The following is a 55,275-nucleotide window of genomic DNA, read 5'->3' as shown; positions in this document are numbered from 1 at the left end:
GCCACCACCCACACCCAGGCACGTTATGCGCTGCCGCCGGTGATCAGCAACTTCATCAAGCAATACCCGGACGTGGCGCTGCACATGCACCAGGGATCGCCGATGCAGATCGCCGAGATGGCCGCTGACGGCACCGTCGATTTCGCCATTGCCACCGAAGCACTGGAGTTGTTCGGCGATCTGGTGATGATGCCGTGCTACCGCTGGAATCGTTGCGTGGTCGTGCCTCAGGGCCACCCGCTGACCAAGTTGCCGAAGCTGACCCTCGAAGCGCTGGCCGAATACCCGATCGTGACTTACGTGTTCGGTTTCACCGGCCGTTCGAAACTCGACGAAGCCTTCAGCCATCGCGGCCTGACGCCGAAAGTGGTGTTCACCGCGGCCGACGCCGACGTGATCAAAACCTACGTGCGCCTGGGCCTGGGTGTTGGCATCGTGGCGAAAATGGCGGTCGACACCAAACTGGATAACGATCTGGTGGTGCTCGATGCCAGCGAACTGTTCGAGTCCAGCGTGACCAAGATCGGTTTCCGTCGCGGTACTTTCCTGCGCGGCTTCATGTGCGACTTCATCGAGAAGTTCGCGCCGCACCTTACCCGCGAAGTCATGGCCAAGGCCATTCAGTGCCACAACAAGCAGGAACTGGAAGAACTGTTCGAAGGCGTCGAACTGCCGGTTCACTAAGCCCCTGTCTACAGCACCTCGGTGACAGCAAACTGTTGCCGGGTGCCTGCCACCAGAATCTCTACCTCGTCACCCTCGAATTTGCCCAGCAGGCTTTTGCCCAGCGGCGAGCGCGGGGTGATGACGGTAATCGGCTGACCCACCACGTCGACCTTCAAACCTGCCGCATCCGGCGCCAGAAACAGCCATTGTTCACGACCCTTTTCGTCTTCCAGACCGAGCAGGGCGCCGATTTCAATCCCCCGCTGATCGTCATACGCGCGCAGCGTCAGGTTCTGGCACAGCGCCAGTGACTGACGAATTTCCTCGACCCGTTTCGCCTGGCCCGCCGCCAGGTACGACGCCTCAAGACCCAGGGTGTCGTACTTGTTTTCGGCGATGTTCTCTTCGTGGGTCGCGGTTTCGTAGGCGGTTTGCGCCGCGCGCTCGGCGATGTCGAGGTCGACGCGCAGCTTGTCGAGAATCAGTTGATGAACCGTCTGTTTATTCATGATCAATCGCAGAATTGCAGGACGTTGGCGCGGCTCTTTTCGCTCGGGGCCGTCTGATCCTGTTGCAGCCAGAACTGGCATTTGGGGTTCGACAGATTACGTGTGCTGCCACGGGCCTGGTCCAGGCGTGCCTGTTGCTCGTTTTTGCGCAGGTTTTCTTCGTACTGTTCGAACAGGCGGTTTTGTGGCTCAGGTTCTGGCTGCGGCTGGGCGGCTACCGGAGGCTTGCTCAGTTGTTGCACCGCTTCCGCCACTGGCTGCAACTGACGGCTGAAGAGTAGTGAGGCGAGCCAGCAAGTCAGTGCAATGGCCAGGAAACCCAGCCACAGACCCAGGGCAATGCTGCCGGTCAATTGCAGCGCGCTAAGCTGAACAGGCAAGGGGCGACGCGGGTTGGGACGATAGGGCATGGCTGCCTCCTGGCGGATGAATGCGGGCGAGTGGCGATTGTCGCACGAAGATTAATTGCCGTCGGCTCTTCTGCATGGAGACATTTATGCGGACAATCGGCGCTTTTGCCAACGGGAGCCTTGAATGCCGCAACCGAAAACCCGCTGGGACATTTTTTGTACGGTCGTCGACAACTACGGCGACATCGGCGTGACCTGGCGTCTGGCCCGGCAACTGGTCAGCGAGCAGGCAATGACGGTGCGGCTGTGGGTCGATGACCTGCGCGCCTTCGAGCGCATCTGCCCCGAAATCGACATCGGCCTCGATCAGCAATGGCAGCAGGGCGTCGAAGTCCGGCACTGGCCGACCGAATGGCAGGAAGCGGAGGCGGCCGAGGTGGTGATCGCCGCGTTTGCCTGCCAGTTGCCGAGCGTCTACATGGACGCCATGGCCGCTCGGGAAAAACCGCCGTTGTGGATGAACCTCGACTATCTCAGCGCCGAAGACTGGGTGGTCGGTTGCCACGGACTGCCGTCGGTGAAATACAAGTCGGTGCAGAAGTACTTTTTCTTTCCGGGATTCCAGCCGGGCACCGGCGGCCTGTTGCGTGAAAGCGGTTTGCTGGAGCGGCGTCAGCAGTTTCAGCAGGTCCCCGAGGCGCAGCGACAATTCCTGCAAGGTCTGGGGATCATTCCTGCGCCCGGTGCGCAACTGATTTCGCTGTTTGCCTACGAGAATGCGGGACTCGCCAGTTGGCTGGATGTGCTCGCCGCTGACTCGATGCCCACTCATCTGCTGGTGCCGGAAGGACGGATTCTCGGCGATGTCGCCCGTTGGCTCGGGTTCGAGTCGCTGGCGGTCGGGGCGAAGCATGTTCGTCAAGCGCTGACCGTGCAGGTGCTGCCGTTCGTCCGTCAGGATCAATACGATCAATTGCTCTGGTGCTGCGATTTCAACGCGGTGCGCGGCGAGGACTCGTTTGTCCGGGCGCAATGGGCGGGGCGGCCGATGTTGTGGCACATCTATCAGCAGGACGAAGACATCCATCTCGACAAGCTCGACGCCTTCCTTGCGCTCTACACAAAAGGTCTTTCGCCCGTTGCCGCCGAGGCGATGAACGGTCTCTGGCGTGCCTGGAGTGCCGGGCAGCCTATCGGCGACCACTGGCTTGAGGCCCGCAAACACTGGCCCGAACTGCAGGAAAATGCCCGCGCGTGGTGTCTGGAACAGGCCTTGCAGGCGGATCTTGCGACGGCGCTGGTACAGTTTTACCGAAATTGGATATGATACGCGGCCTAGATTTTTGTAAATCCCATCCAAATTCGGATATTCGCAATGAAAACTGGTAAAGAACTCAAACCCGGTACCGTGATCCGTATCGACAACGATCCTTGGCTGGTTCAGAAAGCTGAATTCACCAAATCGGGCCGTAACAGCGCGATCATGAAGACCAAGCTGAAGAACCTGCTGACCGGTTACAAGACCGAAACCGTTTACGGTGCGGACGACAAGCTGGACGACGTGATCCTGGATCGCAAAGAAGCGACCCTGTCCTTCATCAGCGGTGACTCCTACACGTTCATGGACACCACCGACTACACCATGTACGAGCTGAACGCCGAAGACATCGAAAGCGTTCTGCCATTCGTGGAAGAAGGCATGACCGACGTTTGCGAAGCCGTATTCTTCGAAGGCCGTCTGGTTTCCGTAGAGCTGCCGACCACCATCGTGCGTCAGGTTGACTACACCGAAGGTTCCGCTCGCGGCGACACTTCCGGCAAGGTGATGAAGCCTGCCAAACTGAAGAACGGTACCGAGCTGTCGGTTGCTGACTTCATCGAAATCGGCGACATGATCGAGATCGATACCCGCGAAGGCGGTTCCTACAAAGGCCGTGCCAAATAAGCACTGCTTTTTGCGGAAAGAAAAAGCCCGACCATTGAGTCGGGCTTTTTTGTGCCTGATGAAAATTACTTCTTCAGGTGCTGTTTCAGCTCTTCCGAGGCCTGCAGCATCGCCGAACGCACCGCCGGCACCTGGCTGACCACGTTGAGCAAACCGTAGTCGTGGATCATGCCGTTGTAGCGCACGGAGGTCACCGGCACGCCGGCTTCGTCGAGTTTGCGGGCGTAGGCTTCACCTTCGTCACGCAGCACGTCGGCTCCGGCAGTCTGCACCAGCGCTGGCGGCAGACCCTTCAATTGCGCGGTGGTGGCCCGCAGCGGCGAGGCGTAGATCTCGTTCCGCTGGTTGGCGTCGGTGGTGTAGTTGTCCCAGAACCACTTCATCATGTTGCGAGTGAGGAAGTGCCCCTCGGCGTACTGGTTATACGAACCGGTGTCGAAATTGGCATCGGTCACCGGCCACAGCAGCACCTGGAATTTGATCGCCGGGGTGCCTTTGTCTTTGGCCATCAGGGCGACGACCGCCGCCATGTTGCCGCCGACGCTGTTGCCCGCCACCGCCAGACGCTTGCCGTCGACGTTGATCTCTTTGCCGTGTTCGGCCACCCATTTGGTCGCGGCGTAAGCCTGGTTGATCGCCACCGGGTAATGCGCTTCCGGCGAAGGGGTGTAGTTGACGAACACCGCCGCCGCACCCGAGCCGACCACCAGATCCCGCACCAGACGCTCGTGGGTCGGGAAATCCCCCAGCACCCAGCCACCGCCGTGGAAGAACATGAACACCGGCAGCTCGCCCTTGACCCCGGCCGGCCGGACGATGGTCAGGCTCAACGGTTGGCCATCGACCTGGATGGTCTTCTCGCTGACGTCCGCTTTGGGCAGCGTCAGTTTGACCCCGGACTGCGCGCCCGTCAGCACGGCGCGGGCATCCTTGGGCGTCATCTGTTCCATCGGTTTGCCGGTGCCGGCATTCAGCACATCGAGAAACGCCTGGGTGTTGTGTTCAACCTCCCCGGCAAATGCGCTGTGGATGGACAGGGCGAGAAGGGTACCGGTCAAGACTTTGCTGAAAGTGTTCATGTTCATTTCCTGTACGGGCCTGAGTGTCAGTGATTACACGGTGACGTGCAGACGCACATCAACGTTGCCGCGAGTGGCGTTGGAGTACGGGCAGACCTGGTGGGCAGCGTCGACCAGGCTTTGTGCGTCTGCCTGTTCCAGGCCTGGCAGACTGATGTGCAGGTCGATGTCCAGACCGAAACCGCCAGGAATCTGGCCGATGCCGACGTGAGCGGTGATCGAGGCGTCGTCCGGAATTTTGCGTTTGGTCTGGCTGGCGACGAATTTCAGGGCACCGATGAAGCAGGCCGAGTAGCCGGCGGCGAACAGTTGCTCAGGGTTGGTAGCTGCGCCGCCGGCACCGCCGAGTTCTTTCGGGGTGGCGAGTTTGACGTCGAGGATGTTGTCGCTGGAGATCGCACGACCGTCACGGCCGCCAGTGGAGGTTGCGATTGCGGTGTAGAGAGTTTGCATGGTGTGAGCCTCATTGAGTGTGGTTTGTTGCGCTAATTGTTTGCGCGCTAACTAGGTGCGAAGTAAATGTACTGCGCGAATATTTAGCGCGCAAGATAAATTTTTTGAAGAACGCGCGAATGGTCACTTGGATCGGGTAGGGTCGTGATCCCAAGCTTTTGATATAGAAGGTTTTTTTTAGTGTGAAACGAGAGGAAAAAAATTTTCGGGGATCAGCGGGGAAGGTGCGATTAGCCTGCAGGCACAAGGCTGCGCCCACAGGAAAGGGGGAGTTTTAAGCGAGACTGTCCTGCAAATGACCACGCAAGGCCTGCAACTCGGCTTGCAGATTTTGCAGACGTTCCAGGGTGAAGCCGCTGGCCCCCAGAATGCACTGCGGAACGGTTCGGGCCTTGTCTTTCAAGGCGTGTCCTTGGGCCGTCAGTTCAACGATCACCACGCGCTCATCTTCCCGGCTGCGGGTTCGGCTGAGCAAGCCTTCACCTTCCAGACGTTTGAGCAGCGGGGTCAGCGAACCCGGATCGGTCAGCAGGCGCGTGCTGATTTCTCCGACGGTTAAACCATCCTTCTCCCACAGCACCATCATCGCCAGGTATTGCGGATACGTCAGGCCAAGCGCTTGCAGCAGCGGCTTGTAGACCTTGGTCATCATCAGCGAAGTGGAATGCAGGGCGAAGCAGGCCTGATTGTCGAGCAGCAGCTCTTCGCAGTGATCGGAGGTGTCGCGGTCGGTGGTCATGTCAGTGCCTTGAACGGTGATGCAGTTGAATCTAGCGCTCGAATCTTTAATGCGCCAGACAATTGTGCCCGGTGGCGAATCGGTCAGTGCCGGCCCAGCTCACGTTGCAGGGCCAGATCCCACGGCGGCACGGGGCTGAACCGGGTTTTGAGGTATTCCAGCAGCAGGCGGCTGCGGGAGCTGGCCTGTTGCTCCAGACGCAGCGCATAGATGCCGGTGCTTTCCGGTTTTGGCAGGCCGTTTTCACAGAACAGCGGCAGCAACTCGCCGCGCAACAGGTATTCGCTGGCCAGCCAGGTCGGCAGATGCGCGATCCCGAGTCCCGCCAGCGCACCGCAAACCAGTGCCTCGGCGTTGTTGGCGCTCATGCGTATCCGCGCCGGGCGGTGCAGTTGCATCTGCCCGTTCTGTTCGAAACGCCAGGCGAAGGGCGGGGCAAGACCGTCCCAATCCAGACCGTCATGTTCACTCAATTGCGCTGGCTCGCTCGGCACGCCTCGGCGCTTGAGATAATCGGGGCTGGCGCAGGCGATGCGCACCATGCTCGCCAACGGTGTGGCGACCAGCCGGGTGTCGGCCATCTGCCCGGCGCGCAATACCAGATCGACCTTGCCCAGGTTCGAACCGTCCATGTCCACGAAGCTGTCGATCAGATGCAGCTGCACGTCGAGCCCCGGATACAGCACCAGAAAATCGGCAATCACTGGCGCCAGATGCCGGCGCCCGAAGGCCGCCGGCGCATCCACCCGAATCAGACCCTCCGGCGCGCTGCTCAGGGACACCGCTTCCGCCCGGGCCAGTTGCAGCTCGGCAACGATCCGTCGCGCCCGTTCGGCAAACGCCAGACCCGCCGGCGTGGCGCGCACCGCGTGAGTGCTGCGGATGAACAACTGGCTGCCGACAGCGCTTTCCAGACTGTCGATACGCCGGGCAACGGCGGACGGCGTCAGCGGATGTCGGCGTGAGGCGGCGGAGAAACTGCCACTTTCCAGCACATCGAGAAACAGCCCGAGTTGTTCGGTCAATTGATTGGGATTCATGAATCAGTTCAGTGCCTATGCGGATTTGGCACAGCCATTGTGCGTTGCTGTGCGTTTCCGTGCCAGCGTCGACTGCGTAGGATGAGTCGCCTGACGTTTGAGGAATTCTGCTGTGATCGAGTTTTTGCTGTACCTGTTGTTTGGCGCCGCCCTCGGCACGCTGGGTGGGATCTTCGGCATCGGTGGTGGCTTGATCGCCATTCCGCTGCTGGGCGCGTGGTTCGGGCTCGATCAGCAGATCGCCCAAGGCACGGCGCTGGTGATGGTGGTGCCGAACGTGATGCTGGCGCTGTGGCGTTATCATCAGCGCAATCGCATTGAGCTCCGGCATGCATTGCCGTTGGCGGTGATGGGATTCTGTTTCGCGTGGATCGGCTCGATCTGGGCCGTGGGCATCGACGCGCAAACCATGCGCATCGGCTTTGTCGCGTTCCTCGTGGCATTGTCGGCCTACAACCTGGTGCGCATGTTTGGCGCGCGTCCGGCAGCGACTTCCGAGATGCGTTATTCATGGCCGTGGCTGGGCGTGCTCGGCGCGGCGTCGGGCACCATGGGCGGCTTGTTCGGTGTCGGTGGGGCGGTGGTGGCGACGCCGGTGCTGACCAGCCTGTTCGGCACCACTCAGGTGGTTGCCCAAGGCCTGTCGCTGGCGCTGGCATTGCCGAGCACCGGCGTCACGCTGGTGACGTACGCGGTGCACCACGAAGTGGACTGGATGATCGGCCTGCCGCTGGCCATTGGCGGTCTGGCCAGCATCAGCTGGGGCGTGAAAGTGGCCCACGCGATGCCGGAAAAACTCCTGCGCGGGCTGTTCTGCGGGTTCCTGGTGCTGTGCGCGGTGATGCTCGCCTTTAAAGTTTGAAGCCTTCGACGATGTGCTCGGCCAGGCATTCAGTGATCGGCGACGGATTGTTGAGGTTGCGGATCAGCATGATGCTGGCCTCGGGCAACAGCGGCAGATCTTCGGCGGCGCCGAGAATGCGCAGATCCGGGGTGATCAGGCTTTCCAGTTGCGCGGTGATCGCCAGACCCGCGCTCACCACTGCCATCAACGCCGACAGGCTGGTGCTGTTGTAGGCAATCCGGTACTCGCGGCCCATCGCGTCCAGCGCATTGCACGCCCACAGGCGGCAGAAGCAATCACTGTTGAACATCGCCAGCGGCAACGGCGTCTGTTCGTGGGCGCTGAAATTCTGCGCCTCGGCCCAGACGAAACGCTCCTTGCGCAGCAACTGGCCAATCTCGTTGCCCGGCTCGCGGGTGACGATCGAAAGATCCAGATCCGTGCGCTGCAGCAATTGTTTGGTCGACTCGCAATGCACTTCGATCTGGATCAAAGGATAGAACTGGGCGAAGCGCGACAGGATCCCCGGCAGAAACCGCATCACGTAATCGTCCGGCGTACCGATCCGCACCGTGCCGACCATGTGCGGCTCGCGCAGGGTATTGAACACTTCGCTGTGCAGTTTCAGGATGCGCCGCGCGTAGCCAAGCAACACCTGACCTTCGGCGGTCAGGCGCACCTGACGCCCGTCGCGCTCGAACAGCTGGCGCTGCAACACGTCCTCTTCCAGACGCTTCATCTGCATGCTCACCGCCGATTGAGTGCGGTTGACCATTTCGCCGGCGCGGGTGAAACCGCCCTGATCGGCAATCGCGACAAAGGTGCGCAGGACATCGGTATCGATACTGGGATATGCCGACAATTGATGAATCTCCGTGATGCATGCCATCAGAAACATTCGTTGGATTGATCGTAGCCCCGGCGCGAGACTTGAGCCATCCCTAAAGGAGGGCAATACGATGAAAGGTCAAAAAGTCTATGTGAGTGATGACAGAGTGCCGGTCCATCTGATTACCGATTTGCTGCACAAGTTTAGTCGCTGGTACGAACTTCACCGCGAACGCGAGTTGCTTGCCAGTCTGAGCGACGAAGCGTTGAAGGACATCGGGGTCAGCCGTGCCGATGTCGAACATGAGTCGGTGCGGCCGTTCTGGGACGATCCGATGCATAAATGATGAGGCCATCGCTACACAAACCCCTTTGTAGTGAGGTAGGTTGCGAGCAGACATGGAGGTACACATGCCCGCGACTCTGTCTTTTTCCCTTAAACAGGCTCGACGTCTGGCACTGGCTGCCCAAGGGTTTCACGGGCGCCAGCCGCCGGCTGTCAAGGCGATGCACGTCAACCGGCTGATCGAACGCCTCGGCCTGTTGCAGATCGACTCCGTCAACGCCGTGGTGCGCTCGCACTACCTGCCGCTGTTCTCCCGTCTTGGTTCCTATTCTGCTGACTTGCTCGACCAGGCTGCCTGGAGTTCGGGGCGACGCCGTTCGCTGTTCGAATACTGGGGCCATGAGGCGTCGTTGCTGCCGCTGTCGATGTACCCGCTGATGGGCTGGCGCATGCAGCGGGCCAGACGTGGTGAAGACATCTATCAGCAACTGGCGCGATTCGGTCGCGAGCAGCAGGACACCATTCGCCGGGTGCTGGCGTCGGTCGAAGAGCAGGGCGCACTGGGCGCCGGCAGCCTGTCGACCCGCGAGGAAAAGGCCGGGCCGTGGTGGGACTGGAGCGCGGAAAAGCACGCCTTGGAATGGCTTTTTGCCGCTGGCGAAGTCACCGTCGCCGGACGCCGTGGTTTCGAGCGTTTGTATGACTTGCCCGAGCGGGTGATTCCGGCTTCCGTGCTGCAGCGGCCATTGCCCGATGAGGCCGAGGCGCAGCGCGGTTTGTTATTGCATGCAGCGCAGGCTCTGGGTGTCGGCACGGAAAAAGACCTGCGTGATTACTTCCGCCTGAATCCCTCTGATGCCCGCCCTCGTCTGGCCGAACTGGTCGAGGACGGGCAACTGCTGACCTGCGAAGTCGCCGGTTGGCGCCAGATTGCTTATTGTCTGCCCGAGCCGAAAATCCCGCGCAAGGTCGAGGCCAGTGCATTGCTGTCGCCGTTCGACTCACTGATCTGGGAGCGCAGCCGAACTGAGCGGCTATTCGATTTCCGCTATCGGCTGGAGATCTACACGCCGCAGGACAAGCGGGTCTACGGCTATTACGTGCTGCCGTTCCTGCACAATGAACGGATTGCCGCGCGGGTCGATCTGCGTGCTGAACGGGCGGCGGGGCGGTTGGCAGTGCATGCGGTGCACGAGGAAGAAACCGGACTGGATGACGCGGGGATGCTGGCGCTGGCGCTGAATTTGCGGCGCATGGCGGACTGGTTGGGGCTTGAGCACGTGCAGCTCAATTGTCAGCGGGAAAGTGCGGGGCGATTGCGGGTGGCGTTGGCTCAAGTCGAAAACGACCGAGCCAACGTCATCGCGATTTAGCGTTTGACCTGTTTCAGCGTCTCGGCAATCAAGAACGCCAGTTCCAGCGACTGATCGGCATTCATCCGTGGGTCGCAGTGAGTGTGATAGCGATCCGACAAGCCGTCTTCAGTGATTGGCCGCGCGCCACCGATGCACTCGGTAACGTTCTGCCCGGTCATTTCGATGTGGATACCGCCGGCGTAGCTGCCCTCCGCTTCGTGAACCTGGAAGAACTGCTTCACCTCGCCAAGAATCTGCGCGAAGTCGCGGGTCTTGTAGCCGCTGCTGGCCTTGATGGTGTTGCCGTGCATCGGGTCGGAACTCCACAGCACCTGCTTGCCTTCGCGCTGCACCGCGCGGATCAGCGCCGGCAGGTGATCGCCGACCTTGTTCGCACCCATCCGTGCGATCAGGTTGAGGCGGCCCGGATCGTTGTCCGGGTTGAGCACGTCGATCAGGCGGATCAGGTCGTCGGGGTTCATGCTCGGGCCGACTTTCACCCCGATCGGGTTGTTCACCCCGCGCAGGAATTCGACGTGGGCGCCGTCGAGCTGACGGGTGCGGTCGCCGATCCACAGCATGTGCGCCGAGCAATCGTAGTAATCGTTGGTCAGGCTGTCGCGGCGCACGAAGGCTTCTTCGTAGTTCAGCAGCAGCGCTTCGTGGGCGGTGAAGAAACTGGTTTCGCGCAATTGCGGCGAGCTGTCCATGCCGCAGGCACGCATGAACGCCAAGGTCTCATCGATGCGATCGGCGAGGTGGCTGTACTTCTCGGCCAGCGCCGAGTTGGCGATGAAATCGAGGTTCCACTTGTGCACCTGATGCAGGTCGGCAAAACCGCCCTGGGCGAAGGCGCGCAGCAGGTTGAGGGTGGCGGTGGACTGGTGATAGGACTGCAGCAGACGCTCCGGATCCGGTACGCGGCTGGCCGAGTCGAAACCGATGCCGTTGACGATGTCACCCCTGTAGGCCGGCAAGGTCACGCCGTCGATGGTCTCGTCGTTGGCCGAGCGCGGCTTGGCGAACTGGCCGGCCATGCGCCCGACCTTGACCACCGGGCAGCCGGCAGCGAAGGTCATGACGATTGCCATCTGCAGCAACACTTTAAAGGTGTCGCGGATCTTCGCGGCGGAGAACTCGGCGAAGCTTTCCGCGCAGTCGCCGCCCTGCAGCAGGAACGCCCGGCCCTGGGTGACTTCGGCAAACTGACGACGCAGCTCGCGCGCTTCGCCGGCAAACACCAGCGGCGGGTAGCTGGCCAGCGTCTGCTCGACCTGGCGCAGATGTGCGGCGTCGGGGTATTGGGGTTGTTGCTGGATCGGCAGGGCGCGCCAGCTGTCAGGGCTCCAGGGTTGGCTCATCACGGTCTCTAAGGTTCTACGCACGGACGGCCATTTTAGCAGCAATTAGTGCGTGACCTGCTCCCGCCGCTTCGCCGACAATCGCCGCTTTGCCACGGCGCCAGATCGGTGCCATCGCGTCACCGCGCCCGGTGACCACCAGGAGACGAAATGACTGAGGAGCGCGTCGAGCTGTTGCTCGCCGAGGTACAGGATGAGTTCGGCGTGATTCGCGTGCTGGAAGTGGCCGACTACCGCTTTCTGGAGTTCGGCGATGCGATCGAGCAAAGCTGCGTGTTTACCGCCGACCCGAGCTGGCTGGAGTACGACTACACCCGGGCGATGCTGATCGGCGCGCTGTGCCACGAGCAACCGGAGAGCGCGCTGTTTCTCGGTTTGGGCGCGGGAACGCTGACCCAGGCCTGCCTCAAGTTCCTGCCGCTGGAAGATGTCGAAGCCATCGAGCTGCGCCCGGACGTACCGCGTCTGGCCATCGAGTACCTCGGGCTGGATGACGATCCACGGCTGTACATCCGCGTCGGCGATGCCCTCGAACTGCTGCCGACGGCTGAGCCGGCGGATCTGATCTTCGTTGATCTGTACACCGATGTCGGCCCCGGCGCCGGGCACCTTGCGTGGAATTTCCTCGGTGACTGTCAGAAGCGTCTGAATCCTGGCGGCTGGCTGGTGATCAACCAATGGGCCACTGATGACGGCAAACCGTTGGGCGCGGCGCTGCTGCGTGGCCTCTATCACCGGCATTACTGGGAACTGCCGGTGAAGGAGGGCAACGTCATTCTGATCGTGCCGGCGGATCTTGATCAGGTGCTGGACATGCAGGCGCTGACCGCCCGGGCTGAAGCGCTGGCGCCGAAGCTGGGTTACTCGTTGCAGACGTTGATCAACTGCATCCGTCCGGCGACCTGATCTTCAAAGGCCTTTGAAAACGCCGGGCCTGCGCTCCACCAGCGAGCGCACACCTTCCTTGGCGTCTTCAGTGGCCAGCAACTTCTTCACCAGCGGCGGCAAGCTCTTAGCCGCCGCAGTTTCACCTTCATAGCGCGCCTGACGCGCCGACATCAGCGTCGCCTGCACGCCCAACGGCGCCTGTCGGGCGATTCGCTCGGCCAATTCGATGGCGCGTGGCAGCAAGTCTTCGCTGGCCATGACTTCCTGCACCAGACCCAGGCGCAACGCATCATGGGCATCAAACTCGTCGCCGGTCAGCAGCCAGCGCATCGCATTGCCCCAGCCGGCGACCTGATGAAAGCGTAACGTCGCGCCGCCGAACGGAAAGATCCCGCGCTGCACTTCCATCTGGGCGAACCGAGTGTTGCTCGCGCACAGGTTGATGTCGGCGGCGAGCATCAATTCGATGCCGATGGTCAGGCAATAACCCTGCGCCGCGACGATCACCGGTTTGCTGACCCGTGGCCCGACGAACACGCCCCATGGATCGCAACCACCGGGCGGCACCTGCCAGCCTTGAGCGAGGGCGGAACTGGCGTTGACCAGATCGAGCCCGGCGGTGAAATGCTCGCCATGCCCGAACACCACCGCCACCCGTGCGTCGCTGTCGGCCTCGAATTCACCGTAGGCCAGGGCCAGGTCGTTGAGCAGGTCGAGGTCGAAGGCATTGCGCTTGGCGGCGCGGTCCAGGCCGATCAAATGCACGTGACCGTGGCGCGCACGGCTCACGCGGCCGGGGCAGGGCTGATTCATGGGTGTTTCCTCGCAGGGGAAGAAAGGGTGCAGCGACCAGATGCCGCACGTCGGTGAATCGTTTAAGCGCCATCGCCCGCAGGGCCGGGGTCTTTGAAAAATAGACCTTTGCCCGATTATCCGCAAAACCCCGTTACACAGCGGTGACAACTGTATTTCGCCGATAAAAAAAGCTCCCTTTTTGGGCAAATTCCGGTATAGTGCGCGCCGGCCTTTAACCGGGCCGCGTTTAGGTAGCGCAATTCCCCGAAGTCAGCTTCGGCTGCACGTCCGCACTGCGGGCTCTTCCTTGACGATTCTTTTTCATTCATTCGTTTTCGCAAATCCCCGCCGACAAAGCTGCCAGGGCGACTCTTGAGTCTCAACACGGCATGTGCAGCTTTGGAGCATGGGTCTTTGCGGATGCACTTAGAGGCAGACCCATGACCCAGGAAATCGGCGGCTTCGCCGCTCTTGAACTTCATCCCAATATTGTCGCTGCAGTAGTCGCTACCGGCTATGAAGAGCCTTCGGCCATTCAGCAGCAGTCGATCCCGATCATCCTCGCCGGTCACGATATGATTGGTCAGGCGCAAACCGGTACCGGTAAAACCGCTGCCTTTGCCCTGCCTATCCTGCACCGCATCGATCCGTCCAAGCGCGAGCCGCAAGCTCTGATCCTGGCCCCAACTCGTGAGTTGGCGCTACAAGTTGCAACCGCTTTCGAAACCTACGCCAAGCAAATGCCGGGCGTGACTGTTGTGGCTGTCTACGGCGGCGCGCCGATGGGCCCACAATTGAAAGCAATCCGTAATGGCGCACAGATCGTTGTCGCCACTCCGGGCCGTCTGTGCGACCACCTGCGTCGCGACGAAAAAGTACTGCAGACCGTGAACCACCTGGTTCTCGACGAAGCAGACGAAATGCTCAAACTGGGCTTCATGGACGACCTCGAAGTCATCTTCAAGGCCATGCCGGAAACCCGTCAGACCGTATTGTTCTCGGCGACCCTGCCGCAATCGATCCGTGCCATCGCCGAGCGTCACCTGCGCGATCCAAAGCACGTGAAGATCCAGAGCAAGACCCAGACCGTTACCGCGATCGAACAGGCTCACCTGTTGGTTCACGCTGACCAGAAGACTTCTGCCGTTCTCAGCTTGCTGGAAGTGGAAGATTTCGACGCTCTGATCATGTTCGTGCGCACCAAGCAAGCGACCCTGGATCTGGCCAGCGCCCTCGACGCCAAAGGCTACAAAGCCGCCGCGTTGAACGGCGACATCGCCCAGAACCAGCGTGAGCGCGTCATCGACTCGCTGAAAGATGGCCGTCTGGACATCGTTGTAGCGACCGACGTTGCCGCCCGTGGTCTGGACGTTCCGCGCATCACCCACGTTTTCAACGTGGACATGCCGTACGATCCGGAATCCTACGTGCACCGTATCGGCCGTACCGGCCGTGCCGGTCGCGAAGGCCGCGCGCTGCTGCTGGTGACTCCGCGTGAGCGCCGCATGCTGCAAGTGATCGAGCGTGTGACCGGTCAGAAAGTTGCCGAAGTGCGTCTGCCGGACGCCCAGGCCGTTCTCGATGCCCGCATCAAGAAACTGACCAACAGCCTGTCGCCGCTGGTGGCTGACGCCGAATCGACTCACGGTGATCTGCTGGATCGCCTGACCGCCGACATCGGTTGCACCCCGCGTGCCCTGGCTGCCGCTCTGCTGCGCAAGGCCACCAATGGTCAGGCGCTGAACCTGGCAGCGATCGAGAAGGAACGTCCACTGGTGCCGAACAGCGCACCGCGTGGCGACCGTCCTGAGCGTTCCGGTGATCGTCCGGAACGTGGTGACCGCGAGCGTCGTGCGCCAATGCCTTTGGGCGAAGGCCGTGCCCGTTGCCGTACCGCGCTGGGCGCGCGTGACGGTATCGCGGCGAAAAACCTGCTGGGCGCCATCCTCAACGAAGGTGGTCTGGCACGTGAAGCCATCGGTCGCATCCAGGTGCGTGACAGCTTCAGCCTCGTCGAGCTGCCGGAAGATGGTCTGGACAAGCTCCTGACCAAACTGAAGGACACTCGCGTTGCCGGTAAGCAGCTGAAACTGCGTCGCTACCGCGAAGATTGATCCGCCTCTGGGCTGATTGATCGAACATAAAAAATCCCCGACTGGTTCGGGGATTTTTTTGCCTGCGATTTAGGCATCAGCCGAAGCGGTAGATGTCCATACCCAGTGCACCCATGGTGAAACCTTGATGGGCAATGCTGAAATCACCACCGGCACCTCGGGCGAAGTACAGCGGCAGCAGATGCTCGTCACTCGGATGGCTGCGCACGGCGTTCGGTGCCTGCTGGCGGTAATCGTGCAGGGCGGCTTCGTCGTTGGCGGCGAGCTTGTCGACAATCCAGTCGCGGAAATCCCGGGCCCATGGCTCGACGCTTTCCGGGCCGGCGTGCCAGTCCAGTTCCCGCAGGTTGTGGGTGATGCTGCCGGAGCCGATCAACAGAATGCCCTGTTCGCGCAGACTGGCCAGCGCTTGACCGACGCGGTTCTGCAACGCCGGGCCGCCACGGCTGGGCAGGGAAACCTGAACCACCGGGATGTCGGCTTGCGGGTACATCAGCGAGAGCGGGACCCACACGCCGTGATCGAACGGTCGTTGCGGGTCGAGACGCGCCGGCAGGTTGTTGGCGGTCAGCAGATCGGCAACCTCGCGGGCCATTTGCGGATTGCCCGGTGCCGGATACTGCACTTCATACAGCGCGCGGGGGAAACCGCCGAAGTCGTGCCAGGTTTCCGGTTGCGCGTGGCTGCTGACCAGCAGCTCATGGCTTTCCCAATGGGCGGAAACGATGACGATGGCTTTCGGGCGTGGCAGTTCGGCTGCCAGCCGCGCCAGGGCCGGGCCACTGGCACCGGGCTCCAGCGCCAGCATGGGCGAGCCGTGAGAGATAAACAGGCTGGGAAACATGGAAGGGTTCCTGAGCGTTAAGATGACCCATCTTCAGTCAGTTCATTGATCTAATTCCAATATAAGTTTTAACGTCTTTTGATCGAATTCTTAGGAGGATGCATGCAGCCGGAGTTTTGGCACAAGAAGTGGGAATCGAACCAGATCGGCTTTCACCAGCCTGAGGTGAACCCTTATTTGCAGCGGCACTGGCCTGATCTGGCCATCCCGTCGCAGGCGCGTGTGTTGGTGCCGTTGTGCGGTAAAAGCCTGGATCTGCTGTGGCTTGCCGGCCGTGGTCATCAGGTGCTCGGCGTCGAGCTGTCGGAAAAGGCCGTGGAAGACTTCTTTATTGAGCAGCAATTGCAGCCGCGGGTGAGCGAGCAGGGCGACTTCAAGGTTTATCGCGCCGGGTCGATCGAGTTGTGGTGCGGGGATTTCTTCTCGCTGACGGCAGATGATGTTGCCGGTTGCACCGCACTGTATGACAGGGCGGCGGTGATCGCCTTGCCGCCCGCGATGCGCGAGCGTTATGCGGCGCACTTGCAGGGTCTTTTGCCGACATGCCGAGGGCTGTTGGTGACGCTGGATTATGACCAGTCGCAGATGCCCGGGCCGCCATTTTCCGTAGACGATGCCGAAGTGCAGCGTTTGCTGGGCAGTGTCTGGCGTGTCGAGATGCTGGAGGAGCAGGATGTGCTCGGTGACAGCTGGAAGTTCGTGCAAGCCGGCGTAACTCGGCTGGAAGAGCGGGTCTACCGGATTTCCGGGGCGTAATCGACAGGCAAAAAAAGGCCCGCATCACTGCGGGCCTTTTCGTTGGTGCACCGGTTTGATCAACCGCGACGACGCAGGGCGTCGATACGCTCTTCCAGCGGCGGGTGGCTCATGAACATGCGGGCGAACCCTTGTTTGATGCCACCGTTGATGCCGAAGGCGTTCAGGGTGTCAGGCATGTGCACCGGCAGGCCCTGTTCGGCGCGCAGGCGTTGCAAGGCGTTGATCATCGCGCCGGTACCGGCCAGGCGGGCACCGGCATCGTCGGCACGGAACTCGCGTTTACGCGAGAACCACATCACGATCGCGCTGGCCAGAATGCCCAGCACCAGTTCGGCGAAGATGGTCGCGATGTAGTAGGCCATGCCCTGGCCTTCTTCGTTCTTGAAGATCACTTTGTCGACGAAGTTTCCGATGATCCGCGCAAAGAACATCACGAAGGTGTTCACCACGCCCTGAATCAGTGCCAGGGTGACCATGTCGCCGTTGGCCACGTGACCGATCTCGTGGGCCAGCACGGCCCGCACTTCGTCTTCCTTGAATCGCTCGAGCAAACCCTGGCTGACCGCGACCAGTGCGTCGTTCTTGTTCCAGCCGGTAGCGAAGGCGTTGGCCTCATAGGCCGGGAAAATCCCGACTTCAGGCATCTTGATCCCGGCTTCCCGGGACAGTTGCTCGACGGTTTGCAGCAGCCATTGTTCGTGGCGGGTGCGTGGCTGGGTGATGATCTGGGTGCTGGTGCTCATCTTCGCCATCCACTTGGAGATGAACAGCGAGAACAGGGAACCGGCGAAACCAAAGACTGCACAGAAAACCAGCAGCTGACTGAGGTTGAGATCAACCCCGTTGGCCGCCATGAACCCGTTGAAGCCGAAAAGGCTCAGGGTGATGCTGGCTATCAGCACGACCGCCAGGTTAGTGGCCAAAAACAGCAGGATGCGCATCATGGTTGTAGAAATCTCCTCAAGCTAAAGATGTAGCGTACTGCGGGGTATATAAGGTGCGGCACCTGGCGATTCAACCGAGTGACTATTTCAAACTGTGTCCTACACCGGATTCTTCGGGCTTGGGATATTTCCCACCGCCGAATCCGGTATGGATGACAGGCACACGGCACCCGGTCTCATTGCGTCAGGCACGCATGATTCGTATGAGTCGCAAGTGTAGAAGGTGCTGGAGGAGGGGCGGAGCAGAAGTGTTGCTGAATCAGACAGTGCGCAACGTTCGGGCCGTTGCGCACTGAGCGCCGGTTACTGGCGGTAGGACTTGAGGAAGTTGCCGATACGACCGATGGCCATGTCCAGGTCATCGACCCGCGGCAGGGTGACCACGCGGAAGTGGTCAGGCCACGGCCAGTTGAATGCCGTACCTTGCACCACCAGCAGCTTCTCGGAGAGCAGCAGATCGAGCACGAATTTCTCGTCGTTGTGGATCGGGCAGACTTTCGGGTCGATCTTCGGGAACGCGTACAGTGCGCCCATCGGCTTCACGCAGCTCACGCCGGGAATGTCGTTGAGCAATTCCCAGGTACGGTTGCGCTGTTCCAGCAGGCGACCTTGTGGCAGCACCAGATCGTTGATGCTCTGGTAGCCGCCGAGTGCGGTCTGAATTGCATGCTGGCTCGGCACGTTGGCGCACAGACGCATGTTGGCCAGCATGTCGATGCCTTCGATGTAGCTGTGAGCGTTGTGTTTCGGCCCGGAAATGGCGATCCAGCCGGAACGGAAGCCCGCCACGCGATACGACTTCGACAGACCGTTGAAGGTCAGGCACAGCAGGTCCGGGGCCAGCGAAGCGGTGCAGATGTGCACGGCGTCGTCGTAGAGGATCTTGTCGTAGATCTCGTCGGAGAACACCACCAGGTTGTGCTGGCGGGCCAGCTCAAGCATGCCCAGCAGCACTTCCTTCGAATACACCGCGCCGGTCGGGTTGTTCGGGTTGATGATCACCATCGCCTTGGTGTTCGGGGTGATTTTGGCCTTGATGTCGGCCAGGTCCGGGAACCAGTCGGCACCCTCGTCGCACAGGTAATGCACCGCGTTACCGCCGGCCAGGCTCACGGCTGCGGTCCACAGCGGGTAGTCCGGCGCCGGCACCAGCACTTCGTCGCCGTTGTTGAGCAGCGCCTGCAGCGACATCACGATCAGCTCGGACACCCCGTTGCCCAGGTAGATATCTTCGATGCCGACACCTTCGACCTGCTTCTGCTGGTAGTACTGCATCACCGCCTTGCGCGCGCTGAACAGGCCTTTGGAATCGCTGTAGCCCTGGGCGGTCGGCAGGTTGCGGATCACATCCTGAAGAATTTCGTCCGGCGCTTCGAAACCAAAGGGCGCCGGGTTGCCGATGTTCAGCTTGAGGATGCGATGGCCTTCCTCTTCCAGGCGTTTGGCGTGCTTGAGCACCGGGCCGCGAATGTCGTAGCAGACGTTGGCGAGCTTGTTCGATTTGCTGAACTGCATGGCGATGTGATCCCGAAAATGAACGATCCAGGCGGCGGGTGGACAACCGTGCTGGGAATCCTGCGTCTTCACACAGGCAAGTGTCTCGAGCGGCGGTTTCCAATAATCCGTTTGAATGCGCAGGAACCCGCTGCCAGACTGGCGTGTGACGAGGCGCAATCATACGTGCCGCCCGATCCGTGGAAAAGGTACAGATCGGGCTTTTTCAGCCGCTGAGGTGTGATGATGGAAAAGATTGAAAAGACCCTGGAAGAATGGCGGGCGATGCTCGACCCCGAGCAATACAACGTGTGCCGTCTCAGTGCTACCGAGCGACCGTTCTCCGGTAAATACAACGGCACGAAGACCGATGGCGTTTACCACTGCGTCTGCTGCAACGAGCCGTTGTTTGATTCCAAGACCAAATTCGATTCCGGTTGCGGCTGGCCAAGCTTCTACGCGCCGATCGGCGAGAGCGCCATGACCGAAATCCGTGACACCAGCCACGGCATGATCCGCACCGAAGTGAAGTGCGCCAAGTGCGATGCGCATCTGGGCCACGTCTTCCCTGACGGCCCGCCGCCGACCGGCCTGCGTTATTGCATCAACTCGGTGTGCCTGGACCTGGTGCCGCGCGAGTAACCGATACGGGCGATCCACGGGTCGCCTTTCGAATAATTAAATTGCACACAATTCAATTGCTCGCTATTTTTGCCGCCTACCCATTTTCAAGAGTGCGCACCATGAGCGATAACCTGCTGAACATTCCGTGCACCACCATCAAAGGCGAGCAAAAGACCCTCGCCGATTTCGCCGGCAAGGCAGTGCTGGTGGTCAATACCGCCAGCAAATGCGGTTTCACGCCGCAGTACAAAGGCCTTGAGGAACTGTGGCAGACCTACAAGGATCAAGGTCTGGTGGTGCTGGGCTTCCCGTGCAACCAGTTCGGCAAGCAGGAGCCGGGCAACGAGGGCGCGATCAGCGAGTTCTGCGAGCTGAACTACGGTGTCAGCTTCCCGCTGTTCAAGAAGATCGAAGTCAACGGTAATGGCGCCCATCCGCTGTTCGTGCAGTTGAAGAAACGCGCGCCGGGCGTGCTGGGCTCCCAGGGCATCAAGTGGAATTTCACCAAGTTTCTGATCGGCAAGGACGGCCAGTTGGTCAAGCGTTTCGCCCCGGCCACCAAGCCGCAGGATCTGAGCCGCGAGATCGAAGCCCTGCTCAAATGAACAACCTGTCCGCCGATTCGCTGAAGCTCGATAGTCAGCTGTGCTTCAAGTTGTATGCCGCATCGCGGGCGGTGATCCGTGCCTACAAGCCGATGCTCGATCAGCTCGGTCTGACCTACCCGCAATACCTGGCGATGCTGGTGTTGTGGGAGTGGCAGCAATCCGCGCCGGAGCAGCCGACGGTCAAGGCGCTGGGTGAACGTCTGGCACTGGATTCCGGCACGCTGACGCCGCTGCTCAAACGTCTGGAGCAACTGCAACTGGTCCAGCGTCAGCGCTCGGCCCGGGACGAACGCGAGGTTCATCTGAGCCTCACGCCGCAGGGGCAGGCACTGCGTGAACAGGTCGGGCCGTTGAAGGCGCGGCTGTTGTGCGACAGCGGGGTGGATCTGGACCGGCTCAATGACTTGCGCGACGGTCTCGATCACCTGCTGGGGCAGATCAAAGCACTGTCGTAGTCGGAATCCACTGGTCCAGCAGCGCCGCCAGTTCTTCCCGACGGAACGGCTTGGCCAGATAGTCGCTCATGCCCGCTGCCCGGCAACGTTCGCGCTCCTCGGACATGGCGTTGGCGGTCAGGGCGACAATCGGCAGATGCGGCCAGCGCCCGCTCTGACGGATCTGGCGACTGGCTTCGTAGCCGTCCATCACCGGCATGTTGCAGTCCATCAGCACCAGATCGAATTCGTCGTGTTCCAGCTGATCCAGCGCTTCCACGCCATGGGCGGCGACTACTACGTCGCAGCCGAGTTTGCCCAGCATGCCCTTGGCCACCAACTGGTTGACCGGGTTGTCCTCCACCAGCAGCACCCGACCGCGCCGCTGCGACGGCACGCTTTCGAGGCGTGCGCGGTCGATGGTGGTGAGGTCCGGCTGTAGCGTCCGGCGCAGATTCTGATACAGCGCGTTGCGAGCCAGCGGTCGCGCCTGCTGCTGCAACGGGGCGAGGGCGGCGGCCTCTTCACCCGGCATGAAACTGCCGTAGGCAGTCACCAGCAGAATCGGTGCCGTCATCGCCGGGCGCAGGCCGAACAGGCATTCCGGGCAGTCGGTGATGATGACGTCGGGGGACAGACCGAGCAGCGGGTCGTCGAGGGTTCGCTGCTCGTAGGTCAGTCCCCAGACCGGCAGCAGACTTTCCAGCAGTTCCGCCAGCCCGCTGACCGCGTTGGTGATTGCCAGCACCTTGCCGTGCAACGGTGGCGGAATCACCGCTCGGGTGTGGCAGGGCAGTGGCAGTTCGGCGCAGAACTGACTACCGAAACCCACTTCGGAACTGATGGTCAGGCGCCCCTGCATGGCTTCGCACAGGTTGTAGGTCAGTGCCAGGCCCAACCCGGTGCCGCCGTACTGGCGGGTGATGCCGGCACCCGCCTGGGTGAACGGCTGGAAAATCTTCACCTGCGCTTCCTGGGCGATGCCGATACCGGTGTCGCAGACTTCGATCCGGACGCCGTCTTTCCAGGTGGACAAGCGCACATCGACCCGACCGAAGCGGGTGAATTTCAGGGCGTTGGACAACAGGTTGCTGACGATCTGCCTGACCCGGGTCGGATCGCCGAGCACCAGCGCCGGAAAGTACGGATCGATCAGGCAGGTCAGTTCGACACTCGGCGCCGCGTTCTGCGACAGCAGGTTGGCGGTGTCTTCGATCAGCGAGCCAAGATCGAATGGAATGTGTTCGAGCTCCAGTTGCCCGGCATCGAATTTCGACAGGTCGAGAATATCGTTGAGCAGCTCCACCAATACCTTGCCCGAGTCGTGGGCGATCGACAGTTGTTGCTGTTGTTCGGCGTTGAGCGGGCCGTCGAGCGACAGGGCGATCATCCCCAGCAGGCCGTTGAGCGGGGTGCGGATCTCGTGGCTCATGTTGGCGAGAAACGCCGAGCGTGCCTCGGCCATGTCCAGTGCCGTGCTGCGGGCCACTTCCAGTTCCTGGTTGGACTGGCTGAGCCGCGCGTTGATCGCCTTGAGCTCGGCGGTACGCGCCGACACGATGTCTTCGAGTTGCGCGAGGTAGTCGGTGAGGCGGTTTTCCGCATTGCGCCGCTGCTGGATTTCGGTGGCGATGTTTTCGAACTGCTGGTTGGCAACCTTGACCAGCACGCCGATCTCGTCGTTGGCGTGCCCGCCCGGACATTCCAGGGTCGTCGGCTCGGCGCTGCGCGGGTCGCGGCCGCTGAGTTCGCGGATCACCCGCACCAGCGGTTTGGTCAGCATCACGTAGAACAGCGCGAGCAGAATCCCGGTGAGAATCAGGCTGCGGGCAAACCCGTTGAGCAGCGTGACCTCGGCCCGGCGCAGGAAGCGGCTGCCGAACGCGTAGGTGTCGACTTCCAGTTTCAAGGTGCCGAGGGATTCGTTGGGCAGGTGATCGAGGTAGAGGCGGTCTTCGAACTGGCGTTTGGCGCCGAACAGGAAGTCGCTGATCATCCGGTAGCCGCTTTGCAGCTCCGGGCGTTTGACGTTGGCCAGCACCGTCTGATTGTTGTCGGTCAGTTGTGCGGAAATGATCGCCGGCGAGCGCAGCAGGCCCAGGGTCAGTTCCTGCGCCAGTTCGGCATCGATGTTATAGGCGATGCGCGAGGCCGGGTTGTGGCTGATTTCCAGCAAAGACAGGATTTCACGGTTGATGGACGCGTCTTCACTGGCATAATCGATGCCGATTTGCAGCAGGCTGAGCAGCGTGCCCAGAATGAACCCGACCAGCACGGTAAGCCGGGCCTGTTTGTACGACAGCCGGTGGGTGAATTTGATATCCATGGGGTGTTGAACCACTTCCGTTTCCCTTCGCTGCTCAAGCATAGTCGATCATGCATGGATTCCGGGGTTCCCGAAGCGCCTTGTAACAAGGGCCGGGACTGGTTTCGAACGCTGTGTGTCGTCGCTGCACCGCCATCATCACTGTGAACGAGCCCGAGGAGAAGACGTGGATTCCCGATTGAATGCTTTTCTTGAGCGCGCCGAGTCGGTTCTGGCGCGGATCGAACCACTGCTGCCGGCTCCACGCCCGGTCATCGACTGGGGCACCTGCCTCGCCGCACGCTGGCAGCGTGACGGTCGCAGCGGTTATCTGCTGCCGCTGGAAGTCAGCCTCGACATGCGCTTGTCGGACCTGATCGGCGTCGACCGCCAGCTGGAGCAACTGGGCCGCAACACTCAGCAATTTCTCGACGGCATGCCGGCCAACCACGCGCTGCTGTGGGGTTCGCGCGGTACCGGTAAATCGTCGCTGGTGCGGGCGCTGTTGGCTGAACACGCCAAGGCCGGTTTGCGTTTGATCGAAATCGAGCGCGATCACCTGGCGGACCTGCCACGGGTGGTGGAGCAGATCGCCAAGCTGCCGCAACGCTTTGTGCTGTTCTGCGACGACTTGTCGTTCGAGTCCGGTGAAGGCGACTACCGCGTGCTGAAAAGCGTGCTGGACGGCTCGCTCGAACAGGCACCGGACAACGTGTTGCTGTACGCCACTTCCAACCGTCGCCATCTGGTGCCGGAAAAGGAAAGCGACAACGAAAACTGGAAGCGCGTCGATGGCGAGCTGCATCCGAGCGAGGCGGTAGAAGACAAGATCGCGCTGTCGGATCGTTTCGGCCTGTGGCTGTCGTTCTATCCGTTTACCCAGGAACATTTCCTCAACGTCGTCGAGCACTGGATCGGCCAGTTGGCCGCCAAGGCCGGCCTGAGCTGGGAGCGCGACGAACAGCTGGACATTCTCGCCGTGCGCTGGGCAACCGGCCGTGGCAACCGCAACGGACGTTGCGCGTACCAATTCGCCCGTTACTGGGTGGGACTGAAATTGTTGGAGCACAAGGCATGATTGATTTGCAACAGAGCGGCCAGGGCCTCGAAGGCTATGGCATGTTGGCCGCGCAACTGGAATCGCTGCTGGCGGACGAGCGCGATTTCATCGCCAACGCCGCGCAGTTTTCGGCGTTTCTGTTCAACCAGCTCGATGACCTGAACTGGTCCGGTTTCTACCTCAATCGCAACGAAGAGCTGGTGCTCGGTCCGTTCCAGGGCCAGATCGCCTGCGTGCGCATTCCGTTCGGACGCGGTGTGTGCGGCGCGGCGGCTGCCAGCTTGCAAACGCAACGGGTTGAAGACGTTCACGCGTTCCCCGGCCATATCGCCTGCGACAGTGCGTCGAACAGCGAACTGGTCGTGCCGTTGGTCAAGGACGGCCGTCTGATCGGCGTGCTCGACCTCGACAGTCCGAAGCTCGCGCGTTTCGGTGCCGACGATCAGGCCGGGATCGAACAACTGGCGGCGATCTTCCTGCGCCTGACCGACTGCTGATCACGCCGACAGGCCTGCCTTGAGCAGCACGGCCGCCGGGTCCACGGCATCGATCTGCCGTGGATCGAGAAACCGCGTGGCGTACTGCAAGTACACGCCATCGCGGATGAACAGCCCGAACAACTCCGCATCGATGTGCGCCTCGCGGCACATGGTGGCCATGATCCCCAGCGCTTCACTGAGGGACTTGGCCTTTTTGTACGGGCGGTCGGCGGCGGTCAGGGCTTCGAAAATATCGGCAATCGCCATCATGCGCGCCGGCAGGCTCATGTCTTCGCGTTTCAGGCGCTTGGGATAACCGGTGCCGTCCATCTTTTCGTGATGCCCGCCGGCGATTTCCGCCACGCTGTTCAGATGCCCGGGGAAGGGCAGGTGGCTGAGCATCAGGATCGTCTGCACCATGTGGTGGTTGATGATGTAGCGTTCTTCGCGGGTCAGGGTGCCCCGGGGGATGCTCAGGTTGTACAGCTCGCCGCGATTGTATTTATAGGGCGGCACGTCGAGCTTGAAGCCCCACGGATTGTCCTCCGGAATCAACTCACCTTCGGCGCGCTCCAGCAGATGCTCCGGCTTGTCTGCCAGCAACGGTTCGGTGGCCGGCAAGGTCGGTGCCGGGGTGCGTGACTGACGCCGGTTCTCTTCCCATGACAGGCCCAGCCGATCATCCAGCGTGCGCGTCCATGGGCGTTTCGCGATGCCTTGCAGGCGTTGCAGGTCGGCCTCGGCCATCGCTTCACTGCCCAGATTGCAGTGGGCGACGAATGCAAAATCATCATCCAGTGCTGTCAGGGTTGCGTCGCGCAGCTCGGCCAGTTGCCGCTCTTCGCCGCCCATGGCCAGGGCTTGCCAGTAGCTGACCCAGGCATCGCGCTTGAGCACTTCGAAGCGGGTGCGGATTTCATGCAGGCGATCGTTCAGGGTTTCCAGTTTGGTGGCTTTGTCGACCACGTATTCCGGGGTCGTGACCTTGCCGCAATCGTGCAGCCAGGCGGCGATGTGCAGGGCCTCCCATTCGTCTTCGTTCGGCTGGTAATCGCTGAATTCCGGTGCCTGACTGGCCGCGGCGGCGTGGGCGAGCATCAGGGTCAGCTCCGGCACACGCTGGCAATGCCCGCCGGTATAAGGGCTCTTGGCATCGATGGCGCCGGCCAGCAGTTGAATGAACGCATCCAGCAGTTGCTTCTGCCGGGCTTGCAGGCGCTGGCTTTCGATACTCACCGCCGCTGCCCCGGACACCGCTTGCAGGAAGGCGATGCGGTCGGGCCGCAGCTTTTCCAGATCACTCGCCGTGCCGCTGTCATTGATCAGCAGTAGCAACAGGCCGACGGTTTCGTTGTGCCGGTTATGCAAACGGATACCGATCAGATGCACCCTCGGCGACGCCATGGCCAGCAGCACTTTCTGCAGATCGGTGGCCTGTTCGAAGCCCAGATTGCTCACCACCGTGTTGGCGTTCGCCAGTTGCCGGAACCATTCGGGGCTTTGAGTGGCGTCAAGATTGCGCCCCTGAATATCGAACGCGGCCAGAGCTTGGGACGCGCCATCGACCACCAGCCCGTAGGGCTCCATGCGATTGCCGTCGTTTTCGCGCAGATAAATCAGGCCCGCCTGAGCCTGGGCGATCTGCACGGTCTCGAACAGCGCCCGTTGCAGCAGCGGTTCGAAGCGGGTTTCAGCAGTCAGGCTGTCGGTGATCCGAAAGAAGCTGGCCAGGGTGTCCTTCATGCGGGCCATCGACAGACTCAGCTGGTCGACCTCCAGCACCGGTGATCGACGGGTCACGGGAAAATTGAAATCGAAGCTGCGGATCGCATCGGCTTCCTTGACCAGCGCATGCAGCGGCTTGACCAGAATTCGCGAGATCAGCCACCCGAGCGGCAGGCACAGCAGCAGAGTAGCCAGCGTGATCAGCGCGCCTTGCCAGCGCATGCGATAGGCATCGACCAGCAACTCGTCCTCCGGCACCAGCAATGCCATCTGCAAACCTTTCGGCCCGCCTTCCTGCAACTGGCTGCGTGCGACGATCCATAGCCGACCGTCGGCCTTGAGTCGATTGCCCTGATGGCCGGACAACAAGGCGCCAAGGGCGGGGCTCAGGTCGGCAGCCTTGGCCAGACGCGCCGTTCGGTCATCGACGATCAGCCGGCTGCTGTCGGGATAGGCCACGGCGTTGCCTTCGGCGTCGAACAGGACGATTTCCGTGGCCGGTGTCACCACGTGTTTGATCAGGGTTGCGGAGAGTGCGTCGAGGGTCAGGTCGGCGCCGATTACCGCGTCATCACCGCTGCGCCGGGCCAGTGTTGTGCCGACGTTGTGGGTGGAGAAAAAGACGTAGGGTTCGGTGGTGATCTGTTCGGTCTGCTGCCGTGCGTTGATGTACCACGCCCGGCTGCGGGGATCATAAGGATCGTCGGGATTGTCCTGCCGGCCGACCGGGGACAGGGCCTGGTCGAAGAACAGCGACTGCGAATGCGCCTGACCGCTGGCGTCATGTTCGATGCTCCAGACCTGAAATGCCGCGGCGTCGGGTGCCTTGAGCAGGGTTTTCAGCGCGGGTGTGCGCAAAGGACGGACCATGAAAAAATCGCCGTTGCCATAACCCAGGTACAGCGAGGCCAGGTCCGGGTTGTCCGTCAGTGACTGGCTGAACGGCTTGAGCAGCGCCAGACGCGGTTCGAGGCCGGAAGAGCGGGCGGCGGGGGTGTCCGCCAGCAGGCTCAGCAGGTGTCGAATCGGTTCATAAGTGGCCTGCAGATCAAGGCGCACGTCCTGTTCGATGCGGTTGAACAGTTTTTCGCTGCTCGACAGGATGATCTGCGTGGTCTGCCGATAGTTGAACAGACCCAGCACCACCCCGGTGAGCAACAGCAGAAAAGTGAACATGACGCTGATGTGCACATGCAGCGGAAACCGGCGTTGTTCCGGGTGCAGTGGGCTGGGCATTGCGGACTCTCCGTATAGGTAAGCACACTGCTCAGCGTCCAAGCATAGTTAAGCCCCGGTCACTTTGCTCTGGTGGATCCGGGCGAGTTGCTGTTCCAGTGCCTGCTCCAGTTCCAGGATGGCGAGACGGCTGGCCTGACAGCGACGCTCGATCTCATCCCCCGGCAGCGCTTGCAGGCACGCCTGCTCAAGCGCATCGCAGCTGTCGATCAGGCGCGAGGCCTGGGCAATTCGGGCTGCGCCCTTGATCTTGTGGGCGATGACGGCCAGCGCAGGGGGATCTCGAGTAAGGGACAGTGCCTGCAATTCCTGTCGGTCAACGCGGCTGCTGTTGAGCAGTTCTGCCAGCAGGCGGTGAGTCTGGGAAGGGTTGCCGCCGGTCAGCAGTGTGAGCCCCTGCAGGTTGAACGCCGGCGCGCGGAACAGCGGCTGAACGCTGTTGACCCATTGGCTCAGGCTGTTGAGGCTCAGGGGTTTGAACAGGCATTCGTTCATGCCTGCCTGCTTGCAGCGCAGGATCTCTTCGGGCTGGGCATTGGCGGTGAACCCCAACACGGTGCAAGCCGGGCGGTGGGTCAGCTTTTCGTGCTGACGAATCGCGCGGGTCAGCTCGTAGCCGTTCATGACGGGCATGTTGCAATCGGCGATGACCAGATCGAACTCACCGCTCTTCCATTCTTCCAGTCCGCGCAGGCCGTCTTCGGCGATACGGAAACGATGGCCGAGGTATTCCAGCTGCTGGCACATCAGCAACCGGTTGGCCGGATGGTCATCGACCACCAGAACCGTCAGCGGGGTGAGAGACGCGTGAATCTGCGGCTCGTCCTCAGCTTTTGTCACTCTCGCTGGAAAAATCGTCAGTGGCAGCGACAGACTGACCTGGGTGCCGACTCCGGGCAGGCTGCTCAACCGCAGTTTTCCACCCATCATCTCGCACAGGTTACGGCTGATGACCAATCCCAGTCCTGCACCGCTGACGGTTCTCTGTCCGCCATTACCGGCCTGGGCAAAGGGTTCGAACAGACGCGACTGATCCTGCGTCGTGATCCCGATGCCGCTGTCCTGTACGGTCAACTGCACCATCGAGCGTTCGGGATCATTCGTGGGTAGAACATCCAGCGTGATCCTGATGTGTCCTTCTTCGGTGAACTTGATGGCATTGCTGATCAGGTTCGACAGCACTTGCTTGAAGCGCAGGGGGTCGAGGTGCACATCGACATTCAATTCGGCAGGAGTGACGCTAACTTCCAGTGAGAGCTGTTTCTGTCGGGCGAGGCCTTCGAAGATCCTGACCACTGAGCCTATGGTATCAATCAGGTTGATTCGCTCGGGGTGCAGGCTCAATCGCCCGGATTCGATGCGGGCAATGTCCAGTATGTCGCCGATCAGGCCCAGCAGATCCTTGGCCGAATGGTAGGCCGTTTCGATTCCGGAGCGATCCGGGTGAGCCTGATCCATGCGCTTGAGCGTCAATTCGAGCATGCCGATCACTGCGTTCATCGGGGTGCGGATCTCGTGGCTCATGGTCGCCAGGAACGTACTTTTGGCGCGATTGGCATCGTCCGCCCGTTCCTTGGCCGAGCGCAGTTCGTCGAGCAGCTCGCGACGCTCACTGATGTCGATCCAGCCGCCTATGATCCCCCGCACTTCACCACTGGAGTCCCGGTACGGCAGGATCCAGTGATAGATCGTCAGGCGCCGGTTGCCGATCTGCAGCGGCCGGTCGAGCACCAGCGGCCTGCCCTCGGCCACCACCCGCTGGTAGTCGGCCTGAAAAGTCTGTGCCTCGAAAGCATTATTCAATGCACCCTGCATCACGCTTTTGCCGATGACGTCTTCACGCCGGGCATTGAACGCATGGAGATAGCTGTCATTGCAGCTTTGCAGAAGTCCCTGTCGGTCACGCACATAGATTGGATGGGGCGTGCCGTTGACCAGTGAACCCATGAACTCCAGCTGGTCGTTCAACGCCCGTTCGGCTGCCTTGCGTTGATTGATCTGGCGGCGCATGTAGGCATTCCAGAACAGCGACAGCAGCAACAGCAGGCAGGCCCCGCCGATCGCCTGATAGAAAAAGCGCTGGTATTGACGCCAGGTGCCTTGCGAAACACTTGAGTAACCCCGCCAGCGGCCATTGATGATGCCCAGTTCTTCGGGGGTAATGCTCATCAGGGTCTTGTCGATGATCGAGCCCAGTTCCGTGCTGTCCCTGGCAGTTGCCAGCGAGAACGCCGCCTGACGTGTGCCGATGGTGGTGGTGATCTGCAGTGGCTGTTCGAAAATGCGGGAGGAGATGAAGTAGTTGGCGATGACCAGCGAGTTCACTGCGCCCTCGACCTGGCCTTCGTCGAGCAACGCTACGGCGCTGAAGGTATCCGGCGTTTCGATCAGCTGGATACGTGGAAATTCGGTGCGCAGGTATTCGATCATCGGATTGCCCTGCGCGATCGCCAGACGTTTGCGTTTGAGCTGGCCCAGGTGCGTCGGGCTGTCGGCCGCTTTTCGGGTCAACAGAACGTAGGAGTTTTCCAGGTAGGGACGGCTGAAAGTCAGGGTTTCCTCACGCTGAGCGGTGGGTAGCAGGGCGGCAATCAGGTCGGCCTGGTGATTTTCAATCTGCCTGATCATCTCGGCATCGCTGCGACTGCGGCGTATCTCGAATCGCAGACCGGTGCGCAGGCGAATAAGTTCGAGCAGGTCGGCACTGATGCCGCGAAAGTTGCCATCACTGTCGAAGAACGTCAGCGGTGCGAAGGCTTCGTTGACGACGACGCTTACCACCGGATTCCTTTTCAGCCATTGTTCTTCACGCTTGGTCAGTTGCAACTTCTGGTCGGTGAGCAGTGTGTCGCTGCCGACACTCCAGCGTTTGGCGATGTTTTCGCGCTCGCTGCCCGGAACCGCCTTGAGCACCGCGTCGATGATGCCGGTCAATTGCGTATTGTTGCGATGCACGGCGAAGCTGAAGCCGTGGGCTTCGTGCTTGCCGAAGTTGGCCATGCGGATGTTGTTCAGATAGCCCTTGCTGATCATGTAGTGAGTGGAGATGGTGTCGCCGAGAAACACGTCCGCCTGATCGAACGCGACGGCATTGATCGCGTTCTGGTAGGACGGATAGGAGGTGATGAGGGCTTTGGGATACATCGCCTTGACCTCCTCCAGCGGCAGGTAGTGATAGAGCATGCTCAGCCGCAGACTGGCCAGGCCTTCGGTCAGAGAGCGGGTTTCGCCTTCGCGTGTGACCAGGACCGGTTGATCGACTGCGTATGGCCTGGACAGCATGATGTTGGCGTTCTCCGCTTCGAACCCGTTGGACGTACCGAGCATGTCGATGCTGCCCTCGATCAATGCGCGGATCGCGGCCTCGCGCGAGGCGAAGCGCCTGACCTTGACCGGTAGCCCCGTCGCCTGTCCCACCAGCCCGGCGTAGTCCGCTGTGAAACCTTCGTAGTCGTGTCCGCTGGTTGTCATGTCGAAAGGGGGGTAGTCCGGAGCGGATGCTCCCAGAATCAACTCATTGCGAGTGTGCAGCCACGCCTCTTGCGATGGCTCGAACAGGACCGGAATTGATCTGTCGGTCGAACGCGCGAGCAGGGCAAGGTCCTGGAAGGTTGACGATGCAACTGTGACAGGCGCGCTGAGACTCAGGCATGCACTCAATGCAATCAGAAAACTCTTTAAGCGACTGGGCATGTTGGCTCTCACACGAGTGCGTTACGTTTGGCCATTTCGATAAGTTCTACAAGGGACTTGGCTTTGAGTTTTTGCATCAGGCGTTTTTTATAAGTGCTGACGGTTTTATTGCTGAGAAACATGCCTTTGGCAATTTCCTTGTTGGTGCGGCCTTGGGCAAATAGTTGCAGGACCATGAGTTCCCGATCATTGACGGACTTGAAAAGTTCAAGTTCTACATAGCGCACATCATCGTGACGAACCGGATTCAAGGCCTGGCTGGGAAAGTAGTTATAACCGGACAGTACGGCTTTGATTGCACTGACCAGTTCACTCAGGTCTTCCTGTTTGCATACATACCCCGACGCACCTGACTGCATGCAGCGAATGCCGAACAGGGTCGGGCATTGTGCGGTCAGCACCAGGGTCTTGAACGGCGAACTCATGGAGTTGAAGCGGGCCAGGACCTCCAGACCGTCGAGTTTGGGAATGCTGATGTCGAGAATGATCAGGTCGGGCATGCATTCGCGAACCATCTGCATGGCATCGACACCGTTATCGGTTTCTCCGACTACTTTATAACCTTCATGCTCCAGCAGCATTCGAACGGCGAGGCGGATGACCGGGTGATCGTCGACAATAAAAACGGAGTTCATAATCAAATCCCATACGAGCGCGAATAAAGGGCGCACCTTAGCTCAGATGAATGAGCGGTCGCATGAACTGACGGAGTGTTAGCGGCAATCTAGGATAAGTCCTACAAATAAAGAGGAATCAGACTACGTGTTAACTAGGTTTGCCGTAGGTAGATGCGTGAGATGTCCAGTGACGGGGCTTGATATAAGTTTAAGTGCGCAGAGAAAGTTTATCGGGAAAAGACCTTCGATGATTGTTCTTTGTTTATTTAAGACATTATCTTCGGCCCTCCCGACCAATCCATTGCAGATCGGTCGGGGAGCAGGCGTCAATGGCTGGAACGTCCGGTCATTTCCAGTGCCATGTCACTGGCGTAGCTGTCGGTCATGCCGGCGATGAAGTCGATCATGCGCAGGAACGATGCATGCAGCGGGCCGTGCGGGTTCGGCGCATTATTGCCCAGCAGATCGAGAATCCGGCGGCTCTTGAACGACGGCGTGCGGCCGTTGTGCTGTTCCAGGGCAGCACCGCAGAAGGCGTTGAGCAGAATCTCCAGGGTCGTGTAGGCGCCGATCTCATGCAGGGTCTTGCGCTTGTCCTGGAAGATTTTCTTGCGGGCGATGTCCTTGGCGTTCAACACACAGCGTTTGGCCGGTCCGTGCATGTGTTCCACCAGATCCCCCGGCAGCGTACCGGCCAGCAGCGCGTCCTGTTGTTCGACGAATGCCCGGGCAGCGGCGTTGGTCAGGTGCTCGATGGCCTTGCCGCGCAGGATCGCCAGTTTGCGCCGGCGCGAATCCTGGGGACCGAGCTGGCGATAGGTTTCCGGCAGATCATCGCCGACCAGGCCGAGCAGCAGCGACTCGACTTCGGCGTATTCCAGCAGCTCCATTTCCAGGCCATCTTCCAGATCGATCAAGGCGTAGCAGATATCGTCCGCCGCCTCCATCAGATACACCAGCGGATGGCGCGCCCAACGCTGCTCTTCCAGTTGCGGCAGACCCAGCTTGTGGGCGATCTGCTCCAGCAACGGCAACTCGCTTTGGTAGCAACCGAACTTGTGCTTTTTGTAGCCGAGGGAGTCGGCGTGACGGGCGGTCCACGGGTACTTCAGGTAAGTGCCGAGGGTGGCGTAGGTCAGCCGGGTGCCGCCGTCGAACTGGTGATACTCCAGTTGCGTGAGGACCCGGAAGCCCTGCGCATTGCCTTCGAAGTTCAGGAAGTCACCGCGCTCGGCGTCGCTCATCGCATCCAGCCAGCCACGCCCGGCAGCCTGCTGGAACCAGTGACGGATCGCGTCTTCGCCGGAATGGCCGAACGGCGGGTTGCCGATGTCGTGCGCCAGGCAGGCCGACTGGACCACCATGCCCAGATCGCTCGGTTCGCACCATTCAGGCAGGGCGCGGCGCAGGGTCTCGCCGACACGCATGCCCAGCGAGCGGCCGACGCAACTGACTTCCAGCGAGTGGGTCAGGCGCGTATGAATATGGTCGTTGCTCGACACCGGATGCACCTGAGTCTTGCGCCCCAGGCGGCGGAAGGCGCCGGAGAAGATGATGCGGTCATGGTCTTTATGGAACGGGCTGCGGCCAAGTTCCTGCGGGCTGTGCAACGGTTTGCCGAGACGTTCGCGGTTGAGCAGGGTATGCCAATCCAAGGCTGATTCTCTCCGTCTGGTGACTGATTCCCTAGCTTCCCGGTTCAGGCTGGCATCTGCAAGCGCAACTACAGCCCCGCCGCATCAATGTCGATCAGCAACAGACGCTCGCCGTTATCGAAAAACTGCCCGGCGGTCAGGCAATACTGGTTGCTGGTGGCGTCGCGATAGGTGTTGGAAAGGGTCAGTCGCCGTTCCTCCCAGCCTTCGGCCAGCAGGTGATAGAAGTAGGGGCGCCACGACCAGTTGTGGCCCAGGTAGCGGTTGTCGGCCACCCAGCCGCTTTGTCGCCACTCCAGGTTCGGCGTCAGCTGGGTGCCGTGACGGTCGCACTGATAAAAGCGCAGCAGCCAGGGAAAGGCGTCGAGCTGCGGCAGGGCACTGAGCGGCGCGCGGGCCTGAGCCCAGGTTTGCAGGATGGTCATGAGTTCGCTGAGCTGCTGGCGCATGAACATCAGCTTGCTGCGCTCGGCCAGCTTCTGACGCACGTAAGACTGGCGCAGCTCGGCAAAGCGCTCCACGAAATCATTGGTACCGAAAAGCGCCTCCTGCGCCCGGGCGAACAGAAATCCCTGCACGTAACGCGATCCGCACTCCAGCGCAAAATTCAGTTGCGCTGCGGTTTCCACGCCTTCGGCGATGATCCAGCAGCCGGTCTTTTCGGCCATTTGCGCGAGGGCCTTGACCACGTCACTGCTCGGTCCGCCAAGTGCGGCGGCCTGGAACAGGCGCATGTCGAGTTTGAGAATGTCCGGTTGCAGCGCCAGCACGCGATCAAGCTGTGAATACCCCGCGCCGAAATCATCGATGGCAATCCGGGCGCCGGCATCGCGATAGCGCGCCACGACTTCGGTCAGGCGCTGGCTGTTACCGCCCAGTTCAGTGATCTCGAAAACAATCCGTTGCGGGTCGATACCGTGCCGCGCGAGTTGCTTCAGGCTGGGCAGTGCTTGGTCGGCACGCAAGCGGCTGATCCAGCGCGGTGACATGTTCAGGCTGAGAAACCAGTCCGGCGGCGCCTCGTGCAGTCGACTCAGCGCGTTGTCGCGAATCTGCCGGTCCATTCGGCGCAGCGCGATGGCCGGGGTGCGCGGGTCGGCGAACAGCGGTCCGACCGATGCCAGTTGGCCATCGGCCTGGCGCAGACGACCCAGTGCCTCGACGCCTGCAATGCGTCCGGTGGCGGTATCGATGAAAGGTTGAAAGCAGGCGAGCGGTTGCCCGTCGATCACGGGGCCTCCTTGTCGTTCTTGTTCTGGTCAGATTTTGCCGGCCGGATAGGCAAGCGGGATTGAATCTCCGGATAAGAGATTCAATCCCGCCGGTGTTGCAAGAATGCAGCCAGATGCGTGGGGATCAGCGCTTGCTTGAACTCTGCATGACCAGCTTGATCAGCGGAGCGAGGCTGGTGCCCAGGCGGATCAGTCGGGTCAAGCCGCCGACGCCACCGCTTTTGGCCCCTTTACCCGTGATGAAACCCAGCAGCGTCACAGCCGCCACGCCCCACAACGGCGCGTGCTTGATGCCGAAACCGCCCTGCAGGTTCTGCGTCATGCCACGCATACGATGCAGAGGTTGCAAGACCTGGCCGGTTTCATGGCGGATCTCCTGTCGATGCATTTCCATGCGCAGGCGGATCAGTGCCTTGCGCATTTCCCGGCGTGAGCTGTTGTGCGGAAGTTCAGGCAGGCTCATGGCAGCAGGCGCTCCCGATCATTGGCCAGTTCTTCCAGCGTGCCGTGGAAGGGCGAGGATTCATCGAAGATCGCGGCTTTGAGACGCAGCGCGCAAAAGATTGCCGCCAAGGTGTAGAACACGCACAGACCAATAATTGCGGCCAGGCGATACGTGTCCCAGAACACGATCAGGACAAGCGTCGACAGGCCGACCAGCAACAGCAGCGCAAACACCAGCGCCAGACCGGCGAACAGCAACAGGCTGACGGTGCGTGATTTCTGTTCCTGCAGTTCGATGCCGAACAGTTCGACGTGGCTGTGCAGCAGACCGAGAACGGCAGCCCCCAGGCGACGCGTGGAAGAGGCGGTGCCCGCATTCGGGCCGGATTCACCGATCGACATGATCAGCGCCGCGTGGCCAGCAGGCCGATCAGAAAGCCGACGCCGGCGGCGATGCCCACCGATTGCCAAGGGTTGGCCGACACGTAATCCTCGGTGGCGGTGACCGCCGCCTGACCGCGCTCGCGCAGGGTTTCTTCGGTCAGCTTCAGGGTTTCCCGCGCGCGAAGCAGGCTTTCGTGGATCTGTTCGCGCAGCTCGTCAGCCTGATCACCGGCCAGCGTGGCGGTGTGTTCCAGCAACCGCTCAGTGTCGCTGACCAGAGTCTGGAAGTCGTTCATCAGGATTTCTTGAGCAGTCTTTGCCTTGATGCTGGCCATGAGGGATCTCCGTAAGTGGCGTTCTGAAGCGGTGTTCTGAAGCGTTCGAGTATGAGCCAAGTGTGAAGGTTCAGTGCAAATGGCTGGTACAACTTTTGCTGTGTCGTGGTGCGTCGATCGGTGGCAGTGCGCTGTTGCCGGGCGCGAAGCCGGGCAGAGCAAGGCCCGGATGATGAAGGTTCATGTCAGCCCATCGACCTTGTGCGCCAAAGCGGTTCACCGAACCACCGGATCAGTGATCGTGCAGTCGCAACTTGGTGCATGAAATGCGCGCATGAACCGCTTTGGTGCCTTTTTCTGCCTTGGGTCTGCCTCCTCATGGAAAATCTGCAAAGCGCTGTGGACACGCTGGTTCACAGTTCCAACACGTTGTTCATTCTGATCGGTGCGGTCATGGTACTTGCCATGCACGCCGGTTTCGCGTTTCTGGAGGTCGGAACGGTTCGCCAGAAAAACCAGGTCAACGCCCTGTCGAAAATTCTCAGCGACTTTGCGGTGTCGACCCTGGCCTATTTCTTTATAGGCTACTGGCTTTCGTACGGGGTGACCTTCCTGCAGCCGGCGGCGGTGCTCAGTGCCGATCATGGTTATGGGCTGGTGAAGTTTTTCTTCCTGCTGACCTTTGCGGCGGCGATCCCGGCAATCATCTCCGGCGGTATCGCGGAACGGGCGCGGTTTGTGCCGCAACTGTGCGCCACGGCGCTGATCGTAGCGTTCATCTACCCGTTTTTCGAAGGCATGATCTGGAACGGCAACTACGGTCTGCAAGCCTGGCTGACCGCGCAGTTCGGTGCCCCTTTCCATGACTTCGCGGGTTCGGTGGTAGTGCATGCCATGGGCGGCTGGCTGGCGCTGGCGGCGGTGTTGCTGCTCGGGCCGCGCAACGGGCGCTATCGCGATGGCAGGCTGGTGGCGTTCGCGCCGTCGAGCATTCCTTTTCTGGCGTTGGGTTCGTGGATCCTGATCGTCGGCTGGTTTGGCTTCAACGTGATGAGCGCGCAGACCCTGCAAGGGGTCAGCGGACTGGTGGCAGTCAACTCGCTGATGGCCATGGTCGGCGGCACGGTAGCGGCGTTGATCGTCGGGCGCAACGACCCGGGTTTTCTGCACAATGGCCCGCTTGCCGGGCTGGTGGCGGTGTGTGCCGGTTCCGACCTGATGCATCCGGTCGGCGCTCTGGTGACCGGCGCGATTGCCGGCGCCCTGTTTGTCTGGTGCTTCACGGCGGCGCAGGTCAAATGGCGCATCGACGATGTGCTGGGTGTCTGGCCGTTGCACGGTCTGTGTGGTGTGTGGGGCGGCATTGCCTGCGGGATCTTCGGCTCGACCGCGTTGGGCGGACTCGGCGGCGTCAGCCTGATCAGTCAGTTGATTGGCACCGCCCTCGGTGTGGCGGTGGCGCTGATCGGCGGTTTCGCTGTCTATGGTTCGATCAAGGCGCTGCATGGTCTGCGCCTGAGCCAGGAACAGGAGTACTACGGCGCTGACCTGTCGCTGCACAAGATCGGCGCGGTGAGCCAGGACTAGGTCTCTTCATCGTCGGTTCCGGGGTAAAAGCCGTGAAGCAGGCGATAGCGATCGATGCGCACCTGATCGACTTTCTCCTGCACCCGGTGCGCAGGAAACCCCAGCAGGATCAGAGCATGGGAACCGAGCATCAGGCTCGACTCCAGCAGTTCCGGCACCACTTCGCTGGCGCCGGCTGCCTTCAGCTCTGCCGACTGGCTGTCGTCCCGGGTGCGCACCAGAATCGGCACCGTCGGGTTGAGACGTCTGGCCTCCTTGAGAACCCGCAAGGCCACATCGGCCTGATCCACGGCAATCACCAGCAACCTGGCGCGCAGCAAACCGACGGCGGTGAGCAGATCCCCGCGGGTTGAATCGCCGTAGTGGACGTCGCGTTCGGCGGTGGCGGCTTCCTGAATCCGCACCGGATCGTTGTCCAGCGCGACGTAGGATTGCCCGGCATTGCGCATGAAGCGTCCGATCGACTGACCGACACGGCCGTAGCCACAGATCACCACATGCCCGTCGAACCCGGCATTGAGGGCGCTGATTTCCTCGATCTGCGCTTCCTGATTGGGTTTGCGGTGCAGGGCGGCGGCGATGCGCGGTGCGGCGCGTAACAGCAGGGGCGTCAGCAGCATCGAGCAGAAGGTGGCGGCGAGCAGCAGGGCGCCGATCTCGGCGGGGAGCAACCGGCTCTGCTGCATCTGCGCCATCAGGGCGAAGCAGAATTCACCGCCCTGGGCGAGGGCGAGACCGCTGCGCCAGGCCGTTTCACTGTCGCTGCCGCGCCATTTCACCAATAGCGCCACCACCAGGCCTTTGATCACCAGCAAACCCAGGGTCATCCCGATAATCAGCAGGCTGTGGCTGGCGAACAGTTGCAGGTCGATCAGCATGCCGATGCTGACGAAAAACAGTCCCAGCAGAATGTCGCGAAACGGCCGGATATCGGCCTCGATCTGATGCCGGTAATGGCTCTCGCCCAGCAGCATGCCCGCGAGGAACGCGCCGAGGGCCGGAGACAGGCCCAGCAGGTGGGTCAGCCAGGCCGTCAGCAACACGATCACCAGTGCCAGCAGCACGAACAACTCTGCTGAGCGGGACGCCGCGACTTCCTGAAACAGGCGGGGCAGCAGCCAGCGGCTGGCCAACAACAAACCGAAGAACAGCAAGACGGTCTTCAACAAGGTCAGGGGCAACGCCCAGTACCAGGCCTGATCACTGCTGCCGGCGAACACTGGCACCAGCGTCAGCAGCAACACGGCCACCACGTCCTGGAACAACAGGACACCCACCGCGTTCTGGCCATGGCTGCTGAAGATTTCGCCGAGACTGCCCAGCTCTTTGGTTACGATTGCAGTGGATGACAACGACAGGCCAGCGCCCAGCAGCAAGGCCGGTGTAGCAGGCATGCCCAACAGCATCAGCACGCCTCCCAGCAGGAATGTGGTGATCAGCACCTGCTGGCTGCCCAGTCGGAAAACCACCTGGCGCAGGGCAATCATTTTCGACAGGGAGAACTCCAGCCCCAGGGAAAACAGCAGAAACACCACGCCCAGTTCGGCAAGATCCGGCAGATGTTCGCTTTCATTGATCCAGTCGAATGCCTTCGGCCCGACCATCAAGCCCACGCACAGGTAGCCCAGCACAGGCGGCAGGCGCAGGCGACGGAACAGGGCAATCATCACCAGGGACGACGCCAGAATGATCAGCAGATTGGCAAACACAAGGCACTCCGGGACAGGTCAGGCTCTTCAAGCGTAGAGGTAAAAAAACACCGGAGCATCGCGTAAATGGCGATTTTGTGGGCTGATTTACATCAGGGTTTTACGAGGGACGGGATCGAACCCGGTGGGTGGGTCGACGGGCTTTGCGGGCAGGCCTAGAATGATCACTCGATTTTTGGGGTTGAGCGCACATGCTTCCTGAATGCCAGTTGTTCGGCACCCTGGGGTGCCATTTGTGTGAAGTCGCGGAGGCCGAACTGATGCCTTTCGTCGAGCATGGTCTGCTGGTGGAGCTGGTGGATATTGCTGACGATGAATCATGGTTCGAGGCTTACAGCCTGCGGATCCCGGTCTTGCGCAGGGTCGATACCGGCGCGGAACTGGGGTGGCCGTTCAGCGCCGATCAGGTGGTGGCATTCCTGCGTTAATGACTTTTTCTCGTTTGCGTTGATGGCGTTCGTCACCTTCGCTAATCACTGCTTGGCACTTTTCGGGTTATTCGGTTACTGTATGCGCATACAGTAATTGGGTTGGCCTGCCTTGCCGTTTTCGGGCATTTGTCAGGGCAAACTGGATGTCAGAGGGAGCCACCGTGGTCAATGTCGAACAGTTGAAAAGCAGCGTGAACGGGATGTCGGTTGACGTGGTGCGCGAGGCCGTCCACGAATTGCGCCTGGACGGTCTGGTCACGGAAGGCAAGACTCCCTTCAACAAGCTGCATTTCAACACCTGCTTTGCCGAGATCGAGGCGTTGTTCCAGCGCGCCGGCTATCACAAGCAACTGGATGTGGTCGGTTATCAGGGGCTTTTGTACGCCTTGTATGACCCAGGTCGCTGGGAAGCCGTTGATGTACTTCGCTGGCTGAAGGAATTCACCGAGGCAGCAGCGCTCAAATCGATCCCCGCCTGATTCCGCGCTAGGTCTGCTGCGCCCGGTGTTGGATAATGCCGCTCTGCTTTGAAGGTTAGAGTTTTCGTATGTCCAGCACATCAACGTTTTCCGCCGCACAGAATCAGGCCAGCACGCTGTATCTGCCCCCCGGTAGCTGGCGGACAGTGCTCGACTGCCTGTGTGAGCATTTCAATGCCATCGGGCGCGATCAATGGCTGGATCGGATCGCCCGGGGCCGGGTGCTCGACGGTCAGGGTCAGCCGATTGCGTTGGACTTGCCCTACAAGGAAGGGCTGCGCATTCACTATTTTCGTGAAGTGCTGGATGAAAAGCCGATCCCGGTGGTCGAGTCGATCCTGTATGCGGATGACCATCTGGTGGTGGCGGACAAGCCGCATTTCCTTCCGGTGACCCCGGCAGGCGAGTACGTCGAACAGACGTTGCTTCGCCGATTGATCCGGCGCCTGGACAATCCCCATCTGGTGCCGCTGCACCGGATTGACCGGCACACGGCCGGGCTGGTGATTTTTTCGGCCAACCCACAGACGCGGTCGGCGTATCAGTCACTGTTCCCGACTCGGCAGATCGAAAAACGCTATGAAGCCATTGCGGCCGCGCTGCCCGAGTTGGACTTTCCGTTGGTGCACAAGAGTCGCATGGTCGACGGCGAACCGTTTTTCCGCATGCAGGAAGGACCGGGTGTGAGTAACACCGAAACGGCGGTGGAGGTTCGTGAAAAGAACGGCGAACTCTGGCGCTACGGCCTGTACCCGGTAACTGGCAAGAAGCATCAGCTACGGGTGCACATGACGGCGCTGGGGGCGAGCATCTGCAATGATCCGTTCTACCCTGAAGTGCTCAAGGACGTTGAAGATGACTACGCCAATCCGCTCAAACTGCTGGCGCAGGGATTGCGATTCATCGATCCGGTCACGGGGCAGGTGCGCGAATTTGAAAGCCGAATCACGCTGGACTGGTGATTCCGGGTATCGACCCTTTTCTGCCAGACACGAAAAAGCCCGCATATTGCGGGCTTTTCTGTATCCGCTGTCGAACTGAAGACTTACAGCTCTTTGACTGTGCGGACCTGATCCTTGTTGATGCGAGTGTGCTTGCCGTCCAGTTGTTCGAACTCGTAGAAGCCCGAATCTTCATCATACTTAGGGGCGTCGACAGCCTGGATTTCGCGACCGTCATTCAAGGTGATCACTGTTGGCGAAGCGCAACCGGCGAGGGTGGCGAGGCCCAGTGCGAGCATGAAAGTGGCGAGGGTCCGTTGAGTCATGAGTGTGTCTCCGAAGGGAAATTCTTTTGGTTACTGAGCTTGAGACGTATACAAGGCGTGCAAGTTCCTTGAATGCTGTCAGTCTGACACAGTGTTGTGCGAACTCAACAGTTCAGGGGTGTTGAGATTGGCCAGGCGTGGATCGTTGTCAGGGCAAACCAGGGCCTGGGCATCAAGATTGCGCATCACTCGGCCGGGGCTGCGTTCTCCTGCGCTCCAGGCGTTTTCGAATGCCGGCAGGAGTGCCACCGGGATCACGCAAAGTAGCGGTTCCCAGTGATCGTCATGGCGCAACATTAAAGGTTTTTCAGAATTCAGACTGGCCGCCTCGCGCATGCTGTGCAGAAGCGCAATATCGATGCGCGGAACATCACAGGGCAGAACCAGCAGGTGGGTGTGGCGCGCGGCTTTCAAGCCGGCGCGTATACCGGCCAATGGTCCGGGAAAGTCCTCCTCGTCATCGCTTACCAATTGGTCGGCGAACGGCGCATAGCGTTCACGATTGCGGTTGCAGGAGATGATCAGGTCATCCGTCAACGGCCGAACCTTGCGATGCAGATGTGCGATCAGTGGTTCACCGTGCCATTCCACAAGTCCCTTGTCCTGGCCGCCCATCCGCTGGCCGCGTCCACCTGCCAGCAACAGAATGGAGCAGGGTGGTAGTGGCGAGTTCGAAGTCATGGCAGCTCTCTGCAGGGGCGGCGAAAAAAGGGGGCGCTGTGATATAACACCGGGCTGTTTCTTCTACAACTGGACGAGCCTATGAAAGCCAAGGCTGATGTACCTTTCGTGCCGCTTAATATCGCGGTGTTGACGGTCAGCGATACCCGAACCCTGGAAACCGATACCTCCGGCCAGGTCTTCGTCGACCGGCTGACGGCCGCCGGCCATTATCTGGCGCAGCGAGTGCTGCTCAAAGATGACCTGTACAAGATCCGTGCGCAAGTCGCCCACTGGATTGCCGAAGACGTCGTGCAAGTCGTGCTGATCACCGGAGGCACCGGTTTTACTGGCCGTGACAGCACTCCGGAAGCGGTCGCTTGCCTGCTGGACAAACAGGTCGATGGCTTTGGTGAGCTGTTCCGCCAGATCTCGGTGGCCGACATCGGCACCTCCACCGTGCAATCCCGGGCTTTGGCGGGACTGGCCAATGGCACGCTGGTCTGCTGCCTGCCAGGTTCGACCAACGCAGTGCGCACCGGTTGGGATGGCATCCTCGCCGAGCAACTGGACTCACGCCACCGCCCGTGCAATTTCGTCACTCATTTGAAACAGGCGGCGCCTTGTGAATCCCGTGGGTAAGCCGGGCAAGACCGGCAGCCTGATGCCCGTCGAAGAGGCATTCGCGCGATTGCTGGAAATGGCCGAGAGCTCGCGGATTGTCGAGAGTGAGTTTTTGCCACTGGCGCATGTTCAGGGGCGGGTGCTGGCGCAGGATCTGATTTCGACACTGGATCTGCCGCCGTGGCCGAACAGCGCCATGGACGGTTACGCGTTGAATCTGGCCGACTGGACCGGCGAACCGTTGCCGGTCAGTCAGAAGATCTTCGCCGGACAGGCGCCCAAGCCTTTGGAACCAGGCACCTGTGCGCGGATCTTTACCGGCGCGCCGGTGCCTGCCGGTGCCGACTGTGTCGAGATGCAGGAAAACGCCGAGATTCATGCCGACGAACGTGTGAGTTTCATCGAGACGATGGTGACCGGGCAAAACATTCGCCCGCGAGGCCAGGAAACGACTGTTGGCGAGCTGGTCTTGCCTGCCGGAACCCGGCTCGGTCCGATCGAGCAGGGGTTGGCCGCGTCACTGGGTTGCGCTGGGCTCGAGGTGACTCGCCAGGTCCGTGTGGCGGTGCTGTCCACGGGGGACGAGTTGGTCGAGCCGGGCACGACACTGGGGCCGGGACAGATCTACAACAGTAACCGGGTGTTGTTGTGCAGCTGGTTGCAGCGCCTGGGATGTGAAGTGGTGGATGCCGGTATTCTTCCTGATGACTTGCACACCACCCGTGCGCGACTTGGGGAGCTCCAGGATGTAGACCTGATCCTGTCGACCGGTGGCGTATCGGTAGGGGAAGCGGATTTCCTCGGAATCGCATTGAGGGAAGAGGGCGAACTGACACTCTGGAAGCTGGCGATCAAACCCGGCAAGCCGCTGACGGTCGGGCATTTTCGCGGTGTCCCGGTGATTGGGTTACCGGGTAATCCGGCCTCGACACTGGTGACCTTTGCTTTGTTGACCCGACCTTATCTGTTGCGTCGCCAGGGCGTGCAGGATGTCGAGCCGCTGAAGTTTTCGGTGCCCGCAGGATTTGTCTGGCCTCAGGCCGGTAACCGCCGTGAATTTCTGCGCGGACGTCTGGAGCAGGGGCAAGCGATTATCTACCGCAACCAGAGTTCGGGCGTTCTGCGCAGCGCTGCCTGGGCCGAGGGTCTGGTGGAGGTGCAGGAAGGCCGAGTCCTGGCCAAGGGTGACCAGGTGCCATTCATTCCACTCAGCGAGCTTCTCGGTTGATTGCAGGCATTTGAAAGGCAGGCATCGTCGCAAAACGATGCGTGCCTTTCAGCCGTTCAACGGCTGAGCAGTGTGACGAGCTGATCGAACCGGCTGTTGGCAATCCAGCCCAACAGTCCGAGCACCATCGCTGTCGCGCCTGCCGAATAGGCAAGACGATGTTTGATGGCTTTGACGTCTCCTCTGACTTCGTCCATGTCACGTCGAATGTACTTGAGGTGAGTTTCCAGCTCGGTGACGCGCGGTTCCATTTCGTTTTCTCCAGTACTTCTGGCGCTGCATTTGAATTCGTCTTTAAGACTGGCGCGACTTTCGGAGAGAGAGGCAACCGGACTCACGGATAATCTTGCTTCATGGCTTTGCATGGAAACACCCGCCTGATGCGATGGGGTTCTGTCGGCAAATGCCGGAATGCAAATTTTCGTAAGTCCTGAAACTGTATGCACTCATTACATGCACATCCTTGTGTAATTGAATTGAAGATTGCTGACGCCGACACACGTTGTACCAAGGACCGGGCTGGGTCAATTGAGCCGATTCCTTACGTTCTGTACGAAAATGTACCGGCATGTAGGACGATCAGTGTGAGCCTCAGGAATTAATCAGAAGGCGTGTGACTTTTTTACCTGCGTTGGTGGTCAAGATGTCCCGTACTGATTCAATTCCGGGAGTAACAGCAATGAGTGAACGCAAGGCATTGTTGATTCTGCATGGCAAGCAGGCACTCAACGAGGCGGTTCGTGCCGCTGTCGAGAACAAACGCAAGCAGGGCTGGGAACTGGCTGTGCGCCTGACCTGGGAGGCCGGCGATGCCCAGCGACTGGTGGAGGAGGCGCTGGCGGCGGGATACAGTCAGATCATTGCCGGTGGCGGAGATGGCACCCTGCGCGATATCGCCGAAGCAATGGCGGCGCAGCCGGGCAAGGCCAGCCTGGTGCTGTTGCCGCTGGGAACCGCCAACGATTTTTCCCGCGCGGCGGCCATTCCGCTGGAGCCGGCCGAAGCGCTCGAATTGCTTGAGGCACCCGCCCATGACATTGATCTGGGCGAGGTCGGCGGGCAGATTTTCCTGAACATGGCCACCGGCGGATTCGGCAGCCAGGTGACCGCCAACACGTCGGAAGATCTGAAAAAAGTGCTGGGCGGCGCGGCCTATCTGTTCACCGGTTTATCGCGGTTCAGTGAGTTGCATGCCGCTTATGGCGAATTGCAGGGTCCGGATTTTCACTGGCGTGGCGAGCTGCTGGCGCTGGGGATCGGCAACGGTCGTCAGGCGGGCGGCGGGCATGTGTTGTGCCCGGAAGCGTTGGTGGACGACGGTCTTCTGGATATCAGCATTCTGCCAGCGCCACAGGAGCTGGTCGGCACGCTGAAAAATCTGCTCAGCGACGGATTCGGCATCGATAACATGTTCGTGCGTACCCGTTTGCCGTGGGTTGAAATCAAGGTTGCCGAAGGGCTTTGCATCAATCTCGACGGTGAGCCACTGGAGGGCGACAGCCTGCGGTTTGCGGCGCGCCCGGGGGCGTTGCGTTTGCATTTGCCCAAGGACTCGCCGCTGTTGGGCGCAACGCCCCGGGTCAGTCGTCCAGACTGATGATCTGTTCGCGCACGGCGAACAGCACCAGGCCCGCCACATCGTAGATTTGCAGGCGTTTCATGATCTGCGACCGGTGGGTTTCGACCGTCTTGATGCTCAAGCCCAGGCCATTGGCGATTTCTCGCGTGGACTTGCCGCGCACGATCAAACGCAGGATTTCCAGCTGGCGTGCCGTGAGGTTGTGCGACTCGGCGACTTCCGGCTGCTGCTTCAGATTGCGGGTCAGCGCCTGATTGATCACGGTATGGGCGATGGCAGGACTCAGGTAGCGCTCGTTGTTGCGCAGTGCTTCCAGTGCATGTTCGAGCTCGGTGGCCGTGGTGTCCTTGAGCAGGTAACCGTGCGCACCGGACTCCAGCGCCTGCATGATGAGCGCGGGGTCGGTGTGCATCGACAGGATCAGCACTTTGGCGTGCGGGCGTACCCGTCTGAGCCGCTGCAAGGCTTCCAGGCCGCCGGTTTCCTTCATGGAAATGTCCAGCAATACGATATCGGGAGACAGCAGCTCGACCATCTCGAGCAGCTGCGAGCCATCATTGGCCTCGCCGATGACCGCATAACCGGGAATATCCAGCACCAGGGCGCGCACGCCGGCCCTGATCAGCGAGTGGTCATCCACCAGAAGTAAGTTACAAGTCAACGCATAACCTTATTCGTACTGGCCCGCTCGAGTGCACGGGGCGCCCAGGGGAATAGTGCTTCGATTTGAGTACCTTTGCCCGGCTCGCTGGTCACGCTCAGTGTGCCGCCCAGTTGCTCGATCCGTTCGGCCATCCCGGCCATGCCCCGCTGTCCTTCGCGACCCGGATTCGCTGCCGGGGAAAAGCCCAGGCCATCATCGCTGATCAGCAGGGTCAGGCCCTGCGGCAGGCGTTGCACGCGGATCAACAGGTTTTTGGCCTGCGCATGGCGAAGGATGTTGGTCACCGCTTCCTGAGTGATACGAAAGGCGGCCACGGCCATTTCTTCGGGGATTCCGTTCAGGCGCTGCTGGCAGTCCAGACTCCAGTGCACCGAAGTATTGGCCAGTACCTTGAGCAGGTGCGCACGCAAGCTCGCTTCCAGACCAAGGCTGGTCAGTTGCCGCGGGTTGAGAATGGCCGAAACGTCGCGAACCTTGTTAAGGGTTTCTTCGAGCGTCTCGCAAAGTACTGAACAGTGTTCCTGCATGTCCGCGGGCAAGCGACGCTTGAGCCATTCGCTTTGCAGCTTGGCGGCGGTCAGCAGTTGGCCGATATCGTCATGCAGTTCACGGCTCAGGCGATGGCGCTCGTTTTCCTGGACTTCCAGCAAACGGTCGGCGAGTTCCTGAGGCTGGAACTTGATGGATTTGCGCGACAGACGATGTTGGGTCCAGACGCAACCGGCAGCCGCCACGTTGATCAGCAGCAGGCCGAGCGACAACGGCGCAGAGATGCCATAGCTCAACAGACTGCCCAAGGCCGAAGCCGTGCACAGCAGGAGTGTGAACCTGCGGGCATTTTCTCGGGAGGGAGGCCATGTGGTGATTGACTTGAGGCTGGCGTACATAGCGGATGGAGCCAATGGATGTTCGCTGCGGGCAGACCGGTCAGAAGGGCTGGCGGTCTCTGTCTGGAAAACTGTCATTCAGGTTGTTGATTTCAAAACGGTTCAGTGATCGATAATTGAGCGCCAACTTCGGTGGAGACTGCTCATAGAAGTCACAATGCCATTAACTGAAACAACTAACGGGCGGCATAATACCACTTAACATACCGTTGGTCGCGTTTGCGCTATATGTCCAAAGAGTCAGGAAACAGGCCATGTTGGACGAGGGTTCCATAATGGAAAAGTTGAAGTACCCGACTCGATAATTATCGATGCACCACAAGTTTTCTTTTACACAGGAAAACCCTGACATCCGCAGAGGATAGTCTGCATTCATCGCACGTAATTATTTATTGGGAGGTGTCGCAGGCAGGCATGAACTATTCAATTGCGACATTCGACGGCGAGAACTGACGGGCCCGAACAGCCCACTGTATGCTCGGTTACGCTTGGCGTTCCGTCCAGGAGACGAGGGACATCGGCTTGCCATTGAGCGGCATTTGAAAGTGAGTCTGTCCGACCTGGCAGGCAAAGGCTTCAATCAGCGACGCCTGCTCGCTTTCATCGAGGCCCAATTGGCCGGTGCTTGGGTCAACCAGCTCCAGTTGCCAGGCCATCAGGGTGAAGCAGTCTTTCAGTGCTTCCAGGGCCTGCGCATGCAAATCCACGTGATCCTGAACCTGGGTGAGCAGGCCATGCAGGTGCAGGGAGAATTCGGACACCGCCCCCAGCGCCAGGGCATCGGCCTTGTTCGCCAGCTTGAGGAGGGTGCTGAGCATGCAGTCGATGGCGTCCTTGTCATTGCTGATCAGCTGCAAGTGGCTGAGGCATTCTTCAGACTTGGCCAGGAGCGTTTCAGCCTCGACAAGAAATTCGGGGAACCGCTGCGCCCAGTCACTACGGTCGTTCGGCATGCTTATCTCCACCACGTCATGTCTGATGAGGGAATGCCGTGTGTGTCGACGATCATGAACCGTCGCGAGACCGCGCCCCGGTGTGCATTGGCACAGACCTGGGGTTTCAAGAGGATGTGTTTCCACTGAATTGCGATCGCACACAATAGCCTGACTCCGTTCATGCAATGAGAATGGCGTCACATTAATGGCTATTGGATATCGCGAATATCAGGTTGGGCCTGATTGTTACTAGGGGATTCCCTTAGGCATGGGAACCTGTCGCGCAAATCAAGGTCGCGCCGAAGAGAATGTAGCAGATGATTTCACCGGGCCAGTAAAGCATGATGTTAATGTGACATCAATGCCTGCTCATGGCATTTTGTTGGTGATTTGTGACGGGATCAAGATCCGTCAGATTCAGCCGATAACCCCCAATAGTGAATTCATCAGAACAAGCCCAGGAGTCATTGATGGCCGGCATTCTCGACACGGTAGACCAACGCACGCAACTGGTGGGTGAGAATCGCCTGGAAATTCTCATGTTTCGACTGGCCGGACGCCAATTGTTCGCGATCAACGTGTTCAAGGTGCAGGAAGTCCTGCAGTTGCCGAAACTGACCCTGATGCCCCAGCGTCACCCGTTTGTCTGTGGCGTGGTCAATCTGCGTGGGCAGACGCTGCCGGTGATCGACCTGTCCCAGGCGATCGGCATGCGCCCGTTGGTACCAGGTCCGAACAGCACGATCATCGTTACCGAATACAACCGTTCGGTGCAGGCGTTCCTCGTCGGTGGCGTGGACCGCATCGTCAACATGAACTGGGAAGCCATCCTGCCGCCGCCGACCAGCGCCGGTCGCCAGCATTACCTGACGGCCATCAGCAAGGTCGACGATCAACTGGTGGAAATCATCGACGTCGAGAAAGTCCTCGCCGAAATCGTGCCGTACAACGCCAAGGTTTCGCGCGACAAACTGGACGATCCGGTGCTCGAACGCGCCCGTGGCCGTGAAGTGTTGCTGGTGGACGACTCCAACGTGGCGCTCTCGCAATTGCGTGACACCCTAGGCCAGTTGGGCGTGAAGATGCACATCGCCAGCGACGGCCTGAAAGCCCTGAACATGCTCAAGGCCTGGGCGGACACCGGGGTGAACATGACCGACAAGCTGCTGATGATCTTTACCGACGCTGAAATGCCGGAAATGGATGGCTACCGGCTGACCACCGAAATCCGCAACGACCCGCGCCTGCGTGGCCTGTATGTGGTGCTGCACACCTCGCTGTCCGGCAGTTTCAACGACTCGATGGTGAAGAAGGTCGGCTGCGACAACTTCCTCTCCAAGTTCCAGCCGGACAAGCTGGTCGATGTGGTGCGCCAGCGTCTGATGCTCGACGAAGTGCCGGCCTGATCAACGTGTCGAGGCTGACCCTGCGTCAGCCTTTGATTCGCTGACAAAGCTCGTATAGGGTGGCGTTTTTGACCCACCAGGGAGCTGGCCATGCTGCGTCTGAGCGCGCTTTATCGTTACCCGTTGAAATCCGCCAAGGGCGAGGTCCTGCAAGGGATCGGCCTGGACAAACTGGGGCTTGAGGGCGACCGACGCTGGATGCTGGTGGACGAGGCCAGCGGGCGATTCCTGACCCAGCGTGCCGAAGCGAAGATGAGCCAGTTGTCGGCATTGTGGAATGCCAGCGGCGGTCTGACGCTCAGCGCGCCGGGGCATTCGGCAATCGATGTCGCCTTGCCCGGCAGCGACGACGACCTGCGCGGCGTAACCATCTGGCGTGACACCCTGCGTGTGCCGGATGCCGGTGAAGAGGCGGCCCGCTGGGTCAGCGATTTCATCGGCAAACCGACCCGCCTGGTGCAAGTGCCGCTGGATCGTGCCCGGACGACCCAGGCCGGGTACGGCAACGATGACGATCAAGTGGCATTCGCCGATGGTTTCCCGCTGCTGCTGATTGGTGAGGCCTCGCTGCAACACCTGTCGCAGGAAGTCGGGCGTCCGCTGGAAATGCTGCGGTTCCGGCCGAATCTGGTGATCGAAGGCAGTGATGCTTACGCCGAGGATGGCTGGAAGCGGATTCGAATCGGCGATGTCGAGTTCCGCGTGGTCAAGTCCTGCTCGCGGTGCATTCTCACCACGATCGATCCGCAGACAGGTGAGCGCAGCGCTGACCGTGAACCGCTGGCGACCTTGCAGAAGACTCGCGCCCAGGCCGACGGCGCGATGTTTGGCCAGAACCTGGTCAACGACGGCAACGGCCGGCTTGAAGTCGGCATGCCGGTGGAAATTCTCGAATAACCCGCTCTGAAACGAAAAAATGCCCGTGTCCTTGGACACGGGCATTTTTTATTGCCGTAGGAAACCGGGGTTTCAGCCGCGGTATTCGCACAGGTAAGCGGTGTCGACGGCCACTTTCAGCTGGAACTTGCTGTTGGCTGGCACGTTGAACTGGCTGCCGGCGGCGAAGGTTTCCCAGTCGCTGCTGTCCGGCAGTTTGACGGTCAGTGCGCCCGAAACCACGTGCATGATTTCACGCTGGCTGGTGCCGAATTCGTATTCGCCCGGGGCCATGACGCCGATGGTCGCAGGGCCTTCAGCGGTGCCAAAAGCGATCGACTTGACGGTGCCGTCGAAGTACTCGTTGACTTTAAACATGGGCGATTCCTCTCGAAAAGGGCTTAAAAGGGTCAAAAAGGGTCGGCCAGTATGCACAAGGCTCATGGCGCCGTCACCTGCCCTAGAGCGGCAGCACCAACGGCAATAATCGGGCGGTATTGCGCGCATCTTCCAGCGCCCGGTGTTGTTGACCGGTGAATTGCATGCCCGCCAGTTGCAACGCGCCATTGAGGCCCAGTGGCCGTTCGAGGCGTCGGGCCTTGGCAAAGCGCTGTTTGAGGTTCATGTGCGGCACCCGGCTCAGCGCGCTGTCGAGTTGCAGGCGCTGCCATTCCTGAAGCAACTGTTTGCGGTCGTAATCGCCCCAGCTCGCCCAGCCTTCAAGGCGTGTCTGGTGCTGACCGAGCCAGCGCTCGAACGCAGGCCACACTTCACTCAACGGCTGCGCCGCGTCGATGTTGGCCTGGGTGATGTGCGTGAGTTCGCGGCAAAACGGCGTCAGCAAGGGGCGCCGCGTCGGTTTGACGAAGCGCTGGAAGTGATCCTGCTCGCGACCGGCGCGATCAACCAGGGTCGCGCCGATCTCGATGATCTCCATTTCCGTAACCGGCCAGCCACCCTCATCGGTGGTGGCTTCCAGATCTATGACCAGCCAATGGGGCATCGCAGGGTTCCTGATTTCCGCGTCCTGATTATTCAGAGCGTAGTCAAACCTTGCGGATGCGCGCGGCGACTACTCGACCTGCAACAGAACCTGACGATTTTTTACCTGATCGCCGATCTTGACCTGCACCCGCTTGAGCACGCCGTCGATGCCGGCCTTGAGCGGGTGCTCCATTTTCATCGCTTCCAGCACCACCAGCAGCTGGCCCTTGCTGACCGGGCTGCCTTCGCTGACAAGCACATCGATGATGGCGCCATCCATCGGGGCTTTCAACGTGCCGGAACTGACGCTGGTCTGACTGTCGATCACCGCGTGAGTTCGATCCACCAGGTGCAGGCTGCCGGGGTGGGTGAACAGCCAGAGCTGGTCGTCGCGCAGCCGATAGGCATGGCGCTGACGCAGGCCATCGATCTCCAGCGTCACAGCCCCGTCGGTGTGCTCGACCCGTTTGACTTCGATCACGCGCTCCGCGACCTGCACTGCAAACGTGTTGTCCGGACTGGCGCGCAGTTGCACGTTCCAGTCGCGGGCGTCGAGGCCGATGCGATAAAGCAACGGCGCACCGGCATTGTTGCGCCATCCGGACAACGGGGCGCGGTGTCGCTGTGCGACAGATTGGTAAAACAGTACCGCCGCCACGGCCAGCTCTTCGGCACTGGGCGAATAGGCGCGAAGGCAGTCGTGATCGGCGAAGAACTGCGGGATGAAGCCAGTGCCGAATTCTCCGCTGATGAACTGCGGATGCTGCAACAGGCTGGCGAGCAATCGCTGATTGCTATGCACGCCCAGCAACACGCTGTCCTGAACCGCACACAACAGTTTGCGCCGGGCCTCTTCACGGGTCGCGCCGTGGGCGATCAGTTTGCCGAGCATCGGGTCGTAGAACGGTGAGACCGACTGGCCTTCGATCATGCCGTGATCAATTCGCGCACCGCGATCCAGTGCCGGCGCCCAGGCTTCGACACACCCGGTCTGCGGAAGAAAACCCTGGGCTGGATCTTCGGCGTAGAGGCGTACTTCCATCGCGTGGCCATCGAGTTTGACCTGCGCTTGCGACAGCGGCAGAGGCTGGCCCTCGGCAACCAAAAGCTGCCACGCCACCAGATCCAGCCCAGTGATCAGTTCAGTCACCGGGTGCTCGACCTGCAACCGGGTGTTCATCTCCAGAAAGTAGAACCGGCCATCGGCATCAAGCAAAAACTCCACGGTGCCGGCGCCGACATAGTTCACCGCACGCCCGGCCTTGAGCGCCGCTTCGCCCATTGCCTGGCGCAGTTCTTCGGTCATCACTGGGCAGGGTGCTTCTTCGATGACTTTCTGGTGCCGACGCTGAATCGAACAGTCGCGTTCCCCGAGGTAGATCAGGTTGCCGTGATGATCGCCGAACAGCTGCACTTCGACATGGCGCGGTTCGATCAACGCCTGTTCGAGGATCAGTTCGTCGCTGCCGAAACCGTTCAAGGCTTCGGAGCGCGCCGTGCGCAATTGCGCTGGCAATTCCTCGACGCTGTGCACCAGACGCATGCCGCGCCCGCCACCGCCGGCGCTGGCCTTGATCATCAACGGGTAACCGATGCGCTCGGCTTCGCGGGTCAGCGTCACGTCGTCCTGCTCGGCGCCTTGATAGCCGGCGATGCACGGGACGCCGGCGGCGAGCATGGCGATTTTCGACTGTCGTTTGCTGCCCATCAGTTCGATGGCTTCGACGCTGGGGCCGATGAAGGTCAGGCCGGCCTGTTCGCAGGCGCGGGCGAATTCGGCATTTTCCGAGAGAAAGCCGTAGCCGGGATGGATCGCGTCGGCACCGCTGCGCCGGGCGGCGTCGAGGATCGCCGTGATGTTCAGGTAGGACTGCTGCACCGGCGCCGGGCCGATGTTCACGGCCTCGTCCGCCATTTGAACATGCAGTGCATTGGCGTCGGCATCGCTAAAAACCGCGACCGTGCGATAACCGAGGGCCTGGGCGGTGCGCTGGATGCGGCAGGCGATTTCACCGCGGTTGGCGATCAGGATTTTGTGGAGGGCGGGCATGGTGGTTTTCCTGAATGTTGGCGGTGGATTGAAGGGCCTCATCGCGGGCAAGCCCGCTCCCACAGGATTCAGTGGTGCTCACAAAAACTGTGGGAGCGGGCTTGCCCGCGATGCTTCTAAGGGGCCCACCTCGGTTTGCGCTTTTGCACAAACGCCATCGTGCCTTCGATGCCTTCGGCACCGGTCACCGCTTCGCTGAACCACTGCGCGGCTTCGTCCAGCAGTTCACTCGACGGCTGGCCGGCGCTGGCCAGCAGCAATTTTTTCGTCACGGCATTCGCTTCGGGGGCGCAGCACAGGACATGGTCGAGCACTTCATCCAGTCGCTCGGCGAGCGCCTGTGGATCCTGCTCGACAAAATGCACCAGCCCCAGGCGTCGGGCCTGATGGCCGTCGAAGCGGGCGGCGGTCAGGGCCAGGCGTCGGGTTTCAGTGAGGCCGATGCGCTGCACCACAAACGGCGCGATCTGCGCCGGCAGCAGGCCGAGGCTGGTTTCCGGCAAACCGAATTGCGCCTGATGATCGGCGATGGCGATATCGCTGACACACGCCAGCCCGAACCCGCCCCCGAGCACCGCGCCCTGCAACACGGTGATCAGCACTTGCGGCGTGTGCTGCGCTTCTTCCAGCAACGACCCGAAGGCACGGTTCAACTCGCGATAGGCATCGCTGCCCTGAGCGCGGGCGTTGGCCATGTCCTTGATATCGCCGCCGGCGCAGAAATGCCCGCCGGCACCGCTGAGCACCAGCGCGCGAACGCTGCGGTCATCGCGCACCTCTGCCAGCACGGCGCGCAACTCGGCGACCATTTGCAGGCTCATGGCATTGCGGCTTTCCGGGCGATTGAGGGTGATGTGCAACACGCCGTTGTGCCGTTCCAGCAGCAGCGTCTGGCAATCGGGCAGGGCGCTCATTTCTTTTTCCCCGGCAGGATGCCCATCAGTTTGCAGATGATCCCCAGCATGATTTCGTCGGCGCCGCCGCCAATCGACACCAGCCGCACGTCGCGGTAGGCGCGGGCCACCGGGTTGTCCCACATGAAGCCCATGCCGCCCCAGTATTGCAGGCAGCTGTCACTGACTTCGCGGCCAAGACGCCCGGCCTTGAGCTTGGCCATCGAGGCCAGTCGGGTGACGTCCTGGCCTTTCACGTATTGCTCGGTGGCCTGATAGACCAGCGCCCGCAGGCATTCGATTTCGGTCTGCAATTCGGCGAGGCGGAAGTGGATCACCTGGTTGTCGATCAGCGCATTGCCGAAAGTCTTGCGTTCCTTGCAGTACTCGATGGTGCTGTCGACGCAGTATTCCAGGCCTTTGATCATGTTCGCCGCGCCGAACAGGCGTTCCTCCTGGAACTGCAGCATCTGCATCATGAACCCGGCGCCTTCGTGGCCGATGCGATTGCGCTGGGGCACGCGCACGTTGTCGAAAAACACCTGGGCGGTTTCCGAGCTGCGCATGCCGAGCTTGTCCAGGTGCGAACTGAGGCTGATGCCCGGCGTGTTCATCGGCACCATGATCAGCGACTTGTTGACGTGCGGTTTGTCATCCGAAGTGTTGGCCAGCAGACAGATGAAATCAGCACTCGGCGAGTTGGTGATCCACATCTTGCTGCCGTTGATCACATAGTCGTCGCCGTCCTTGCGTGCGGTGGTCTTGAGCCCGGCGACATCGGAGCCAGCGCCGACTTCCGAGACGCCGATGCAACCGACCTGCTCGCCGGTGATGGCCGGGCGCAGGAATTCTTCGCGCAATTCATCGGAGCCGAAGCGGGCGAGGGCCGGGGTGCACATGTCGGTCTGCACGCCGATCGACATCGGAATGCCGCCGCAATGAATGGTGCCGA

56 protein-coding genes (2 of these 56 only partly in view) are annotated in these 55,275 nt (G+C 60.7%); 23 read left to right on the top strand and 33 right to left on the bottom strand.

What is annotated here, in order from left to right:
- Window positions 1–684, top strand: partial view of an HTH-type transcriptional regulator CysB gene (gene cysB / locus ABFB52_RS20860; RefSeq protein ID WP_007955684.1) — the 3' portion only. Its footprint begins 291 nt before the window's first position; only the last 684 of its 975 coding nucleotides appear in the window; the start codon falls outside the window, past its left edge; the stop codon is at window positions 682–684.
- An 8-nt stretch (window positions 685–692) separates the two neighbouring features.
- Here the strand turns inward: cysB and ABFB52_RS20855 are convergent, their stop codons facing one another.
- Entirely contained in the window at window positions 693–1,175 is a 483-nt protein-coding gene (locus tag ABFB52_RS20855; RefSeq protein ID WP_074687988.1) for a GreA/GreB family elongation factor, read from the bottom strand.
- Window positions 1,176–1,177: 2 nt separating this feature from the next.
- Window positions 1,178–1,585, bottom strand: coding sequence for a hypothetical protein (locus ABFB52_RS20850; RefSeq protein ID WP_039770468.1), 408 nt, complete (start codon window positions 1,583–1,585; stop codon window positions 1,178–1,180).
- 124 nt (window positions 1,586–1,709) lie between these two features.
- On the opposite strand from ABFB52_RS20850, the gene earP reads away from it, so the two are divergent.
- The gene (earP, locus tag ABFB52_RS20845; RefSeq protein WP_129972555.1) at window positions 1,710–2,852 is read left to right on the top strand and encodes an elongation factor P maturation arginine rhamnosyltransferase EarP; all 1,143 of its coding nucleotides are present in this window, start codon (window positions 1,710–1,712) and stop codon (window positions 2,850–2,852) included.
- A 48-nt stretch (window positions 2,853–2,900) separates the two neighbouring features.
- Window positions 2,901–3,470 (top strand): elongation factor P, encoded by a 570-nt coding sequence (locus ABFB52_RS20840; protein ID WP_007955690.1) that lies wholly within the window; start codon window positions 2,901–2,903, stop codon window positions 3,468–3,470.
- A gap of 65 nt (window positions 3,471–3,535) precedes the next feature.
- Here ABFB52_RS20840 and ABFB52_RS20835 read toward each other — a convergent pair whose 3' ends face one another.
- The 4 genes from ABFB52_RS20835 to ABFB52_RS20820 all read right to left on the bottom strand — a co-directional run bounded on the left by ABFB52_RS20835 (window position 3,536) and on the right by ABFB52_RS20820 (window position 6,781).
- Window positions 3,536–4,549 carry an alpha/beta hydrolase gene (locus tag ABFB52_RS20835; RefSeq protein ID WP_085647565.1) on the bottom strand — a complete coding sequence of 338 codons (1,014 nt, stop codon included), beginning with the start codon at window positions 4,547–4,549 and terminating at the stop codon, window positions 3,536–3,538.
- 33 nt (window positions 4,550–4,582) lie between these two features.
- Window positions 4,583–5,002, bottom strand: a complete 420-nt coding sequence (locus ABFB52_RS20830; protein WP_034155242.1) for an organic hydroperoxide resistance protein — start codon at window positions 5,000–5,002, stop codon at window positions 4,583–4,585.
- Between the two features lie 274 nt (window positions 5,003–5,276).
- Complete coding sequence (locus ABFB52_RS20825; RefSeq protein ID WP_085744972.1) at window positions 5,277–5,741, bottom strand: MarR family transcriptional regulator; 465 nt, start codon at window positions 5,739–5,741, stop codon at window positions 5,277–5,279.
- Window positions 5,742–5,824: 83 nt separating this feature from the next.
- Window positions 5,825–6,781, bottom strand: a complete 957-nt coding sequence (locus ABFB52_RS20820) for a LysR family transcriptional regulator (protein ID WP_129972556.1) — start codon at window positions 6,779–6,781, stop codon at window positions 5,825–5,827.
- Window positions 6,782–6,893: 112 nt separating this feature from the next.
- Here ABFB52_RS20820 and ABFB52_RS20815 point away from each other — a divergent pair, with 112 nt between their 5' ends.
- A complete protein-coding gene (locus ABFB52_RS20815; RefSeq protein WP_129972557.1) occupies window positions 6,894–7,643 on the top strand; it encodes a sulfite exporter TauE/SafE family protein in 750 nt (249 codons plus the stop codon).
- Here the strand turns inward: ABFB52_RS20815 and ABFB52_RS20810 are convergent.
- On the bottom strand, window positions 7,633–8,487 hold the full coding sequence (locus ABFB52_RS20810) for a LysR substrate-binding domain-containing protein (RefSeq protein ID WP_007955701.1): 855 nt from the start codon (window positions 8,485–8,487) through the stop codon (window positions 7,633–7,635). The genes ABFB52_RS20815 and ABFB52_RS20810 overlap by 11 nt on opposite strands.
- Window positions 8,488–8,584: 97 nt before the next feature.
- Between ABFB52_RS20810 and ABFB52_RS20805 the strand changes: the two genes are divergently transcribed.
- Window positions 8,585–8,800, top strand: a complete 216-nt coding sequence (locus ABFB52_RS20805; RefSeq protein ID WP_085744970.1) for a DUF1127 domain-containing protein — start codon at window positions 8,585–8,587, stop codon at window positions 8,798–8,800.
- 64 nt (window positions 8,801–8,864) lie between these two features.
- Window positions 8,865–10,112, top strand: coding sequence for a winged helix-turn-helix domain-containing protein (locus tag ABFB52_RS20800; RefSeq protein ID WP_085744969.1), 1,248 nt, complete (start codon window positions 8,865–8,867; stop codon window positions 10,110–10,112).
- Here the strand turns inward: ABFB52_RS20800 and ABFB52_RS20795 are convergent.
- Window positions 10,109–11,455 carry a 3-deoxy-7-phosphoheptulonate synthase class II gene (locus ABFB52_RS20795; protein WP_007955704.1) on the bottom strand — a complete coding sequence of 449 codons (1,347 nt, stop codon included), beginning with the start codon at window positions 11,453–11,455 and terminating at the stop codon, window positions 10,109–10,111. The genes ABFB52_RS20800 and ABFB52_RS20795 overlap by 4 nt on opposite strands.
- A gap of 150 nt (window positions 11,456–11,605) precedes the next feature.
- Between ABFB52_RS20795 and ABFB52_RS20790 the strand changes: the two genes are divergently transcribed.
- Window positions 11,606–12,361: a spermidine synthase gene (locus ABFB52_RS20790; RefSeq protein WP_007955705.1), complete on the top strand. Its 756-nt coding sequence runs from the start codon at window positions 11,606–11,608 to the stop codon at window positions 12,359–12,361.
- Window positions 12,362–12,364: 3 nt separating this feature from the next.
- Here ABFB52_RS20790 and ABFB52_RS20785 read toward each other — a convergent pair whose 3' ends face one another.
- Complete coding sequence (locus ABFB52_RS20785; protein WP_102718498.1) at window positions 12,365–13,156, bottom strand: crotonase/enoyl-CoA hydratase family protein; 792 nt, start codon at window positions 13,154–13,156, stop codon at window positions 12,365–12,367.
- Window positions 13,157–13,578: 422 nt separating this feature from the next.
- Between ABFB52_RS20785 and ABFB52_RS20780 the strand changes: the two genes are divergently transcribed.
- Window positions 13,579–15,252 carry a DEAD/DEAH box helicase gene (locus tag ABFB52_RS20780; protein ID WP_085744967.1) on the top strand — a complete coding sequence of 558 codons (1,674 nt, stop codon included), beginning with the start codon at window positions 13,579–13,581 and terminating at the stop codon, window positions 15,250–15,252.
- 76 nt (window positions 15,253–15,328) lie between these two features.
- Here ABFB52_RS20780 and ABFB52_RS20775 read toward each other — a convergent pair whose 3' ends face one another.
- Window positions 15,329–16,096 carry a class III extradiol ring-cleavage dioxygenase gene (locus tag ABFB52_RS20775; RefSeq protein WP_085744966.1) on the bottom strand — a complete coding sequence of 256 codons (768 nt, stop codon included), beginning with the start codon at window positions 16,094–16,096 and terminating at the stop codon, window positions 15,329–15,331.
- A 102-nt stretch (window positions 16,097–16,198) separates the two neighbouring features.
- On the opposite strand from ABFB52_RS20775, the gene ABFB52_RS20770 reads away from it, so the two are divergent.
- Window positions 16,199–16,852: a thiopurine S-methyltransferase gene (locus ABFB52_RS20770; protein WP_129972558.1), complete on the top strand. Its 654-nt coding sequence runs from the start codon at window positions 16,199–16,201 to the stop codon at window positions 16,850–16,852.
- A 59-nt stretch (window positions 16,853–16,911) separates the two neighbouring features.
- On the opposite strand, the gene htpX is transcribed toward ABFB52_RS20770, so the two are convergent.
- Window positions 16,912–17,799 (bottom strand): protease HtpX, encoded by an 888-nt coding sequence (gene htpX, locus ABFB52_RS20765; protein WP_007955710.1) that lies wholly within the window; start codon window positions 17,797–17,799, stop codon window positions 16,912–16,914.
- A 303-nt stretch (window positions 17,800–18,102) separates the two neighbouring features.
- Complete coding sequence (locus ABFB52_RS20760) at window positions 18,103–19,314, bottom strand: pyridoxal phosphate-dependent aminotransferase (protein ID WP_007955711.1); 1,212 nt, start codon at window positions 19,312–19,314, stop codon at window positions 18,103–18,105.
- Between the two features lie 225 nt (window positions 19,315–19,539).
- On the opposite strand from ABFB52_RS20760, the gene msrB reads away from it, so the two are divergent.
- The 3 genes from msrB (at window position 19,540) to ABFB52_RS20745 (ending at window position 20,980) form a co-directional block, all read left to right on the top strand.
- Window positions 19,540–19,935 carry a peptide-methionine (R)-S-oxide reductase MsrB gene (msrB, locus tag ABFB52_RS20755; RefSeq protein WP_129972559.1) on the top strand — a complete coding sequence of 132 codons (396 nt, stop codon included), beginning with the start codon at window positions 19,540–19,542 and terminating at the stop codon, window positions 19,933–19,935.
- 101 nt (window positions 19,936–20,036) lie between these two features.
- Window positions 20,037–20,522, top strand: a complete 486-nt coding sequence (locus ABFB52_RS20750; RefSeq protein ID WP_085607138.1) for a glutathione peroxidase — start codon at window positions 20,037–20,039, stop codon at window positions 20,520–20,522.
- Window positions 20,519–20,980 carry a MarR family transcriptional regulator gene (locus ABFB52_RS20745; protein WP_129972560.1) on the top strand — a complete coding sequence of 154 codons (462 nt, stop codon included), beginning with the start codon at window positions 20,519–20,521 and terminating at the stop codon, window positions 20,978–20,980. The genes ABFB52_RS20750 and ABFB52_RS20745 overlap by 4 nt, the downstream gene beginning before the upstream one ends.
- Here the strand turns inward: ABFB52_RS20745 and ABFB52_RS20740 are convergent.
- Window positions 20,964–23,285 (bottom strand): response regulator, encoded by a 2,322-nt coding sequence (locus ABFB52_RS20740; protein ID WP_129972561.1) that lies wholly within the window; start codon window positions 23,283–23,285, stop codon window positions 20,964–20,966. The genes ABFB52_RS20745 and ABFB52_RS20740 overlap by 17 nt on opposite strands.
- A gap of 166 nt (window positions 23,286–23,451) precedes the next feature.
- Here ABFB52_RS20740 and ABFB52_RS20735 point away from each other — a divergent pair, with 166 nt between their 5' ends.
- Together ABFB52_RS20735 and ABFB52_RS20730 are read left to right on the top strand one after the other, a co-directional pair.
- Window positions 23,452–24,342, top strand: a complete 891-nt coding sequence (locus tag ABFB52_RS20735; protein WP_007955716.1) for an ATP-binding protein — start codon at window positions 23,452–23,454, stop codon at window positions 24,340–24,342.
- The gene (locus tag ABFB52_RS20730; RefSeq protein WP_129972562.1) at window positions 24,339–24,821 is read left to right on the top strand and encodes a GAF domain-containing protein; all 483 of its coding nucleotides are present in this window, start codon (window positions 24,339–24,341) and stop codon (window positions 24,819–24,821) included. The genes ABFB52_RS20735 and ABFB52_RS20730 overlap by 4 nt, the downstream gene beginning before the upstream one ends.
- On the opposite strand, the gene ABFB52_RS20725 is transcribed toward ABFB52_RS20730, so the two are convergent.
- The 8 genes from ABFB52_RS20725 to ABFB52_RS20690 form a co-directional block, all read right to left on the bottom strand.
- On the bottom strand, window positions 24,822–27,764 hold the full coding sequence (locus ABFB52_RS20725) for an HD domain-containing phosphohydrolase (protein WP_129972563.1): 2,943 nt from the start codon (window positions 27,762–27,764) through the stop codon (window positions 24,822–24,824).
- A gap of 48 nt (window positions 27,765–27,812) precedes the next feature.
- Entirely contained in the window at window positions 27,813–31,457 is a 3,645-nt protein-coding gene (locus tag ABFB52_RS20720) for a transporter substrate-binding domain-containing protein (RefSeq protein WP_129972564.1), read from the bottom strand.
- A gap of 8 nt (window positions 31,458–31,465) precedes the next feature.
- Window positions 31,466–32,092 carry a response regulator transcription factor gene (locus ABFB52_RS20715; RefSeq protein ID WP_007955724.1) on the bottom strand — a complete coding sequence of 209 codons (627 nt, stop codon included), beginning with the start codon at window positions 32,090–32,092 and terminating at the stop codon, window positions 31,466–31,468.
- A 308-nt stretch (window positions 32,093–32,400) separates the two neighbouring features.
- Window positions 32,401–33,729: a deoxyguanosinetriphosphate triphosphohydrolase gene (locus tag ABFB52_RS20710; RefSeq protein WP_085744960.1), complete on the bottom strand. Its 1,329-nt coding sequence runs from the start codon at window positions 33,727–33,729 to the stop codon at window positions 32,401–32,403.
- 68 nt (window positions 33,730–33,797) lie between these two features.
- Window positions 33,798–34,961: an EAL domain-containing protein gene (locus tag ABFB52_RS20705; protein ID WP_085744959.1), complete on the bottom strand. Its 1,164-nt coding sequence runs from the start codon at window positions 34,959–34,961 to the stop codon at window positions 33,798–33,800.
- Between the two features lie 124 nt (window positions 34,962–35,085).
- Window positions 35,086–35,424, bottom strand: a complete 339-nt coding sequence (locus ABFB52_RS20700) for a hypothetical protein (protein ID WP_085744958.1) — start codon at window positions 35,422–35,424, stop codon at window positions 35,086–35,088.
- Window positions 35,421–35,807: a phage holin family protein gene (locus tag ABFB52_RS20695; RefSeq protein WP_085744957.1), complete on the bottom strand. Its 387-nt coding sequence runs from the start codon at window positions 35,805–35,807 to the stop codon at window positions 35,421–35,423. The genes ABFB52_RS20700 and ABFB52_RS20695 overlap by 4 nt, the downstream gene beginning before the upstream one ends.
- A 2-nt stretch (window positions 35,808–35,809) precedes the next feature.
- On the bottom strand, window positions 35,810–36,124 hold the full coding sequence (locus ABFB52_RS20690) for a YqjD family protein (protein ID WP_085744956.1): 315 nt from the start codon (window positions 36,122–36,124) through the stop codon (window positions 35,810–35,812).
- A gap of 318 nt (window positions 36,125–36,442) precedes the next feature.
- On the opposite strand from ABFB52_RS20690, the gene ABFB52_RS20685 reads away from it, so the two are divergent.
- Window positions 36,443–37,651 carry an ammonium transporter gene (locus ABFB52_RS20685; RefSeq protein ID WP_085744955.1) on the top strand — a complete coding sequence of 403 codons (1,209 nt, stop codon included), beginning with the start codon at window positions 36,443–36,445 and terminating at the stop codon, window positions 37,649–37,651.
- Here the strand turns inward: ABFB52_RS20685 and ABFB52_RS20680 are convergent.
- Window positions 37,648–39,360 carry a monovalent cation:proton antiporter-2 (CPA2) family protein gene (locus ABFB52_RS20680; protein ID WP_129972565.1) on the bottom strand — a complete coding sequence of 571 codons (1,713 nt, stop codon included), beginning with the start codon at window positions 39,358–39,360 and terminating at the stop codon, window positions 37,648–37,650. The two genes, ABFB52_RS20685 and ABFB52_RS20680, sit on opposite strands and share 4 nt — an antisense overlap.
- Window positions 39,361–39,551: 191 nt before the next feature.
- On the opposite strand from ABFB52_RS20680, the gene ABFB52_RS20675 reads away from it, so the two are divergent.
- From ABFB52_RS20675 to ABFB52_RS20665, 3 genes are all read left to right on the top strand, one after another.
- A complete protein-coding gene (locus ABFB52_RS20675) occupies window positions 39,552–39,788 on the top strand; it encodes a glutaredoxin family protein (protein WP_007955734.1) in 237 nt (78 codons plus the stop codon).
- Window positions 39,789–39,952: 164 nt separating this feature from the next.
- Entirely contained in the window at window positions 39,953–40,270 is a 318-nt protein-coding gene (locus ABFB52_RS20670; RefSeq protein WP_064598282.1) for a hypothetical protein, read from the top strand.
- A 68-nt stretch (window positions 40,271–40,338) separates the two neighbouring features.
- Window positions 40,339–41,232, top strand: a complete 894-nt coding sequence (locus tag ABFB52_RS20665; protein WP_129972566.1) for a pseudouridine synthase — start codon at window positions 40,339–40,341, stop codon at window positions 41,230–41,232.
- An 83-nt stretch (window positions 41,233–41,315) separates the two neighbouring features.
- On the opposite strand, the gene ABFB52_RS20660 is transcribed toward ABFB52_RS20665, so the two are convergent.
- Together ABFB52_RS20660 and mobA are read right to left on the bottom strand one after the other, a co-directional pair.
- A complete protein-coding gene (locus tag ABFB52_RS20660; protein WP_039770418.1) occupies window positions 41,316–41,537 on the bottom strand; it encodes a YgdI/YgdR family lipoprotein in 222 nt (73 codons plus the stop codon).
- Window positions 41,538–41,615: 78 nt separating this feature from the next.
- On the bottom strand, window positions 41,616–42,218 hold the full coding sequence (gene mobA, locus ABFB52_RS20655; RefSeq protein ID WP_085744952.1) for a molybdenum cofactor guanylyltransferase MobA: 603 nt from the start codon (window positions 42,216–42,218) through the stop codon (window positions 41,616–41,618).
- Window positions 42,219–42,299: 81 nt separating this feature from the next.
- Here mobA and moaB point away from each other — a divergent pair, with 81 nt between their 5' ends.
- Both moaB and glp read left to right on the top strand, forming a co-directional pair.
- Window positions 42,300–42,839, top strand: coding sequence for a molybdenum cofactor biosynthesis protein B (moaB, locus tag ABFB52_RS20650; RefSeq protein ID WP_085744951.1), 540 nt, complete (start codon window positions 42,300–42,302; stop codon window positions 42,837–42,839).
- Window positions 42,823–44,049 carry a gephyrin-like molybdotransferase Glp gene (gene glp / locus ABFB52_RS20645; RefSeq protein WP_129972567.1) on the top strand — a complete coding sequence of 409 codons (1,227 nt, stop codon included), beginning with the start codon at window positions 42,823–42,825 and terminating at the stop codon, window positions 44,047–44,049. The genes moaB and glp overlap by 17 nt, the downstream gene beginning before the upstream one ends.
- A 56-nt stretch (window positions 44,050–44,105) precedes the next feature.
- Here glp and ABFB52_RS20640 read toward each other — a convergent pair whose 3' ends face one another.
- On the bottom strand, window positions 44,106–44,414 hold the full coding sequence (locus ABFB52_RS20640; protein WP_173892738.1) for a hypothetical protein: 309 nt from the start codon (window positions 44,412–44,414) through the stop codon (window positions 44,106–44,108).
- Window positions 44,415–44,728: 314 nt separating this feature from the next.
- Between ABFB52_RS20640 and yegS the strand changes: the two genes are divergently transcribed.
- A complete protein-coding gene (yegS, locus tag ABFB52_RS20635; protein ID WP_102686451.1) occupies window positions 44,729–45,646 on the top strand; it encodes a lipid kinase YegS in 918 nt (305 codons plus the stop codon).
- Here yegS and ABFB52_RS20630 read toward each other — a convergent pair.
- The 3 genes from ABFB52_RS20630 to ABFB52_RS20620 form a co-directional block, all read right to left on the bottom strand.
- Window positions 45,630–46,289, bottom strand: a complete 660-nt coding sequence (locus tag ABFB52_RS20630; protein ID WP_007955750.1) for a response regulator transcription factor — start codon at window positions 46,287–46,289, stop codon at window positions 45,630–45,632. The genes yegS and ABFB52_RS20630 overlap by 17 nt on opposite strands.
- Window positions 46,286–47,179, bottom strand: coding sequence for a sensor histidine kinase (locus ABFB52_RS20625; protein ID WP_085744948.1), 894 nt, complete (start codon window positions 47,177–47,179; stop codon window positions 46,286–46,288). The genes ABFB52_RS20630 and ABFB52_RS20625 overlap by 4 nt, the downstream gene beginning before the upstream one ends.
- Window positions 47,180–47,661: 482 nt before the next feature.
- Entirely contained in the window at window positions 47,662–48,132 is a 471-nt protein-coding gene (locus tag ABFB52_RS20620; protein ID WP_085744947.1) for a hypothetical protein, read from the bottom strand.
- 452 nt (window positions 48,133–48,584) lie between these two features.
- Between ABFB52_RS20620 and ABFB52_RS20615 the strand changes: the two genes are divergently transcribed.
- On the top strand, window positions 48,585–49,520 hold the full coding sequence (locus ABFB52_RS20615; protein ID WP_034155209.1) for a chemotaxis protein CheV: 936 nt from the start codon (window positions 48,585–48,587) through the stop codon (window positions 49,518–49,520).
- Between the two features lie 90 nt (window positions 49,521–49,610).
- On the top strand, window positions 49,611–50,417 hold the full coding sequence (locus ABFB52_RS20610) for an MOSC domain-containing protein (RefSeq protein WP_085744946.1): 807 nt from the start codon (window positions 49,611–49,613) through the stop codon (window positions 50,415–50,417).
- Window positions 50,418–50,489: 72 nt separating this feature from the next.
- Here the strand turns inward: ABFB52_RS20610 and ABFB52_RS20605 are convergent, their stop codons facing one another.
- From ABFB52_RS20605 to atuD, 5 genes are all read right to left on the bottom strand, one after another.
- Window positions 50,490–50,774, bottom strand: coding sequence for a pyrimidine/purine nucleoside phosphorylase (locus tag ABFB52_RS20605; RefSeq protein WP_007940055.1), 285 nt, complete (start codon window positions 50,772–50,774; stop codon window positions 50,490–50,492).
- Between the two features lie 82 nt (window positions 50,775–50,856).
- Window positions 50,857–51,399 (bottom strand): exonuclease domain-containing protein, encoded by a 543-nt coding sequence (locus ABFB52_RS20600; RefSeq protein ID WP_011335265.1) that lies wholly within the window; start codon window positions 51,397–51,399, stop codon window positions 50,857–50,859.
- A gap of 69 nt (window positions 51,400–51,468) precedes the next feature.
- Window positions 51,469–53,430, bottom strand: coding sequence for an acetyl/propionyl/methylcrotonyl-CoA carboxylase subunit alpha (locus ABFB52_RS20595; RefSeq protein ID WP_129972568.1), 1,962 nt, complete (start codon window positions 53,428–53,430; stop codon window positions 51,469–51,471).
- Between the two features lie 116 nt (window positions 53,431–53,546).
- Entirely contained in the window at window positions 53,547–54,344 is a 798-nt protein-coding gene (locus ABFB52_RS20590; protein ID WP_129972569.1) for an enoyl-CoA hydratase-related protein, read from the bottom strand.
- Window positions 54,341–55,275, bottom strand: the 3' portion of a protein-coding gene (atuD, locus tag ABFB52_RS20585; RefSeq protein ID WP_085700109.1) for a citronellyl-CoA dehydrogenase. Its footprint extends 223 nt past the window's final position; the window shows 935 of its 1,158 coding nt (coding positions 224–1,158); its start codon lies beyond the right edge, outside the window — the gene reads right to left on this strand; the stop codon is at window positions 54,341–54,343. The genes ABFB52_RS20590 and atuD overlap by 4 nt, the downstream gene beginning before the upstream one ends.

This window comes from Pseudomonas sp. 9.2(2024), assembly GCF_039695385.1.
GTDB classification, from domain to species: Bacteria; Pseudomonadota; Gammaproteobacteria; order Pseudomonadales; family Pseudomonadaceae; genus Aquipseudomonas; species Aquipseudomonas paraglycinae.
This window is presented reverse-complemented; position numbering and strand designations above follow the sequence as displayed.

What these genes read in the sequence shown, in the direction of transcription:
- ABFB52_RS20855 (WP_074687988.1), bottom strand. Translation starts at nt 1,175, where the DNA reads ATGAATAAACAGACGGTTCATCAACTGATTCTCGACAAGCTGCGCGTC.
- ABFB52_RS20850 (WP_039770468.1), bottom strand. Translation starts at nt 1,585, where the DNA reads ATGCCCTATCGTCCCAACCCGCGTCGCCCCTTGCCTGTTCAGCTTAGC.
- earP (WP_129972555.1), top strand. Translation starts at nt 1,710, where the DNA reads ATGCCGCAACCGAAAACCCGCTGGGACATTTTTTGTACGGTCGTCGAC.
- ABFB52_RS20840 (WP_007955690.1), top strand. Translation starts at nt 2,901, where the DNA reads ATGAAAACTGGTAAAGAACTCAAACCCGGTACCGTGATCCGTATCGAC.
- ABFB52_RS20835 (WP_085647565.1), bottom strand. Translation starts at nt 4,549, where the DNA reads ATGAACACTTTCAGCAAAGTCTTGACCGGTACCCTTCTCGCCCTGTCC.
- ABFB52_RS20830 (WP_034155242.1), bottom strand. Translation starts at nt 5,002, where the DNA reads ATGCAAACTCTCTACACCGCAATCGCAACCTCCACTGGCGGCCGTGAC.
- ABFB52_RS20825 (WP_085744972.1), bottom strand. Translation starts at nt 5,741, where the DNA reads ATGACCACCGACCGCGACACCTCCGATCACTGCGAAGAGCTGCTGCTC.
- ABFB52_RS20820 (WP_129972556.1), bottom strand. Translation starts at nt 6,781, where the DNA reads ATGAATCCCAATCAATTGACCGAACAACTCGGGCTGTTTCTCGATGTG.
- ABFB52_RS20805 (WP_085744970.1), top strand. Translation starts at nt 8,585, where the DNA reads ATGAAAGGTCAAAAAGTCTATGTGAGTGATGACAGAGTGCCGGTCCAT.
- ABFB52_RS20800 (WP_085744969.1), top strand. Translation starts at nt 8,865, where the DNA reads ATGCCCGCGACTCTGTCTTTTTCCCTTAAACAGGCTCGACGTCTGGCA.
- ABFB52_RS20795 (WP_007955704.1), bottom strand. Translation starts at nt 11,455, where the DNA reads ATGAGCCAACCCTGGAGCCCTGACAGCTGGCGCGCCCTGCCGATCCAG.
- ABFB52_RS20790 (WP_007955705.1), top strand. Translation starts at nt 11,606, where the DNA reads ATGACTGAGGAGCGCGTCGAGCTGTTGCTCGCCGAGGTACAGGATGAG.
- ABFB52_RS20785 (WP_102718498.1), bottom strand. Translation starts at nt 13,156, where the DNA reads ATGAATCAGCCCTGCCCCGGCCGCGTGAGCCGTGCGCGCCACGGTCAC.
- ABFB52_RS20780 (WP_085744967.1), top strand. Translation starts at nt 13,579, where the DNA reads ATGACCCAGGAAATCGGCGGCTTCGCCGCTCTTGAACTTCATCCCAAT.
- ABFB52_RS20775 (WP_085744966.1), bottom strand. Translation starts at nt 16,096, where the DNA reads ATGTTTCCCAGCCTGTTTATCTCTCACGGCTCGCCCATGCTGGCGCTG.
- ABFB52_RS20770 (WP_129972558.1), top strand. Translation starts at nt 16,199, where the DNA reads ATGCAGCCGGAGTTTTGGCACAAGAAGTGGGAATCGAACCAGATCGGC.
- htpX (WP_007955710.1), bottom strand. Translation starts at nt 17,799, where the DNA reads ATGATGCGCATCCTGCTGTTTTTGGCCACTAACCTGGCGGTCGTGCTG.
- ABFB52_RS20760 (WP_007955711.1), bottom strand. Translation starts at nt 19,314, where the DNA reads ATGCAGTTCAGCAAATCGAACAAGCTCGCCAACGTCTGCTACGACATT.
- msrB (WP_129972559.1), top strand. Translation starts at nt 19,540, where the DNA reads ATGGAAAAGATTGAAAAGACCCTGGAAGAATGGCGGGCGATGCTCGAC.
- ABFB52_RS20750 (WP_085607138.1), top strand. Translation starts at nt 20,037, where the DNA reads ATGAGCGATAACCTGCTGAACATTCCGTGCACCACCATCAAAGGCGAG.
- ABFB52_RS20745 (WP_129972560.1), top strand. Translation starts at nt 20,519, where the DNA reads ATGAACAACCTGTCCGCCGATTCGCTGAAGCTCGATAGTCAGCTGTGC.
- ABFB52_RS20740 (WP_129972561.1), bottom strand. Translation starts at nt 23,285, where the DNA reads ATGGATATCAAATTCACCCACCGGCTGTCGTACAAACAGGCCCGGCTT.
- ABFB52_RS20730 (WP_129972562.1), top strand. Translation starts at nt 24,339, where the DNA reads ATGATTGATTTGCAACAGAGCGGCCAGGGCCTCGAAGGCTATGGCATG.
- ABFB52_RS20725 (WP_129972563.1), bottom strand. Translation starts at nt 27,764, where the DNA reads ATGCCCAGCCCACTGCACCCGGAACAACGCCGGTTTCCGCTGCATGTG.
- ABFB52_RS20720 (WP_129972564.1), bottom strand. Translation starts at nt 31,457, where the DNA reads ATGCCCAGTCGCTTAAAGAGTTTTCTGATTGCATTGAGTGCATGCCTG.
- ABFB52_RS20715 (WP_007955724.1), bottom strand. Translation starts at nt 32,092, where the DNA reads ATGAACTCCGTTTTTATTGTCGACGATCACCCGGTCATCCGCCTCGCC.
- ABFB52_RS20700 (WP_085744958.1), bottom strand. Translation starts at nt 35,424, where the DNA reads ATGAGCCTGCCTGAACTTCCGCACAACAGCTCACGCCGGGAAATGCGC.
- ABFB52_RS20695 (WP_085744957.1), bottom strand. Translation starts at nt 35,807, where the DNA reads ATGTCGATCGGTGAATCCGGCCCGAATGCGGGCACCGCCTCTTCCACG.
- ABFB52_RS20690 (WP_085744956.1), bottom strand. Translation starts at nt 36,124, where the DNA reads ATGGCCAGCATCAAGGCAAAGACTGCTCAAGAAATCCTGATGAACGAC.
- ABFB52_RS20685 (WP_085744955.1), top strand. Translation starts at nt 36,443, where the DNA reads ATGGAAAATCTGCAAAGCGCTGTGGACACGCTGGTTCACAGTTCCAAC.
- ABFB52_RS20675 (WP_007955734.1), top strand. Translation starts at nt 39,552, where the DNA reads ATGCTTCCTGAATGCCAGTTGTTCGGCACCCTGGGGTGCCATTTGTGT.
- ABFB52_RS20665 (WP_129972566.1), top strand. Translation starts at nt 40,339, where the DNA reads ATGTCCAGCACATCAACGTTTTCCGCCGCACAGAATCAGGCCAGCACG.
- ABFB52_RS20660 (WP_039770418.1), bottom strand. Translation starts at nt 41,537, where the DNA reads ATGACTCAACGGACCCTCGCCACTTTCATGCTCGCACTGGGCCTCGCC.
- mobA (WP_085744952.1), bottom strand. Translation starts at nt 42,218, where the DNA reads ATGACTTCGAACTCGCCACTACCACCCTGCTCCATTCTGTTGCTGGCA.
- moaB (WP_085744951.1), top strand. Translation starts at nt 42,300, where the DNA reads ATGAAAGCCAAGGCTGATGTACCTTTCGTGCCGCTTAATATCGCGGTG.
- ABFB52_RS20640 (WP_173892738.1), bottom strand. Translation starts at nt 44,414, where the DNA reads ATGCAAAGCCATGAAGCAAGATTATCCGTGAGTCCGGTTGCCTCTCTC.
- yegS (WP_102686451.1), top strand. Translation starts at nt 44,729, where the DNA reads ATGAGTGAACGCAAGGCATTGTTGATTCTGCATGGCAAGCAGGCACTC.
- ABFB52_RS20625 (WP_085744948.1), bottom strand. Translation starts at nt 47,179, where the DNA reads ATGTACGCCAGCCTCAAGTCAATCACCACATGGCCTCCCTCCCGAGAA.
- ABFB52_RS20620 (WP_085744947.1), bottom strand. Translation starts at nt 48,132, where the DNA reads ATGCCGAACGACCGTAGTGACTGGGCGCAGCGGTTCCCCGAATTTCTT.
- ABFB52_RS20615 (WP_034155209.1), top strand. Translation starts at nt 48,585, where the DNA reads ATGGCCGGCATTCTCGACACGGTAGACCAACGCACGCAACTGGTGGGT.
- ABFB52_RS20610 (WP_085744946.1), top strand. Translation starts at nt 49,611, where the DNA reads ATGCTGCGTCTGAGCGCGCTTTATCGTTACCCGTTGAAATCCGCCAAG.
- ABFB52_RS20605 (WP_007940055.1), bottom strand. Translation starts at nt 50,774, where the DNA reads ATGTTTAAAGTCAACGAGTACTTCGACGGCACCGTCAAGTCGATCGCT.
- ABFB52_RS20600 (WP_011335265.1), bottom strand. Translation starts at nt 51,399, where the DNA reads ATGCCCCATTGGCTGGTCATAGATCTGGAAGCCACCACCGATGAGGGT.
- ABFB52_RS20595 (WP_129972568.1), bottom strand. Translation starts at nt 53,430, where the DNA reads ATGCCCGCCCTCCACAAAATCCTGATCGCCAACCGCGGTGAAATCGCC.
- ABFB52_RS20590 (WP_129972569.1), bottom strand. Translation starts at nt 54,344, where the DNA reads ATGAGCGCCCTGCCCGATTGCCAGACGCTGCTGCTGGAACGGCACAAC.